General features: G+C 53.2%; 47 protein-coding genes, 1 tRNA gene and 2 pseudogenes (2 of these 50 cut by a window edge). 14 read left to right on the forward strand and 36 right to left on the reverse strand.

The features are described from left to right. The 3 genes from NBH13_RS05675 to NBH13_RS05685 all read right to left on the reverse strand — a co-directional run. A protein-coding gene (locus tag NBH13_RS05675; RefSeq protein ID WP_250779236.1) for a TrmH family RNA methyltransferase crosses the window boundary here: on the reverse strand, positions 1-288 show its 5' portion. It extends 663 nt beyond the left edge of the window; the window shows 288 of its 951 coding nt (coding positions 1-288); it begins with the start codon at positions 286-288; the stop codon falls past the left edge of the window. A gap of 140 nt (positions 289-428) precedes the next feature. Next, a complete protein-coding gene (locus NBH13_RS05680) occupies positions 429-1,079 on the reverse strand; it encodes a type I phosphoribosyltransferase (RefSeq protein WP_099571968.1) in 651 nt (216 codons plus the stop codon). Positions 1,080-1,142: 63 nt separating this feature from the next. Beyond that, positions 1,143-2,477, reverse strand: coding sequence for a DNA recombination protein RmuC (locus NBH13_RS05685; protein WP_250779237.1), 1,335 nt, complete (start codon positions 2,475-2,477; stop codon positions 1,143-1,145). Between the two features lie 172 nt (positions 2,478-2,649). On the opposite strand from NBH13_RS05685, the gene NBH13_RS05690 reads away from it, so the two are divergent. Beyond that, complete coding sequence (locus NBH13_RS05690; RefSeq protein ID WP_250779238.1) at positions 2,650-3,531, forward strand: HAD family hydrolase; 882 nt, start codon at positions 2,650-2,652, stop codon at positions 3,529-3,531. A gap of 150 nt (positions 3,532-3,681) precedes the next feature. On the opposite strand, the gene clpB is transcribed toward NBH13_RS05690, so the two are convergent. From clpB to NBH13_RS05710, 4 genes are all read right to left on the reverse strand, one after another. Continuing rightward, the gene (gene clpB, locus NBH13_RS05695) at positions 3,682-6,387 is read right to left on the reverse strand and encodes an ATP-dependent chaperone ClpB (protein WP_250779277.1); all 2,706 of its coding nucleotides are present in this window, start codon (positions 6,385-6,387) and stop codon (positions 3,682-3,684) included. A 225-nt stretch (positions 6,388-6,612) separates the two neighbouring features. Next, positions 6,613-7,434 carry a fumarylacetoacetate hydrolase family protein gene (locus NBH13_RS05700; protein ID WP_099571998.1) on the reverse strand — a complete coding sequence of 274 codons (822 nt, stop codon included), beginning with the start codon at positions 7,432-7,434 and terminating at the stop codon, positions 6,613-6,615. A 129-nt stretch (positions 7,435-7,563) separates the two neighbouring features. Further along, positions 7,564-8,406 (reverse strand): YggS family pyridoxal phosphate-dependent enzyme, encoded by an 843-nt coding sequence (locus NBH13_RS05705; RefSeq protein WP_033501455.1) that lies wholly within the window; start codon positions 8,404-8,406, stop codon positions 7,564-7,566. Positions 8,407-8,627: 221 nt separating this feature from the next. Further along, positions 8,628-9,035, reverse strand: a complete 408-nt coding sequence (locus NBH13_RS05710) for an HTH domain-containing protein (protein ID WP_250779239.1) — start codon at positions 9,033-9,035, stop codon at positions 8,628-8,630. Positions 9,036-9,243: 208 nt separating this feature from the next. On the opposite strand from NBH13_RS05710, the gene NBH13_RS05715 reads away from it, so the two are divergent. Then, a complete protein-coding gene (locus NBH13_RS05715; protein WP_250779240.1) occupies positions 9,244-10,347 on the forward strand; it encodes a glutamyl-Q tRNA(Asp) synthetase in 1,104 nt (367 codons plus the stop codon). Between the two features lie 233 nt (positions 10,348-10,580). On the opposite strand, the gene NBH13_RS05720 is transcribed toward NBH13_RS05715, so the two are convergent. The 6 genes from NBH13_RS05720 to rpsF all read right to left on the reverse strand — a co-directional run bounded on the left by NBH13_RS05720 (position 10,581) and on the right by rpsF (position 13,958). Continuing rightward, positions 10,581-11,309: an MIP/aquaporin family protein gene (locus NBH13_RS05720; RefSeq protein WP_099571972.1), complete on the reverse strand. Its 729-nt coding sequence runs from the start codon at positions 11,307-11,309 to the stop codon at positions 10,581-10,583. A 200-nt stretch (positions 11,310-11,509) separates the two neighbouring features. Continuing rightward, a tRNA-Lys gene (locus tag NBH13_RS05725) sits at positions 11,510-11,583 on the reverse strand. A 586-nt stretch (positions 11,584-12,169) separates the two neighbouring features. Next, on the reverse strand, positions 12,170-12,616 hold the full coding sequence (rplI, locus tag NBH13_RS05730; RefSeq protein WP_099571973.1) for a 50S ribosomal protein L9: 447 nt from the start codon (positions 12,614-12,616) through the stop codon (positions 12,170-12,172). Between the two features lie 19 nt (positions 12,617-12,635). Then, positions 12,636-12,884 carry a 30S ribosomal protein S18 gene (gene rpsR / locus NBH13_RS05735; RefSeq protein WP_003833963.1) on the reverse strand — a complete coding sequence of 83 codons (249 nt, stop codon included), beginning with the start codon at positions 12,882-12,884 and terminating at the stop codon, positions 12,636-12,638. 70 nt (positions 12,885-12,954) lie between these two features. After that, entirely contained in the window at positions 12,955-13,614 is a 660-nt protein-coding gene (locus NBH13_RS05740; RefSeq protein ID WP_250779241.1) for a single-stranded DNA-binding protein, read from the reverse strand. Positions 13,615-13,670: 56 nt separating this feature from the next. Next, positions 13,671-13,958: a 30S ribosomal protein S6 gene (rpsF, locus tag NBH13_RS05745; RefSeq protein ID WP_003810120.1), complete on the reverse strand. Its 288-nt coding sequence runs from the start codon at positions 13,956-13,958 to the stop codon at positions 13,671-13,673. 264 nt (positions 13,959-14,222) lie between these two features. Here rpsF and NBH13_RS05750 point away from each other — a divergent pair, with 264 nt between their 5' ends. Beyond that, the gene (locus tag NBH13_RS05750) at positions 14,223-15,236 is read left to right on the forward strand and encodes a ribose-phosphate diphosphokinase (protein ID WP_144171209.1); all 1,014 of its coding nucleotides are present in this window, start codon (positions 14,223-14,225) and stop codon (positions 15,234-15,236) included. A 175-nt stretch (positions 15,237-15,411) separates the two neighbouring features. Here the strand turns inward: NBH13_RS05750 and NBH13_RS05755 are convergent, their stop codons facing one another. The 4 genes from NBH13_RS05755 to NBH13_RS05770 all read right to left on the reverse strand — a co-directional run bounded on the left by NBH13_RS05755 (position 15,412) and on the right by NBH13_RS05770 (position 20,320). Further along, a complete protein-coding gene (locus NBH13_RS05755; protein WP_144164723.1) occupies positions 15,412-16,389 on the reverse strand; it encodes a ribokinase in 978 nt (325 codons plus the stop codon). 111 nt (positions 16,390-16,500) lie between these two features. Then, complete coding sequence (locus tag NBH13_RS05760) at positions 16,501-17,952, reverse strand: MFS transporter (protein WP_144171207.1); 1,452 nt, start codon at positions 17,950-17,952, stop codon at positions 16,501-16,503. Between the two features lie 79 nt (positions 17,953-18,031). After that, complete coding sequence (locus tag NBH13_RS05765; protein ID WP_117656552.1) at positions 18,032-18,988, reverse strand: nucleoside hydrolase; 957 nt, start codon at positions 18,986-18,988, stop codon at positions 18,032-18,034. 273 nt (positions 18,989-19,261) lie between these two features. Next, the gene (locus tag NBH13_RS05770) at positions 19,262-20,320 is read right to left on the reverse strand and encodes a LacI family DNA-binding transcriptional regulator (RefSeq protein WP_234737466.1); all 1,059 of its coding nucleotides are present in this window, start codon (positions 20,318-20,320) and stop codon (positions 19,262-19,264) included. A gap of 201 nt (positions 20,321-20,521) precedes the next feature. On the opposite strand from NBH13_RS05770, the gene NBH13_RS05775 reads away from it, so the two are divergent. The 3 genes from NBH13_RS05775 to NBH13_RS05785 all read left to right on the forward strand — a co-directional run bounded on the left by NBH13_RS05775 (position 20,522) and on the right by NBH13_RS05785 (position 22,009). Continuing rightward, positions 20,522-20,995, forward strand: a complete 474-nt coding sequence (locus tag NBH13_RS05775) for a hypothetical protein (protein ID WP_144090925.1) — start codon at positions 20,522-20,524, stop codon at positions 20,993-20,995. 400 nt (positions 20,996-21,395) lie between these two features. Then, positions 21,396-21,686: a type II toxin-antitoxin system RelB/DinJ family antitoxin gene (locus NBH13_RS05780; protein ID WP_034879801.1), complete on the forward strand. Its 291-nt coding sequence runs from the start codon at positions 21,396-21,398 to the stop codon at positions 21,684-21,686. A gap of 14 nt (positions 21,687-21,700) precedes the next feature. Continuing rightward, positions 21,701-22,009 carry a type II toxin-antitoxin system RelE/ParE family toxin gene (locus NBH13_RS05785; protein ID WP_226669216.1) on the forward strand — a complete coding sequence of 103 codons (309 nt, stop codon included), beginning with the start codon at positions 21,701-21,703 and terminating at the stop codon, positions 22,007-22,009. 569 nt (positions 22,010-22,578) lie between these two features. Here the strand turns inward: NBH13_RS05785 and rfbB are convergent. Beyond that, the gene (rfbB, locus tag NBH13_RS05790; protein WP_250779278.1) at positions 22,579-23,628 is read right to left on the reverse strand and encodes a dTDP-glucose 4,6-dehydratase; all 1,050 of its coding nucleotides are present in this window, start codon (positions 23,626-23,628) and stop codon (positions 22,579-22,581) included. A gap of 466 nt (positions 23,629-24,094) precedes the next feature. Then, complete coding sequence (locus NBH13_RS05795; protein WP_099595080.1) at positions 24,095-24,277, reverse strand: hypothetical protein; 183 nt, start codon at positions 24,275-24,277, stop codon at positions 24,095-24,097. A gap of 446 nt (positions 24,278-24,723) precedes the next feature. Here NBH13_RS05795 and NBH13_RS05800 point away from each other — a divergent pair, with 446 nt between their 5' ends. Further along, positions 24,724-27,345, forward strand: a complete 2,622-nt coding sequence (locus tag NBH13_RS05800; protein WP_250779242.1) for an LTA synthase family protein — start codon at positions 24,724-24,726, stop codon at positions 27,343-27,345. A 43-nt stretch (positions 27,346-27,388) separates the two neighbouring features. Here the strand turns inward: NBH13_RS05800 and NBH13_RS05805 are convergent, their stop codons facing one another. From NBH13_RS05805 to NBH13_RS05830, 6 genes are all read right to left on the reverse strand, one after another. Beyond that, positions 27,389-29,419, reverse strand: coding sequence for a glycosyltransferase (locus NBH13_RS05805; protein ID WP_250779243.1), 2,031 nt, complete (start codon positions 29,417-29,419; stop codon positions 27,389-27,391). A gap of 215 nt (positions 29,420-29,634) precedes the next feature. Continuing rightward, on the reverse strand, positions 29,635-30,945 hold the full coding sequence (locus NBH13_RS05810) for an ABC transporter ATP-binding protein (protein WP_250779244.1): 1,311 nt from the start codon (positions 30,943-30,945) through the stop codon (positions 29,635-29,637). A gap of 11 nt (positions 30,946-30,956) precedes the next feature. Continuing rightward, on the reverse strand, positions 30,957-31,802 hold the full coding sequence (locus tag NBH13_RS05815) for an ABC transporter permease (protein WP_250779245.1): 846 nt from the start codon (positions 31,800-31,802) through the stop codon (positions 30,957-30,959). 48 nt (positions 31,803-31,850) lie between these two features. Next, the gene (locus NBH13_RS05820) at positions 31,851-32,789 is read right to left on the reverse strand and encodes a glycosyltransferase family 2 protein (protein WP_250779246.1); all 939 of its coding nucleotides are present in this window, start codon (positions 32,787-32,789) and stop codon (positions 31,851-31,853) included. Continuing rightward, positions 32,789-34,477, reverse strand: a complete 1,689-nt coding sequence (locus NBH13_RS05825) for a glycosyltransferase family 4 protein (protein WP_250779247.1) — start codon at positions 34,475-34,477, stop codon at positions 32,789-32,791. The genes NBH13_RS05820 and NBH13_RS05825 overlap by 1 nt, the downstream gene beginning before the upstream one ends. A 166-nt stretch (positions 34,478-34,643) precedes the next feature. Continuing rightward, positions 34,644-35,846: a polysaccharide pyruvyl transferase family protein gene (locus NBH13_RS05830; protein ID WP_250779248.1), complete on the reverse strand. Its 1,203-nt coding sequence runs from the start codon at positions 35,844-35,846 to the stop codon at positions 34,644-34,646. Positions 35,847-35,977: 131 nt separating this feature from the next. Between NBH13_RS05830 and NBH13_RS05835 the strand changes: the two are divergent. Further along, positions 35,978-37,212: pseudogene (locus NBH13_RS05835) on the forward strand (ISL3 family transposase). 406 nt (positions 37,213-37,618) lie between these two features. On the opposite strand, the gene NBH13_RS05840 reads toward NBH13_RS05835, so the two are convergent. Continuing rightward, positions 37,619-38,335: a glycosyltransferase family 2 protein gene (locus NBH13_RS05840; protein ID WP_250779249.1), complete on the reverse strand. Its 717-nt coding sequence runs from the start codon at positions 38,333-38,335 to the stop codon at positions 37,619-37,621. A gap of 679 nt (positions 38,336-39,014) precedes the next feature. On the opposite strand from NBH13_RS05840, the pseudogene NBH13_RS05845 reads away from it, so the two are divergent. Together NBH13_RS05845 and NBH13_RS05850 are read left to right on the forward strand one after the other, a co-directional pair. Further along, positions 39,015-40,259: pseudogene (locus tag NBH13_RS05845) on the forward strand (transposase family protein). Further along, positions 40,175-41,395 (forward strand): acyltransferase, encoded by a 1,221-nt coding sequence (locus tag NBH13_RS05850; RefSeq protein WP_284703017.1) that lies wholly within the window; start codon positions 40,175-40,177, stop codon positions 41,393-41,395. Before NBH13_RS05845 ends, NBH13_RS05850 begins: the two are co-directional and overlap by 85 nt. An 88-nt stretch (positions 41,396-41,483) precedes the next feature. On the opposite strand, the gene NBH13_RS05855 is transcribed toward NBH13_RS05850, so the two are convergent. Then, positions 41,484-43,538 carry a DUF6541 family protein gene (locus tag NBH13_RS05855; protein WP_250779250.1) on the reverse strand — a complete coding sequence of 685 codons (2,055 nt, stop codon included), beginning with the start codon at positions 43,536-43,538 and terminating at the stop codon, positions 41,484-41,486. A 310-nt stretch (positions 43,539-43,848) separates the two neighbouring features. Between NBH13_RS05855 and NBH13_RS05860 the strand changes: the two genes are divergently transcribed. Beyond that, a complete protein-coding gene (locus NBH13_RS05860; RefSeq protein ID WP_250779280.1) occupies positions 43,849-44,802 on the forward strand; it encodes a glycosyltransferase family 2 protein in 954 nt (317 codons plus the stop codon). 49 nt (positions 44,803-44,851) lie between these two features. On the opposite strand, the gene NBH13_RS05865 is transcribed toward NBH13_RS05860, so the two are convergent. The 4 genes from NBH13_RS05865 to NBH13_RS05880 form a co-directional block, all read right to left on the reverse strand. Continuing rightward, positions 44,852-45,970, reverse strand: coding sequence for an acyltransferase family protein (locus NBH13_RS05865; protein ID WP_250779251.1), 1,119 nt, complete (start codon positions 45,968-45,970; stop codon positions 44,852-44,854). A 19-nt stretch (positions 45,971-45,989) separates the two neighbouring features. Further along, on the reverse strand, positions 45,990-47,033 hold the full coding sequence (locus NBH13_RS05870) for an RICIN domain-containing protein (RefSeq protein WP_284703018.1): 1,044 nt from the start codon (positions 47,031-47,033) through the stop codon (positions 45,990-45,992). Between the two features lie 36 nt (positions 47,034-47,069). Next, on the reverse strand, positions 47,070-48,734 hold the full coding sequence (locus NBH13_RS05875) for a GH25 family lysozyme (RefSeq protein ID WP_250779253.1): 1,665 nt from the start codon (positions 48,732-48,734) through the stop codon (positions 47,070-47,072). 232 nt (positions 48,735-48,966) lie between these two features. After that, positions 48,967-50,352, reverse strand: coding sequence for an ATP-binding protein (locus NBH13_RS05880; RefSeq protein ID WP_250779254.1), 1,386 nt, complete (start codon positions 50,350-50,352; stop codon positions 48,967-48,969). Positions 50,353-50,655: 303 nt separating this feature from the next. Here NBH13_RS05880 and NBH13_RS05885 point away from each other — a divergent pair, with 303 nt between their 5' ends. Further along, on the forward strand, positions 50,656-51,363 hold the full coding sequence (locus tag NBH13_RS05885; RefSeq protein WP_250779255.1) for a hypothetical protein: 708 nt from the start codon (positions 50,656-50,658) through the stop codon (positions 51,361-51,363). A gap of 398 nt (positions 51,364-51,761) precedes the next feature. On the opposite strand, the gene NBH13_RS05890 is transcribed toward NBH13_RS05885, so the two are convergent. Further along, a complete protein-coding gene (locus NBH13_RS05890; RefSeq protein WP_236824442.1) occupies positions 51,762-51,950 on the reverse strand; it encodes a hypothetical protein in 189 nt (62 codons plus the stop codon). An 85-nt stretch (positions 51,951-52,035) separates the two neighbouring features. Here NBH13_RS05890 and NBH13_RS05895 point away from each other — a divergent pair, with 85 nt between their 5' ends. Continuing rightward, positions 52,036-53,493 carry a sialate O-acetylesterase gene (locus NBH13_RS05895; protein ID WP_502801761.1) on the forward strand — a complete coding sequence of 486 codons (1,458 nt, stop codon included), beginning with the start codon at positions 52,036-52,038 and terminating at the stop codon, positions 53,491-53,493. A 121-nt stretch (positions 53,494-53,614) separates the two neighbouring features. Here NBH13_RS05895 and NBH13_RS05900 read toward each other — a convergent pair whose 3' ends face one another. Together NBH13_RS05900 and NBH13_RS05905 are read right to left on the reverse strand one after the other, a co-directional pair. Next, positions 53,615-53,977, reverse strand: coding sequence for a hypothetical protein (locus NBH13_RS05900; protein ID WP_099571992.1), 363 nt, complete (start codon positions 53,975-53,977; stop codon positions 53,615-53,617). 382 nt (positions 53,978-54,359) lie between these two features. Then, on the reverse strand, positions 54,360-55,007 hold the full coding sequence (locus tag NBH13_RS05905; RefSeq protein WP_250779257.1) for a PBECR4 domain-containing protein: 648 nt from the start codon (positions 55,005-55,007) through the stop codon (positions 54,360-54,362). A 25-nt stretch (positions 55,008-55,032) separates the two neighbouring features. Between NBH13_RS05905 and NBH13_RS05910 the strand changes: the two genes are divergently transcribed. Then, positions 55,033-55,425, forward strand: a complete 393-nt coding sequence (locus tag NBH13_RS05910) for a hypothetical protein (RefSeq protein ID WP_250779258.1) — start codon at positions 55,033-55,035, stop codon at positions 55,423-55,425. A 124-nt stretch (positions 55,426-55,549) separates the two neighbouring features. Here the strand turns inward: NBH13_RS05910 and NBH13_RS05915 are convergent, their stop codons facing one another. After that, a complete protein-coding gene (locus tag NBH13_RS05915) occupies positions 55,550-56,161 on the reverse strand; it encodes a hypothetical protein (protein WP_250779259.1) in 612 nt (203 codons plus the stop codon). Between the two features lie 88 nt (positions 56,162-56,249). Next, positions 56,250-57,671, reverse strand: the 3' portion of a protein-coding gene (locus NBH13_RS05920; protein ID WP_250779260.1) for a relaxase/mobilization nuclease domain-containing protein. Its footprint extends 438 nt past the window's final position; 1,422 of the gene's 1,860 nt are visible here — the last part of the coding sequence; the start codon falls outside the window, past its right edge; it ends in the stop codon at positions 56,250-56,252.

Below are 57,671 nucleotides of genomic sequence, written 5' to 3' on the forward strand. Positions count from 1 at the left end.
ATCGTGCGTCCAGTTTTCCACGGCAACCTCAAAATCATGGCGACCATGAGCGTCAAGATCATCTTTGATGGCCGAAACCGTCCAGTAACGATACCGGTCAAGCACGTTGCGGCGATCACCCTCATCAAGCAGAGACGAATCGAATCGACGATCATAATTCGGCGATTGCGGATCATCCGGACGGGGCTCGCCAAGATGCGCTTCAGCCCACGGACCTACGCCCACTTCACGAAAGACCGGCTCTCCGGATGCTTTCGCCGCAATATCGATGGGATTAGGCTGATGCACGCGATTCCTCCTCACAACTCATTAATTGATCCAACTAGACGCAAAGTCGTAAAACGTTCCGTGAAACACGCTATTTAGCGTCACCGAACCACCAATGCAACCGAAAAGCTGCGACACTTCGATACTCAGTGTTGTGACGCTTAATGAAGTTCCGATTCCTTGAATACTTCCACAAACGGCAGATCGGATTCGCTTCCGTCAACCGGATTGATGACCTTGATAGAAGGCGACGCCATATCGACGCCACCAATCAGCGATGCGACGGCAAGCACTTTAGCACCCTCGTTTTTTACCACGGAGAAGTCAAGGCTCAACTCGTTGCCATTGCGCAACGTAACCAACGAGGACGTCTGCACATACGACTTTTCAGACAGCCAGGAATCCAACAAAACCACGCGCTTGCCCGCAATCGAGGGCCCCTTTATGGACGGATACACGAAATCCATCACGAAACCGTTAAGATTCTCCCCACGCGAAGCGGCCGCCTGAATCATGGCGGACACCAGCGGAACCGCGGCCGCGGTCAACGCACCCACCGCGTCGAAATCGTCCACGGAATAACCGGCCTCTTCCAACGTGTCCAACAGGATATGCCCAACGATCGAAGCGCCACGATGGTCGAACAGCACGGAGGAAAGCTCCGAGAATGGCTTGTCGGCCATTTCAGCCTGCAACAGCGACTTCAGCTGGTCACGCGGCTCAAGCATGGCGAAATCGATGTCGCTATGAGCGGGAGCATCGGCGGTCGCAGCAACCGACTTGGTCTTACGGAAAGTCTTCTCTTCGGTCATGCTCCTAGCCTATCCTTTCGGCTCGTCAAACCTTATCCCCTACCGACACGTATCAGGCAAAGATTACTGTGCACTGGTTTCGGGAGCGTTGAGTTCGCGGACATCGGCCTTTTCGGGCGCGATCATGCTCACGGGTTCGATGATTCTGCTCTGGTCGACGCGCTGCAACTTGCGTGCGGTGACCAACACGCGTGATTCCAACGACGAGGCGAACGCATTGTAGGCACCGACCGTTTTGGTGATGGCGGACCCCAGCTTGGTGGCACGGTCCCCGAGCACGGCGAACCGTTCATACAATTCGCGAGACAGGTCGAACAGCATTTTCGCGTCATCGGTCAGGCTTTGCTGCTGCCATGCGTACGCCACGGACTTCAGCACCGCCCATAAGGTAATCGGCGAAGTCAAAGCAACCTTGCGCGCAAACGCGTCATCCATCAGCGTCGGATCGGTTTCCAAAGCCGCCTGCAACAAGGATTCGTTGGGAATGAAGGCGATCACGAAGTCCGGCGCGTCGTCGAACGCATTCCAATAGGCCTTGTCGCCCAAGGTTTTCACATGATCGCGCACCGCTTTGGCATGCGCATGCAGCAATTCCGACTTTCGTGCCAACTCCTCAGGCGTGGCGGTGTCGGGAATTTCACACGCTTTCTGATAGTCGGCATATGGGGCCTTTGCGTCGATCGGAATGGTCTTGCCGCCCGGCATGTGGATGATCATATCCGGACGCTGCGCGCGACCGTCCGCATCGGTGACGACCACCTGCGTATCGAAATCCACGTGTTCCAGCAGCCCGGCGGATTCCACGATATTCCTCAACTGCGCCTCACCCCACGCGCCGCGCACCTTGTTGTTGCGCAACGCGGACGACAGAGCGTTGGTCTCGCGGTCAAGACGGGCCTGCTGTTCGCCAAGGCCCTTGAGTTGTTCGCCAAGCGCACCCATTTCCCGCTTGCGGCCCTCTTCGATTTGTGAAACCTTCTGCTGCAGGGCATCAAGATTCTTCTGCACGGGCGCGAGCGCTGACAATACCTTGCTCTGCTCCTGCAGTTTTCGCTCGTTTTCGGCCTGCTTGCGTTCCGCTTCGGCCGCGGCACGCTCACGCTCACGCTCCACACGTTCCTGTTCGGCCCGCTGGGCCTGCGCGAGCTGCGATTTGAGATAGGTCAACTGTTGGGCCAACCCTTCCGCCTGCGTACGGTATTGGGTCACCGATGTGGACAATTCGCTGATTTCCTGCCGATCAGCTTCGATCTGCGCTTTTACCTCGTTAAGATCAGCGGTTTTCGCATCACGGGCCATTTCCTGCCCTTTAGCGCGGCCCGCGAAAAAGCCGGCCGCAGCTCCAAGCGCGGCCACAACCACCAGAAGAATCACCACAAACACAGGATTGTCGAACATATGTTCTATATAACAGCATGCCCAGGACATCTTGAAAGATCAAGCTTCGCAAGACAACCGCGCCCAGCTGCATTATGCTTGGAGCCGAAGCGTGCTCACGAACATGGCGGCAACGCGAGCACGCTGAATATTCGAGAGGTATTCAAGAGGCAATCCGGGGGTTCGGAAACACATGGGATTCGATTTGTTCATGACGGTGGCGGCAATTGTTGCGGCGGCCGTGGCCACTTGGGCCATCCTCAGGCTATTCCTAAGCGAAAACGATGGCATAGCCCCCTCCTGCCAGCGCATCACCGATGAAAAGCCCGCCGAGAATCACACCGAAAATCCAGACGAGGAAGCCGGCGAAACACACCGAAGCGACATCGCCAAGCGTCTCGCCATCGCAACCATACTGACCATTCCCACATTCACCGTAACCATGCTGACATTCGGCGGCATCGCACTCCCCCACTGGCTGACCAATCCATGGCTGCACGCCATCATCGCCACACCGGTCATGTTCTATTGCGCCGCGCCGATGCACAATCATGGCACCGCCGCCCTGAAAAGCCGCACGCCTAACGCGGATTCGCTGCTGTCACTCGCCATGACCATCGTGTACGCTTACAGCCTGCTGGCGTGCGTGGTGTCGTGGCTTTCCCCCGAAAGATCACGCAACCAATGTTTCGCTTTCGCAAGCATGGTCGCCGTGCTGGCGCTTGCAATTTCGATGATCGAGCAACGCCCCACGGCAAAGAAAGCATCGGAAGGCGATATTTCGACCGCACAATTGCAAGAGACGCAGGAAATACAATCGCAGGAAACGCAAAAAACACAAGAAACACAGCAAAGCACGGATACGCTTATCCAAGCCAGCATCGTATATGAGATTCGCACGCGGGTAACGCAGATTACCGCGACCGTGACGATGGTCATCGCGGTTTGGACGTTCGCTTTGTGGCTGATTTTCGGACTTCAGCCGAAGCTTACGATTGCCGTGTTGATCGGTGCGACGGTTTTGACGGTCGCAGGCTTGGTTTTGCAGGCATACGACCGCCAACCGTCACGGTAAAAACGGTTTTCGCAAAAAATCGCGCAGTCGCGAAAAATGGGCGGACCCGCATATGCGCAATCCGCCCATCGTCAACGGTTAGACCGTTTTCGCGACTTGGCCAAGCGACAGTCAGTCAGGCCAAACCGATCAGCCGAATGACTCCGACCGTCACTTAGCTTCCGCCGAAAAATCGTCGTCGATCTGCCCCGGAGCCCACGAGGAAAGCTCCAAATGGTCGCCGCCGGTCTGGTCCACAAGCACGGTGTCGCCGTCGTGCACTTCGCCAGCCAGCAGCATGCGCGCCAGCTGGTCGCCGACTTCGGTTTGCACCAAACGACGCAGCGGGCGAGCGCCATACGCCGGATCGTAACCGGTGTTGGCGAGCCAATCGCGCGCCGAATCGGTAACATCCAGCTTGATGCGGCGATCCGCCAAGCGGGCCGAAACCTGCGCCACCTGAATGTCCACGATGCCGCCAAGTTCTTCGCGTGTAAGCGGGTGGAACATGACCAGTTCATCCAAGCGGTTGATGAATTCCGGCTTGAACTGCATGTGCACGGCGTCCATCACGGCCTTCTTCTTGGCTTCGTCATCCAGTTCGGTGTTCACCAGGAACTGCGAGCCAAGGTTGGAGGTCATGATCAGAATCGTGTTCTTGAAGTCCACGGTTCGACCCTGCCCGTCGGTCAAGCGGCCGTCGTCGAGCACCTGCAACAGCACGTCGAACACTTCAGGATTGGCCTTTTCAACCTCATCGAACAGCACCACCGAATACGGGCGGCGACGCACGGCCTCAGTCAGCTGACCACCCTCCTCATAGCCGATGTAGCCCGGCGCAGCACCAATCAGACGAGACACGGAGGCCTTCTCCATGTACTCGCTCATGTCGATGCGCACCATGGCTTTTTCATCGTCGAACAGAAAGTCGGCGAGCGCCTTGGCAAGTTCCGTCTTACCCACGCCGGTCGGTCCAAGGAACAGGAACGATCCCGTCGGGCGGTTCGGATCGGAAATGCCCGCGCGCGATCGGCGTACTGCATCAGAAACAGCTTGAATAGCTTCTTTCTGGCCGATCACACGCTTGCCGAGGTAATCTTCCATGGTCAGCAGCTTCTCGTTTTCGCCTTGCATGAGGCGACCGACGGGAATGCCCGTCCAGTCGGACACGATTTCGGCCACGGAATCGGCGTCGACGCGGTCCGGCACCATCGGAATGTCATCCGCCGCGCCGTCGTCGCCAGTCACGCCGGCCGCACCATTCTTGGCCACCGCCTCGTTTTGTTCGGCTTGTGCGATTTCCTTCTGGATGGCCGGAATTTCGCCATAGTTGATGGCGGAGGATTTCGCCAGATCGCCTTCGCGCTCGTACCGTTCGGCTTGGGTGCGCAGTTCATCGAGCTTCTTGCGCAGGTCGCCGATGCGGTTGTGTCCGTTCTTTTCGGCGTCCCAGCGTGCTTTCAGACCGTTGAGTTTTTCGCTTTTGTCTGCGATTTCCTTATTGAGGTCGTCGAGACGTTCCTTGGCGCTTTCGTCAAGCTCGCTTTCGGCTTTGCTTGCGGCGGCATCGTCTTTCGGATTGCCAAGCAGGTATGACTTCTCCATTTTGAGTCGGTCGACCTGGCGTTGCAGTTCGTCGATTTCCTCAGGCGAGGAGTCGAGTTCCATGCGCAGGTGGGATGCGGCCTCGTCCACCAGGTCGATGGCCTTGTCTGGCAACTGACGGCCGGAAATATACCGGTTCGACAGTGTTGCCGCGGCCACGAGCGCGTCGTCGCCGATGGTCACCTTGTGGTGGGCTTCGTATTTCGGCGCGATGCCGCGCAGAATGGCGATGGTGTCTTCAACACTCGGCTCTCCTACGAACACTTGCTGGAAACGACGTTCCAACGCCGGGTCCTTTTCGATGTTCTCACGGTATTCATCGAGCGTAGTGGCGCCGATCAGGCGTAGTTCGCCGCGTGCAAGCATGGGCTTGAGCATATTGCCCGCATCCATGGATCCTTCGGCCGCGCCCGCGCCGACGATGGTGTGGATCTCATCGATGAAGGTGATGATCTGCCCGTCGGCGTTCTTGATTTCCTGCAGCACGCTCTTCAGACGTTCCTCGAATTCGCCACGGTATTTTGAACCGGCCACCATGGAGCCCAAATCAAGCGAAATGAGCTTCTTGTTTTGCAAGGTTGTCGGCACGTCGCCGGCGACGATGCGCTGTGCGAGGCCTTCCACCACGGCGGTTTTACCCACGCCCGGCTCGCCAATCAGGACCGGGTTGTTTTTGGTGCGGCGGCTCAGGATCTGGATCACACGGCGGATTTCCTGATCGCGACCGATCACCGGGTCGAGTTTGCCTTCTTTCGCGGCCGCGGTCAGGTCGGTCGAGTACTTTTCGAGGGCTTTATACGACCCTTCAGCATCGGGGCTGGTCACTTTCGCGCCTCCTCGAATCGATGGCACAGCTTTTCGTAGTGCGTCGGCGGTCACGCCGTATTGTTCCATGATTTGCGCGCTTTGGTTTGGTTTTGCCGCTGCGATGGCGATGAGCAGATGTTCGGTGGAGACGTATTCGTCGCCCATCTGCTGCATTTCCTTGCCCGCTTGTGCAAGCACGGCGGACAGTTGCCTGCTGACCTGCGGCTGCGCGGTGGTCGATCCGCTGGCGCTCGGCAGCGCGTCTTGCGCTTGGTGCACGGCTGCGCTGATGTTCTGCGCGTTGCCTCCCGCAGCTTCGATCAGTCCGCGGATTACGCCGTTTTCCTGACGCAGCAGCGCGTCAAGCAGGTGCAGGGTTTCGACTTGCGCGTTGCCTGCAGCCGACGCGTTCTGCACGGCGTCGGAAATGGCTTCCTGCGCCATTGTGGTGAACTTCTGTTCCATATCATCCTCCATGGTTCGCGTCGAACGTCCGGTTTTCGCACGGTTGCGTCGACGCATATGTCGTTGTCTGATATGCTCAACCGACTTCACCACCATTCTATTCCCAAAAGTTGAGTCCGCAACACTCAACTTTTGCCCACCGCACGGAAAGTCGTGAAAAAACGCGAAAAGGCCGCCATCCACGAAAGATGACGGCCTTCATATCCGCAATATGCCAATCGACGATCAGCCGCGCACTACCACATTGCGCAGGCTGCCGATGCCTTCGACGTGCACGATTGCCTCGTCGCCCGGATCGAGATGTCCGGAAGCGTTCGGGGTGCCCGTCAGAATCACATCGCCCGGCAGCAGCGTCGTAAAGCTGGAAATCGCGGCAATCTGCTCGGGAATGCCGTGAATCAGGTTCGCCGTGGTGCCGGAAGCCAACTCGACATCCTCGCCATTCAGCGTGAAGGAGATCTTCGCATCCTTCCAATCCAAGTCATCACGAGTCACAATCCACGGGCCAAGCGGGCAGGACGTGTCGAAGCCCTTCGCGCGCGTCCACATCGGGTCAAGCCCCTGCAGATCGCGCAATGTCACATCGTTCACGCAGGTGAAACCGAGCACATAGTCCATGGCCTGTTCGACCGACACATTCTTGGCGATGCGGCCCATCACCACAGCCACTTCCGGCTCGAAATTCATGTCGTTCGAATATGACGGAATCACAATCGGATCATCCGGACCGATCACCGACGTACTCGGCTTGGAGAAGATCACCATGTCTTCCGGAGCATGCTTGATATCGGAATGGCCGGCTTCATGCATGAACTGCGCGTGCGCCTCATAATTTTTGGCCAGACCATACACCTTCGACGGAATCACCGGAGAGAGCAGACGGATGCCATCGCCGTCCACCGGAAAACGCTCGCCGGTCGGCTTCACGCCGGCACCGGCCAGAGGATGCCCCTCAAGCGCTACGAGATAGTCCTTACCGTCGCTTTCATCGGTCTGCACGAAAGCGTATTGCGGTACATCATTATGCGAAAAACGTGCGATTCTCATGCTTGCCAGTCTACCCGCAACAATCGTCGAATCGTCCATATCATCGACATGCAACGCCCGACAATCAAAAACATCGAAAAAAAAAACGGGCCATCACATCATGCGAAGGCCCGTCACAGGAAGAAAACGTCAGATAAAAGCACGCTCACCGAAAATCGCGGTGCCGACGCGCACGATAGTGGATCCTTCCGCGATCGCAAGTTCCATATCGCCAGTCATACCCATCGACAGTTCACGGCAAGACTGCGTGCCAGGCTCCCCCGATTCGAGAATATGATCGCGAGTTCTACGCAGATGCTCGAATCCCCGGCGAATGGCGGTTTCGTCGCTCACATGCGCGCCAATGGTCATCAGACCCTGCAATTCAAGCCCGTCCAATGTGCCGATTTTCTGCGCGACGCGAATGGCATACGCCGGATTGCAACCGGATTTCGACGCCTCGCCCGATTCATTGACTTCCAGCAGCACACCCACGGTGATGCCGCGTGCCACCGCCCTACGTGAAATCTTTTCCGCCAGATCAAGGGAATCAACCGATTCGATGGCATTGACGACCGGCAACACCTTGCCGATCTTATTGCTTTGCAGCTGGCCAATCAGATGGAACGGAATGCGCTCGCAAGCAACTTCGGAATCGTCTGAAGCGGACGCGATGCCGGAATCGTCGGCAACACCCAACGCAAACCCGCGTTCCGCGCAACGCGCCATCAACCCTTCGGCCTTCGCCGTCACTTCCTGCGGACGATTCTCGCCGATCATGCGCACGCCCGCGTCGATCGCCGCCATGATCTCGCCCACATCGCGCGTCTTCGTAGCGGCAAGCAGGCGCACAGAACCCGCGTCACGACCAGCATGCTGCTCGGCCGACGCGATACGATCCAACACGCGATGCACGCCATCGGCGATCTGCACGGCGCGCACGTCGTCGATCACCTCATTGGCAAGATTCTTATGATCCATATATGCGGTCATGTTCAGCCTCTTACATTTAATCCCAACTACCTCTACCAGAGTAAGAAGAAGCCCGTACGACGGTCTGAAGCGAAGCGATAAAGCAACCAATATTCGCACGGGCCAATAAAACAGACGTCAGCAGAAGGGGGGACTTCAAAGACTCCGTCCGACAATCACTATATGGAAGATTTACTAAACACGCGCCGAAAAAACAATCTATTTTTTTCAGCTATCGCACTTCATCTCTGTATTTCTTTCAATTGCCGTTCCAAAACGTCGATGCGATCCTTCAGTTCAAGTACCTGACATGTCAACGACCGAATCTGCCCCGGCTGAACGGACACCAGTCGCTCGCGCGTCTCGGCAGACAACGGCCCCGACGAACCTCCGCTTTTCGCGGCGGCCATGATATCCGGATCCACCTTCCAGCGCGCGATATTACGCTCCACACGCTTGCGACCGACAATCGCAGGACTCAATCCAGCCGACGTGAAAATCGAACTTGGCCTCTCGCCATCCAAATATCTGCGCATGCAGCTGATTTGAAAATCACGCGAATACGTGATTCTGTTCTGCGTAACCGACTCAACCGCCGGCAACGCACGAAGATACTCGACCTCCGTGTTGCTAAACTGCCTTTTCGTCATATCGACCTCATTCACCCGACAAAACGGAATACCTTTTCCACGCTCGCAGATTACCTTCGCAAACGAACGTACCGGAACGGCACATACTACCACCTTATACACACTGGTATGGGGGTTTGCGCCACCCGAATCGCCCTACGCTGAACCTGAATGAGTCCCAGAAGGTACAGTTGCATACTGTCACCATCGATGTATCAAAGGAGTCACCATGACCGGCCGATTCGCACCCACCCCATCAGGCCGCATGCATATCGGCAATGTCTACGCCATGCTTGGAGCTTGGCTTTCCGCACGTAAAACAGGCGATTCCATACGATTGCGCATTGAAGACATCGATGAACCGAGGGTCGTTCCCGGCGCTGCCGAAACCATGATGCACGACCTCGGCTGGCTCGGTCTCGACTGGGACGGCGAACCAGTATTCCAATCGGCGCGACACACCCTATATCAGGAAGCGCTCAATCTTCTCACCAACCTCAACATTGACGAAATCAGCGATACTATCAGCACTATCGGCATCGGTTCCTACGATTCCGATTCCTACGGCACTACCGCAAACAACACCATAAACACACCTGGCGCAACGCCGCTCATCTACCCCTGCTTCTGCTCGCGCGCCGACATCCGCGCCGCGTCGGCACCGCAGGAAGGCGACCGTTTCACCGTATATCCGGGAACATGCCACCGACTCATCGCCAACGACCCGCAACGCGTGAAGCAACGTCTCGCCAGCGGAGACCGCCATTCGCTGCGCATCGCCACCACCGACACCACCATCGCCTTTCACGACGAAGTGTTCGGCAACCAGCATTACAACCTCGCCCAAGACATCGGCGACACCATCGTCCGCCGATCGGACGGCATCTACTCCTATCAGCTGGCCGTCACCGTGGACGATCTTGACATGGGCATCACCGACATTGTGCGCGGCCGCGACCTGCTACGCTCCAACGCTTTGCAAATCTATATCCGCAAAGCCCTTATTGCTGCGGGATTCCAGTCTTCCGAACCTGCCGATGCGGCCGTTTCATACGCGCATCTGCCCCTTATCGACAACGCGGCCGGTCAACGCCTCGCCAAACGCGAACGCTCGCTCGATCTCGGTATTCTCACGGCATATGGCGTCACCGCGCAACAGATCATCGGCTATTGCGCATGGCTGCTTGGATTGCAAGGCAATCCGGAACATACCAAGCCGCAGCCTATGAACGCCGCCGAAGCGCTTGACGAATTCAGTTGGAGCGCCGTTCGCGCCAACACTTCGGATCGTGTACTCGACCAAGCCGAGTTCAACGCGTATTTCGGACTATAGGCCCTATTCTGCAGTTTTATTTCCGCTTATTCCGCAGTCTTATGCTGACGTCACGCGGGTGGCAGCATATCTCTTCCAAGGCAACGCTACCAGCCAATAATGGGCATGCAAAAAGCCTGTTTCCCCCGAACCAGAAAATTTCCGAGGAAAACAGGCTTTGCATGTCAGTTCTTATATGTCAAACGCAACTTATGTGACAGTCAGACAAACAAATCACGAATGACTGCAGACGATCAGACGAACAGCTTGAACATGGCCACACCGACGATAGCGCCCAGAACCGGGGCGACGACCGGAATCCAAGCCTCGTCCCAGCGGGAGGAGCCCTTGGACGGAATCGGCAGGATGGCGTGCAGCAGTCGCGGCATGAGATCGCGGGCCGGGTTCAGGCCAGGACCGGTCGGACCACCCATGGAGGTCACGAGGCCCCACACGATGAAACCAACCGCGATGGATGCGGCAGCATGGTCTTCCTCACCCCACGGCAGGGACAGACAGCACAGTGCGCCGACCACGAGCACGAGGGTGCCGAAGAACTCGTTGACGAAGTAGTTCACGCGATCGTTGTGAGCGTCGGTGGTGCAGAAAGTGCCGAGGATGGCGTCGGCGTCTTCGGTGTCCTTATAGTGCGGATAGTAGGTGATGTATACCACGAGCTGACCGACTGCGGCGCCGAGCAGCTGAGCGATGATGTACGGCAGCACCAGATTCCAGTCGAACAGGCCGTTCACCGCCTGGGCGATGGTCATGGCCGGGTTGATGTGCGCGCCGGAAACGCCACCGAACATGAGCACCGGGAACATCACGCCGAAGCCATAGCCCATGGCGATGTTCAGCCAGCCTGCATGGTGGCCCTTGGTGTTCTTCAGTTCAACGTTCGCGACAGCGCCGTTGCCGAAGATCATCAGAATGGCGGTACCGAAGAATTCGGCCGCAAGTTTGACAAAAGTCGAGTATTCCACTGCTGTTTCCTCTATTGCTTCTTCTCTGTAAGAATCAGATTGATGTCGATTCCGCTCTCGGCGGACAACAGCGTCCAACACTACTCCCCACACTGGAAGTCGAGCACAAAAAGGTTTGACAGGCCGGCGGCTTGCCGGACAGTCATACGGAAATCGGAAAACAAAAAAGCCTTGGAACCGAAGTTCCAAGGCTTTATCTGTGCCCCCTCAGGGATTCGAACCCTGGACACGCTGATTAAGAGTCAGCTGCTCTAACCAACTGAGCTAAAGGGGCGTTGGTCTTGCGAGGTTTTGTTCTCGCTGAGCACGAAAAGTAAATATACTCAGAATCGAGAAGAATGCAACTTTCGGCGTGTCGCGGTTGTAAAACCGCTATTTTTCAACGATTTCGACATATTGCGCAAATCGCAGAAAAACGCGATTCAACCATCATATTTCCTACCTAAAGAGCACAATCAAGGCAGGAAATCACAATTTCTTCACAAATTCAGTTCCTTGCAATCCAGTTGCCCTAAACGCTCCCGCTAATTCATTTGCACAGCCATGCATGAAAACTGACGGTAAATCGCTCTTCTTGAGTGAATCAGCATGCTTCACGCAACACCCACTTAAGGATTGAGCTTAGGTTGCTTCCAAGCACCGTTTCCGCACGAGAGAAGGAAAGTAACGACCATGACGTGCCCAAGTTGCGACAAACCAACTAATGACGGTGGCTACAACTGATCAAATATGAAAATCCCCCTGCACAACTGTTTTCAGCTGGCGCAGGGGGATTTTCCATGCTTAAGCTCAGACGTATCTCAGTCTGAAGTCATTCATCATGGCTGCAACGAATGCAGTCTTGATGAATGGAGCCGAAATCACTCAGCGACAACCTTCACGGTGAAGGAAGCGGTGATTTCCGGGTGCAGAGCGACGGTCGCAGCGAACTCGCCGGTGGTCTTGATCGGATCCACGGTGATGTTCTTCGGGTTGACGGCAGCCTTGGAAGACAGAGCGATGGCGATCTTGTCGGCGGAGACACCACCGAACAGCTTGCCAGACTCGGAGACCTTGGCGGCGATTTCGACGACGGAACCCTCAATCAGGCCCTTGGCTGCAACAGCCTCTTCGCGGGTGGCGACGGCCTTGGCCAGACGAGCGCGCTTCATGGCCTCGATCTGGGCAGCAGCGTTCTTGGACCAAGCAAAGCCGAGGCCCTGCGGGATCAGGTAGTTGCGAGCGTAACCGGCCTTGACGGTCACGACGTCGCCCGGGTGACCCAGGTGATTGACGGACTTGGTAAGAATAACCTTAGCTTCAGCCATTGTTCAAACCTCTCTCAGATCAGCGACCGGAAGTGGCGTACGGCAGCAAAGCCATCTCGCGGGCGTTCTTGATAGCCTTGGCGAGCTCGCGCTGTTCCTGCACGGAAACACCGGTGATACGACGGGAACGAATCTTGCCGCGATCGGAAATGAACTTGCGCAGCAGGGCAACGTCCTTGTAATCGATCTCGGTGACCTTGGCGGCCTTCAGTGGATTCGGCTTCTTCTTAAACGGCTTGACCGGCGGCTGCGGCCTCTTGCGTGACATCTTGATGTTCTCCTTAAAAACTGGAAATCGCTTTTCTTCTAAGCTGCTTTAAGCTGCGATCCAGATCGGATCAGAATTCCGGTTCGTCGCTGTTTCCGCCGAACTCGGAGGAACCGAACGAACCGAACGAGGAGGAACCGGAATTATCCGAGCTGCCCCACGGATCCGATGCCGGAGCGGGCTGCATGGCGGGCGCGGCGTTGGCTGGAGCGGAAGCTCCGCCCTGATAGCCTGCACCACCGGAATATCCGGCACCACCCTGATAGCCACCGGCATTGCCGGCGAAGCCACCATTGTTGAATCCGCCATTGCCACCAGCGAAATTGTTGCCACCACGATTGCCGGCAAAATTACCACTGTTAGCACTGGAGGTTCGGGTGACCTGGGCGGTCGCATAGCGCAGGGACGGGCCAATCTCATCGACCTGAAGCTCGACGACCGTGCGCTGGGAACCATCGTTCGCCTGGTAGGAACGCTGCTGCAAACGACCTTGCGCGATCACGCGCATGCCCTTGCTTAAGCTCTGCGCACAATGTTCGGCCATGTCGCGCCACGCGGAGCAGCGCATGAACAGGGCCTGACCATCTTCAAACTGGCCCGTATTACGGTTCCAGGTACGCGGAGTGGAGGCAATCGTGAAGCTGGCCACGGACGAGCCGTTGCCAACTGTACGGATTTCGGGATCAGCGGTGAGGTTACCCACCACAGTGATAATCGTTTCGCCTGACATCGTTACCTACTTACTTTGCAGCTTGTTGTTTTGCAGCTTGAAAAGCTTGGAATTACTTACTTGCGAAGAATCTTCGTGCGGATGACGGATTCGTTCAGGTTCAGCAGACGATCGAGTTCGTCGCTGGTGGCCGGCTCAGCGGAGTAGTTGACCACAACGTAGTTACCTTCGGTCTTGCCAGCGATCTCGTAGGCAAGCTTGCGACGGCCCCAGATGTCGATGTTCTCGACAGCACCGCCTTCCTTGGTGACAGTTTCCAGATACTGCTCGGTCAGCTTCTTCAGACCACGCTCATCCAGCTCAGGATCGGCAATGAACATCAGTTCGTACTTATGCGCAGACATCACCCACCTCCTTCGGACTATCGGCCATGGACCTTCCATGGCAGGAGTGTGTATGCGTACTGCCTTCACACATCTATATAAGAGGTATAAAGATGCATTTCAGACAACCTGTTCAGCATAGCCCTTCTGCTGGACGAGCGGCAATCGCGCACGTTCCGCAAAACAGGCGCGTCATGGGCACCCGCATTGTTATATTGAATACAGCTACTTTTGTACGGTTGGCATACCGTATTTACGCGACTCTAGATTTGTGGAAGGCGAAGCATGTCGGCGATTCTCGAAGGCACTCCGGATAAAAAACTGGCTTTGGTAACGGGTCGTGCATACCCTGATCAAGCCCATGAAACCGCGAAATACCTGGGAATCGACGTGCTTGAAACCACGGCCTACGATTTCGCTAACGGCGAGATGTACGTGCGCTACACCGAACCGGTGCGTGGTGCCGATGCGTTCGTGATGCAGGCGCACACCGAGCCGATCAACAAGTGGATCATGGAACAGCTCATCATGGTTGACGCCATGAAGCGTGCTTCCGCCCGCTCCATCACAGTGGTCGCGCCGTTCCTTGGCTATTCGCGCCAGGATAAGAAGCATCAGGGCCGCGAACCCATCACCGCCCGCCTGATTTTCGACTTGTTCCGCGCAGCCGGCGCCGACCGTATTATGACGGTTGACCTGCATGCCGCCCAGGAGCAGGGTTTCTTTGATGGTCCGGTCGATCACCTCACCGCCACTCCGGTGCTGCTCGACTACGTGCGTAACAACATGCCGCTTGAGAACACCACCATCGTGTCTCCGGATGCTGGCCGTATCAAGGTTTCCGAGCAATGGGCCGCAAAGCTTGGCAATCTGCCGCTCGCCTTCATCCACAAGACTCGTGACATCACTCGCCCGAACCATGCCGAGGCACATGGCATTATCGGCGAAGTCGAAGGCCGCGACTGCGTGGTGGTTGACGACATGATCGACACCGCGGGCACCATTTGCGAAGCTGTGCGCACGCTGAACAATGCCGGCGCGAAGTCCGTGACGTTGGTTGCCACCCATGGTCTGCTGTCCGGCCCGGCTGTGGAACGCCTGAGGAATTGCGGTGCCAAGGAGATCATACTCACCGACACCGTGCCCGTTCCGGAGGAGAAGCGTCTGCCGAACATGACCGTGCTGTCCGTAGCTCCGCTACTGGCTGCCGGCATCCGTTCCGTGTTCGAATCCGGCTCCGTTTCCACGCTGCTCAACGGCTTGCCCGAAGACATGCGTCCGCGCAACATTTACGCCTGATTCGCGCAATCTTTTCAACGTAACAAAAACTCGCCCCCATCCGGTCGGCGAGTTTTTAATGTCAGATCTTCCCAAAAACGGGGTGCCGCATCCTACGTCGGTAGGATGCGGCACCCCGCGTATCAAGAGAGAAAAGAGAAATCTGGCTAGCGTCCGATAGGCATCCTCGCTTCCGTTATTTGGCGAATGCTTCACGGATTTGCGCAGCATTGCCATAAGAGGCCTGCGCGCCATAACCGGTGGCAGCGTATGCGGACACGTATGAGGCAAGCTCGGCCGCTTCGCTCAATGTCATGCCCGAGGCGAGTCCAGCCAGCACGGTGCCCATGAAGGAGTCACCGCAACCGGTGGTATCCACCGCGTTAACGCGCACGGGGGCAATTCGCTGGATCGGCGCTGCCGAAGTGGAATCCAACACCACGGAACCGTCGCCGCCGAGCGTCACGATCGCCTGTTCGAAACCGAATCCGCGCATCGCTTCCAGCGCATGATCCCAGTCGAAACCGTCCCAATCATCGTTTTCAGGCTCGTCGATGCCCAGCAATTGCACCATCTCATGCTCGTTGACGAGCAGAATGTCGGATGCTTCCACCAGTTCGGCCGGCAGCGACGGGGTGAACGGCGAATCGTTGAGCAACACCTTCACGCCCGCTTCGTGGCACATGCGTGCGGCGGCCGTCACCGTTTCGATCGGGCTTTCCAAGCACAGGCCAAGCACGGAAGAACGTACCAGCGCCTCGCGCACGGATTCAACATAATCCACGGTGACCTGCGCGTTGGAACCCGGCGAGTACACGATAGTGTTTTCGCCGGCTGCGTCCACGGTGATCACGGTTGTGCCGGATGGTCCGAGCACGCGGCGAACATGCGTGGTATTCACGCCCGCCTCGCCCAGGGCGCCCAGCAGGAAGTCGGCGTTGGAATCGGAGCCGACCGCGCCGAACATCTGCACGGTTGCGCCGATGCGCGCTGCGGCGGCCGCCTGATTGCCGGATTTTCCGCCCGGCAGCAACTGCAGCGGGCCGCCGGTGATGGTCTCCCCCGGCCCTGGCAGACGCTGTGCGGTGACAGTGTAATCCGCGTTCATCGAGCCGATTACGGACACCGTGCCGTGGATGCGGTCCAATGCAGAGAGAACTTCAGTCGCGCTCATCTTTGACTTCCTTACATTAATTAAATAAAAAGGAGATTTGCGGAATATTGTTTTTCAGTAATCGCAATTATCGCAAATCTCCATTGTTTATATCGAGGATGTTATGTGCGATTACTTAGCCGATTCCTCGGTTTCCAACGCATGGTTGCCTTCGTAGATCTTTTTCTTGAAGACGAAGAACACGATCAGACCAAGCAGTGCGGTACCGGCGGCGATCAGCAGCAGGTTGGAATAGTTGGCGGCGTCACCGGTAGCACCGGTGATGGAACTGCCTGCGAGGGCGTTGGAGCCGAGCAGGCTGCCGATGATGGCAATGCCGATGGACGGAGATACGTTCATAGCCAGATCGTTCATGCCGACGCCACGACCAGATTCGTCCTTCTCAATGGTGCCGAGCACGGTGGAAACGACTGGAGAGTACATAAGGCCACAGCCCGCGTAGAACACGCATGCGCACAGGGTCAGCACCACAAAACCGGAGTTCACGCAGAATGCCGCGCCGGTCCATCCCAGGAACATGAGGGTGCCTGCGGTCACGATGCCGGCCTTGATGCCGATCTTGCGGATGATCATGCCGGAGCAGGTGCCCACCACAGCGGCGACCACGAAGGCCCACACGATGTGCAGGGAAACCTGGGTGGTGGTCATGCCGTAGATGTTGGTACCAATGGCATTGAAGATCGGGCTCAGTGCGTAGTTCACGAAGTAGAACACGAGGATCAGGCAGATGGCGCGCAGCCAACGGGTGTTCTTGAAGAACGCCGGGGTGATGAACGGGTTGGAGGCCTTGTTGATGTAGAAGGCGAATGCCACGAACAGCAGCAGGGAGACCACGAGCATCCACCATGCCATGTACGAGAAGAACAGGGTGAGGAATGCGGTGGCGAAGCCGAAGATCACGAAGCCGAATGCGTCGACCTTCTGGCCGTTGCCACTCTTGGACGGCAGGGTCTTGAGCAGGATCGGCAGGAACAGGATGGTGACGGCTGGGATCAGGAACAGGAACTGCCATGCGATGGAGCTGAGCATGCCGGCTGCGAACACGCCGATGGAAGCGGACAGCTGGTATGCGGCGGTGAACAGGCCGAAGAAGATGACCTTCAAATCGTTACGCAAGTACTTAGTGGCCACCACCAAGAAGGCTGAGCCCGCCACCTGTTCGCCTGCGGTCTGCAGCACACGGGCGATGATCACGGTCCACAGGTTTGCGGCGAAGAAGTAGTTTGCCACGAAACCGAAGAGGGAGCCGATGAACAGCGTGACGAGACCGACGGTCACGAGCTTACGCAGGGAGACGAAGTCGCCCAGGGAACCGTAGATGAAGCACACGATGCCGAGCACGATGCTGGGGAATGCGGTGATCAGGGATGCCTGGTTCGGAGCGCCGACGTCGGCGCCGACTTGCTGGAACACGAGGTTGAAGCCCTGCAGGCACAGGGTGCCGAGCACGAAGGTGATCAGCAGCGGGATCAGGGAACGGATGGCCATCTTGTTGCTGGTCACCGGATCGTCGAACGGATCAGCGGATGCGGCGCTGGTCACAGCGGTTGTTTTGTTAGACATTGTAAAAATCCTTGATTCTCTCGAATTGCGCGATACGCGATACGCGATTTGTGATACGCGATTGTTTGGCTGGTTACGCTTATTCGGCTTTGGCCGCGAGGCCGGAGATGCGGGTCATGAATTCGTTCAGGAAGCGCGGCACGTCAACGCCGACGGCCACCTTCATGGTCTTGACAGGGTCGTTCAGGCGAGTTTCGTCGCCGATGGTGCGTCCACGGGTCGGACCTTCCACGTCGACCTTCATGTTGATGTCAAGGGTGGTGACGAGGGTCGGGTCCACCGCCACGCCGACGGCGAGCGGATCATGCAGGCCGCAGCCGCCCAGGTGCGGGGACGTAGTCTCGTAGGCCTTGATGTAGAAGTCGGTCATGTCGGCCAGGAACTTGCCGGCCTTGGTGCCGAGATCGCGCCACTGCTGAGTTTCCTTGTAGGTGAGCAGGGTCTGCAGGGTCACGTCGAGGCCGATCATAGTGGTCGGAGCGCCGGAACGGAACAGGTAGTCGGCGGCTTCCGGATCCTGCGAAATGTTGGCTTCCATGCAGGCGTTGCAGTTACCGGGCACGGTCAGTGCGCCACCCATGAGCACGATCTGGCCGATTTCGTCTTTGATTTCCGGAGCCTTCTTCAGTGCGGCTTCGATGTTGGTCATCGGGCCGGTCGGCACGTAGACGAGATCCTTGCCATAGGTCTTCACTGCGTCGATGATGAAGTCTACCGCGGATTCGGTTTCGACGGAACGGTTGGAATCAGGGATTTCCACGTCGCCGATGCCGTTGTCGCCGTGGATGAACGCGGAGATTGGCAGTACTTCGAAATGGTCGGTGGTGCTGGAGTGCGGCAAACCCTGATACACCTTGACTTCCGGGTGGCCGAGCAGGTCGGTCACGGCCAGTGCGTTGCGCACACCCTGCTCGACGAGCACGTTGCCGTAGGTGCCGGTGATGCCGATCAGTTCAATCTCCGGGCTTCCCAGAGCATACGAAATGGCAAGCGCGTCATCAACGCCGGTATCAAGATCAAGAATCATCTTTTTCATGTGTGTGCCTTTCCTCTTTGACGGGCCTGACGACGGTCCACCACCATACGGGTGCGTCGTCAGTTATACATCGAGCACATTCTCGATTGTGTTGTGTTGACAAGATTTATGATAAAGCGTTTTATCAAGAACGCAAATTCGGCACTACCCTACGGCGTGTTGCTTTTATTTCCAACAATTTAACCGTATAAGAAACTCCGACGACACTTTAATCAAGATTTATCAGCGCCACCCGTCTCATCATGATCCGCAGGTATCTAAAAATCCTCAATCCTACGCGCAGGCGGCCTGCACCAGTTTCGGCGTAAGCACTTCAACCTGCGGATTAGAAAGCCACGGGCGAGCAGCCCTCGAATCCACGCCGGATTTGGTACGAATCGCAACATCAATCCGCTCACGTAACATACCCCAACAGGCGGCGGCCAAATCAGCCACACTCTGCTCAACGGTGGTCATACGCCAACCAAGCCCGAATCGCTTGAGAATATTGTCGTAACCAATCACCTGCATATCCTCAGTAACGCGCAACCCACGTTCCGCCATACGCTGACGGAAACCAAGCGCCATCACATCATTGCAGCAGAACACGGCCGTCGCACCGCCATCAATAATCTGATCCGCAGCATGATAGCCACTACCGAAACGGTAATCCCCCTCAACGCACAGCGACGAATCGAAACACTCCCCCGCCTGCTCGACGGCATCCACAAACCCACGACGACGCTCCGCAGCACTCGACTCCGCAGTATCGCCAGTCACAATGCCAATACGAGTATGACCACCCTCCAACAGATAACGGGCAGCCAAACGACCGCCAAGATAATTGTCAAAACCAACGGCATCGCACCAACCGCACTGCGTCAAACGATCAATCAACACCACAGGGCACGACACAAGCGCCACATCCTCACGCAACCGCTCAACAGCATCGCCAGCGCAGGACTCGCGCGCCGGAATCAGCATCACACCGTCCACCCCACGAGCCGGAAGGCGCTGCAACAACTCATGCTCGGTAACACGCGAATCATCGGAATTGGCCACAATCAGCGAATACCCCTGCGCGGCGCACTCATCCTCCACACACTTGGCAAGCGCCGCGAAAAACAAGTTCTCAATATCAGGCACGATCAGCGCAACCAGCTGGGACTGCTTGGTCACCAAGCTTCGCGCGCTCTGATTCGGCACGTAATTCAGCTTCTTCGCCGCGTCGGCAATGGCCTTGCGCTTCTCCTCAGACACGCGAGCCGGTCGATTATTCAACACCAGCGAAACCGTCGTCACAGACACCCCCGCAGCAGCGGCCACATCCTTCAGTGTCGCACGATACGCCATCAAACCCCCTTAAAACGTTTCTCCCTCCAGCATAAATGCCATGCGATCCTGACGCGCCCAGCATCGCAATCACAAACAAATTCCTTTCACAGCAAAATAATCCGCATTATTTCCAGCGGTAAATCGTTTCTCGGAAGTGTTTTTTGTATACTCACAACGTTTTGTCTGAAATGAGAGCCACACAAGAAGAGAGGAACCACCATGCAGCCAACCATGCAGAAAAACAATGTGAAACAGCGCAAGACCATCGCCATCATCGCCATGATCGCAGTAGCTGCCATCGCGCTCGCAGCCGTCGCCATCATCGCAGTCTCCAACAAGAGAGAAATGACACAAGCCGCCAGCGACACCTGCACGTTGAATGCGAAGGCGCTCGCCACGCATCAGCAGAACTTTGAAGAAGCGCAACAAGAAGCTGAAGAAGCAGCGAAACTCACCGTGAATGACGTGGCGGACGGCACCACGCTCGAAACCCTGAAGGATGCGATCACACTGGCCAAAGCCGTGGAAAGCGCGCCAGCATGCCCCGCAAGCGGCAATGCCAGCGACTTCACCAAAGCGACGGACGACATTCGCAAATACGCCGACAACCTGCGCAACATCACCAACGAACTCGACGCGGCCGCCAAGTCGGTGGTCGCCAGCCAAGAACTCAAACTCGAGTCCGCCAAGTAAGTCAAGTAAGCCGCCCCGACGGTTAGCGCCGACGTCAGCGCCAAACCCTACGTTTAACGGGGCCAAAGTCATCCAAGTCTGCAACTTCGCCCCCATTACAAGCGCTTTCGCATCGTATCTGGCTTATATATGGCAGATTCGGAAGGTCGCCCGGAGACATTTCGCTTATATATGGCAGGTCATTCCGGAAAGACCGCAGTTAGAGGATACAAAATTACCCCCTAACTAGCTTGTTTCAAAAACAGACTGCCATACATAGGCGAAATGCCTCCGTACAAACCCCAAAATCTGCCATACATAAGCGAGATACCATCTACCGACTTTCCTTTATTTTGCATTATGCGTGCATTTGACGTAGAATACACATTAATTGCACGCAAGATTAGGGCAGGTGATTCAGATGGGCAATATTACCATTCGCATGAACGACGATCTGAAAGCTCGGGTCAACCAGACACTCGACGCCATAGGCATGAATTTCAACACTTACGTGACCATGGCAAGCATCCAGCTCGTGAACCAGCAGCGCCTGCCTTTCGACACTTCCGCGCGCGCCGCGGAACCAAACGAGCAGACCAAGCGCGCCATGCTCGAAGCCGAAGCCAAGGAACGCGGTATCCTCCCAGACGACGCGGCCACCTTCAACAGCGCGCAAGACGCCATCGCCTGGCTGCACAACAATCACGGCTGAACAGGCAAAGCGCGATGATTACCATTAAATTCGACCAACAATTTCAGACCGACTTCAAACGCATCTCACGACGGATACCTCAAATCGTAACGGAACTCGAATATGTAATCGAAGCTATTGAGGAGTACGGACACGTTCCGGAATCATATAATCCTCACATGCTTGATCACCCACGAGGAATCTACTCGGGATATGCGGAATTCCATCTTGCCGAAGGGAAAATGGATGTGTTGGTGATCTACTCGGAGCGGCCGGAAGCGTCGACAATCCGATTCATTCGCATGGGATCCCACGACGAACTGTTTGACGGTCCGTTGCTTTAGATGAGACCATCGTAGGACCCAACGAGATTCAGCCATCGATTTCCGCCCAATAAAACTTTTTCCCACCATATCGGGCTTATATATGGCAGATTCGACAGGTCGCCCGGAGACATTTCGCTTATATATGGCAGGTCATTCCGGAAAGACCGCAGTTAGAGGGTGCAAAATTACCCCCTAACTGGCTTGTTTCAAAAACAGACTGCCATACATAAGCGAGATGCCTCCGTACAAACCCCAAAATCTGCCATACATAAGCGAGATATGCCCATGAATTACGCATCTATGCCGTGCAGGCGCGACCTCGCGTCGCTTAGAGGCTTGACAACACCTTCCATTTAACAAAAGTTGTCAGTTGCCACGCACCAGGAGACGCAATAGGGGCCGCACCTTCGAGGTGCGGCCGTTTTTCATCCTTCACCAAACCTGGATCTGCAACTAAGGCTAGCGAACAAAATGTACGCCAAACCACACATCCATTCCCCGGCGAGGTTGACTCGCCTGCAACGTGTCTCCTCGATCACCGCTTACCGAACTTCAATTGTCCGGCTTGCGCCACACGAACCGAATTCTTACTGGCCTTGGGCGCGGTAGCGGGCTTCGGTGGCGGCTTTGGCGGGCTCCCACCAGGCGCGGTTGGCAGCATACCAAGCGATGGTCGCTTGCAAACCGGCTTCGAAATCGGTGTGCACGGGCCGCCAGCCGAGTTCGGTACGCAGCTTATTGGAATCGATCGCGTACCGTCGATCATGCCCAGGACGGTCACACACCCAGTCGAATGCGTCCTCCGCACACCCCATAAGCCGCAGAATCATACGCATTACGGCAATGTTGCTCATTTCGCCGTCCGCGCCAATCAGGTACGTTTCGCCGATTCGCCCGCGCGTCAGAATCTCCCACACCGCGGAAGAGTGGTCTTCCGTATGAATCCAGTCGCGCACGTTCTCACCAGTGCCATACAGTTTCGGCCGCACACCCTCCATGATGGATGTGACCTGCCGCGGAATGAACTTTTCCACATGCTGGTATGGCCCATAATTGTTGGAACAGTTGGAAATCGTGGCGCGTAGACCGTACGTGCGCACCCATGCGCGCACCAGCTGGTCGGACGCCGCTTTCGACGCACTGTACGGACTCGACGGCTTGTATGGCGTACTTTCGGTGAATCTGCGTGGATCGTCGAGTGCAAGGTCGCCGTACACTTCGTCGGTGCTGATGTGGTGGAATCGTACGTCATACTTACGGGCGGCTTCAAGCAAATGGAACGTACCCTCCACATTCGTTGTGATGAAGGGTTCAGGATTGGCAATGGAATTGTCGTTATGCGATTCGGCCGCGAAATGCACGATCGCGTCATGCCCGGGCACGATACGTTCCAGTAGTGCAGCATCGCAAATGTCACCTTGCACAAGTTCTACTTGTGACTGCGGGAGACCGGCGATATTTTGCGGATTTCCTGCATATGTCAGCTTGTCGAGCACGGTTATGTGCACGTCAGGATGGTTACATGCCACATAGCGCACGAAATTGGCTCCGATAAACCCACATCCGCCGGTCACGATGATGTTGCGCGGCTTGAAAATCTCACTACTCACGATTTCAGGGTACCGGCAGGGTTGCATCATGGAGCGCTCGTGGGCGATGTCTCGAATCACTAATTCACGTAACCCGCGCAAGCCGAAAAGTTCAATGGTTGCACGGCTTCCCCCGTGGCGGATGCGATATCTATGACAGATTCAGCAGGTTTTTCGCACTCCAACCCTTGATTTGGTGTATGAACGGCACCTCAGTTACCCTTGATTTGGTGTATGAGAGCGCCTTTCGCAACCCTTGATTTGGTGTAAAGACCGCATAATCATTGGCTTTTCAAGCAGAGCACCCATTGAACTCAAACGAGCACCATAAAATTTAGGTCCTGGCAGAAGAGAACTTCTGGATTACATGGCAAGATTCGGGCTCTAGGCCAAGTATGAGTCAGGTCCCGCTTCTGTCTCCAGTGAAGCCGACTCGCTTGCAGCGTGACATCTTCAAAAGCGACGCTTACCGAATCTCAGTTGTCAGACTGCGTCACATCGCCATGGCGAACTGTCATAAGCGTTCCCGTCCGACGCACTTCACAAATTCGTCTTCCTGAGGCTTGGAACCCTTATAGTCGGCAAACAACACTTCAAAATCCGGAACAGCAATGGTCTTCATACGAGCACAAGTTGGAACGGCATGTTCAGCAGCAATATGTCCAGAAGTCGGAATAGTGCGTTCATGGTCTGTCATGGCAACCACGTTACACCTCACGTCAACGGTCTAACTGCGCCAAGCCACGCACCGAATCCGCCGCCCGCCTTCTCGTCGCCCCATACAAGCCACGCTTTCGGCGCATTATCAGCTGGTGGCATCCAACACTTGCGCGCGCATATAGTCGTCCACCTTGAACACCAAATCCGTCTGCCGACCGTCGCTCGCAGCAAATTGAGCAAAAAGATCCGCATATCGAGCCTCTCCCCCAGTATGCAAATCAACCAATTCCTGCGCTACGACCCTTCAGATTTCGCATACATTTTGTTGCCCTTTCCCACTAACGTTGTAGGCAGATACCCCACGTAGCACAGTTAACCTTCCAGCTACCTTTAAGACATCCGCTAGGTACCCGTTCGTCCACAGCTGAACACTAGAATGTATCCGGTTTAATTGTACAGAGCTCCTAATTATAAGGGGCTATCTTGTTGAAGGATGCGACGATGCCTATTTTCTCGCCTGACCGTCATGCTCACGTTCCTTCATACGTAAAACTTACTAAGCAGCCGATTGCGGGCGGAACATATCGCCCTCTTGCGGACAACGAAGACAGCAACGCCTGTGCTCCATCCACCCTTTCAGGCCACCACAGTTCAAGGCTGCATACGCAGAAGTCAGCAATTCACGCCACCTCCGACAACACAAGCGTTTTCATTCCCAAAGTCGATGCGCCCCATCTGCCAAAAACAGCTGATGACAAGTCCATTGACGAAGCCATTAACGAAGCTGCGCACGACAGTACCCATTCAGCCCCCCCATCTGCTGAAATTCAACTCGCGCAAGCTAACGAGCATCCTCTGATGCAGGCTATCGAGGCCTGCAAACAATCCGTACACACTACGGCAAAAGCACTCTCCACAACAGGACATGCAGTTGCAAAAGCTGCCAAAACCACCGGCCACGCCATCCATACCGCCGCCACAACGGTAAAGACCGCATGGCAAACTTTCACCAATTTCAAAGCTATTCAGCTCATCATCAAGTTCTTCCGGAGAACGTATCCCCTGTGGAAGAAGCGTCATCGCTTCTCCTATTCCTTCTACGCCATCATCATCGCCGCACTTTCCGCATTCGAAGTTATTTTTATTCAATGGGGCATGTATTCCGAACCGGAATATGAAAAAGGCGTAGAAATCGATAAAACCACAAGAATACTTGACAGTGTTGCCGGACAGACGACGAAATTCGTAACACAAATGTGGCTTGAGCAGAAAAATCTCGTTCTGCTCAATTTTATTATTCTGATTGCTATTTATTTGACGCTTATTTTTGTATTGAACAGATTCTGGGTTTCCACAGCAATCTTTGGGGCAGTGATGACCACTTACGCAGTGGCGAATCACGTTAAAATGCAGACCCGCAATGAACCTGTGCTTCCTGCTGATCTGAACTTCATAACCGGCGGCAATACCAGCGAACTCACTTCATTCATTCCCAAATCCAGCCAAGGCTTTGTTAACAGCGCGGTGACAGGCGTTACTTGGCTAGTAATCATCTGCATCATTATGCAGTTTATCGATGGCCGCAATGGAATCATACATTGCGCATGGCGCCGTCCCTTCACCAGTGTCAAAAATTTCACAGGCACCCTCACTCGCATCGCAGCGGCGGTATGTAGTGTCGCTTTATGTTTCTCCTTTGTATGGGGATTCGGCAATGACGGGTATTGGTCCACTCAGTTCGCTCAAAGCATGGGTGACAGCCCACAAATCTGGAACGGTCTCGCCGATTCCACCAGCAATGGCCCTGTTGTGAATTTCCTTCGCCTGGCACATACGAAAACCATGGATAAGCCAGAAGGCTATTCACAGGAAACCGTGCAAGCAATCGCAAAGAAATATGCGAAACAGGCGCAACAAATCAATAAGACCCGTAATACCAATATGACCGACAACACGGTCATCATGATACTTTCCGAGACTTTCTCCGACCCAACCCGCGTCCCCGGCGTCAGTTTCTCCGAAGATCCGATACCGAACATCCGTCAGATCAAGACGCAAACCACTTCCGGACTCATGCTTTCACCGGGATACGGCGGAGGCACCGCGAATATTGAATATCAGGCGTTGACGGGCCTTTCCATGGCGAATTACAGCCCGACGCTGTCCATCGCCTATCAGCAGCTCGTGCCTTCGCTTAAGTGGGCGCCAACGATCAACCAAGCTTGGAATGCAGCCAATGGCGGCAAAAAAGCTTCCGTAGCATTACATGCCTTCAACCGCAATATGTATTTCCGAGATCTGAATTACAAGAAGTTCCAGTTCTCGCAGTTCTTCGCAACGGACGGTAAACCGCAGCTTACTGGTCTTCACGCAATTGATTCCGCTTGGTACGTCTCAGATGAGTCCTTTTATTCGGAGGTATTGAAAAAAGTCACGGACTCCAACGAGAACAGATTCTATCAAGTCGTCACCATACAAAACCACATGCCATACGAAGACCTCTACCAAAACAACGAATTCAAAGAAATGGATGCATCGGATCTTCCAGCAGATGAAAAAATAAATCTGGATACTTATACCAAGGGACTGAACTACACGGATCAGTCCACATTCGTTTTTTTGAGCCAGCTTAATAAGATTAACCGCCCAATTACCGTGCTGTTCTACGGCGACCATTTGCCAGGCTTTTATTCCACCGCATATTCCGATAAAAAGAACATCCTCGGATTGCATGAGACTGACTATTTCATTTGGTCCAACCAAGCATCACGCTCGGCTAACACAAAGCTTGACGCTGTTTCCAGCGACTACACATCATCAAACTATTTCTCCGCTCAGCTCGCCGAACATCTTAATGCAAAAGTCAGTCCGTATCTTGCGTTTCTTACCGAAATGCATCAGGCAATTCCGGCAATGTCCGTGCCGGATTCTTCAGGCAGCAGCAGCGCTCCGACCTATCTGGACGCGAGAGGCAATCTCATCAAGAAAAAGAATCTCTCGAAGCAGGCCAAGCAATTACTCCATGACTATCAGCTCATTCAATATGACATGAGTATCGGCAAGAATTACCTGAAAGACACCGGCTTTGTCGATCTGCCGGAGTGAGTTCCATCTCGGAAAAGGTGAGGAACTCCAACCAGCACCTTGCTTATTTATCTATGAAAATATGCGACCATGCTTTCATAGAGGTGATGTCATAGGCCCGATATTGAGCAGCAAGCTTTTTCCAATTCCATAGGATTCGAGAAGAAAGCCGGAGTCCCTCAAGCATGCTTTTGCGGAAAAGCTTATTGTCGCGCTTCAACCATGCCACACCATTACCATCAGCCGTGGTTACCAGTGCCGAATTCACGCGGTTAAAAGCCTGCCAAGTCCAAGCGGCGTCTCGCGCCGGAATAGAACCATCAGGACGAAGAGCCTGATCTGGATTCACGTTCTTGATAAAACTTTTGATGACTAATTTAACGATGGAACCATATAGTTTTCGCATGGTCGTGGGATGATTCTTCAATGGCTCAATTTCACCGATGGGTTCCGGAAAAGCCTCGAGGGTATCCTCGATCTGCGCATCGGGATATTTCGTACGCAGCTCACGTACCTCATTGAGTTTCGTCGGCAAACAATCCATCAGGTATTGCGGACCGCGAAAAATATCCCTCAATGCCATATGATGCAATGCCATCGCAGAATAAACGAAACGAAGCCCCAAACTGGCATCCCCATACAAAGTTTCCACCAGCATGCGAGGCGGCTGATTAGGGAACGTCAGCAAAGCGGCAAGCCAACGGTTACGCTCAGTGAAATACTCTTCCCATGAACGAGCCGGATCTTTATCATGCCATGCTTGATGCCACACTGCCACGCCGGGCAGACACACTGTAGGGAAACCTGCTTTCTTGGCTCGTAGTCCATATTCAATATCGTCGAATTTAATGAATCCAGGTATTGAAAGGCCGATTTTTTCAACCACTGCGATCGGAATCAGACACATCCACCAGCCATTAAAATCTTCGTCAATGCGCTGATGCCGATCTGGGGTATCACGAAGCGGTTCCGTGGAGAAATCATGGTTGTATTCCAATCCTTTGGATGGTTGCATCCACATTCTTTGCTGGTTGATCCGCTCACCTTGCGTATACAACATAGTGCGATTGTCCAAATGGAACATGCCTCCGCCCACGAGGACCGGACGCACCGTATAATCCGCAAACTGTATCGCTCGCAAAATCGATTCCGGTTCGCTGATGGCATCGTCGTCCAAGAGCAATACAAAGTCGCTATTGCCAGCTTTGACCGTCTCATACATTCCACGGGAAAAACCGCCGGAACCGCCTAGGTTCATTTGCTGAATGTAGGTCAGCTGCGAACCAAGATCCGCTGATATTTCAGCGAAACCCTCCTGGTTTTTTACCAAGTCATCGCCTTGGTCGGTGCAATACACTGTATCCAAGCGTTCGCGCAATGCGTGATCCCCGGCAATGGCACGCAACTGATTCATGCAGTATGAAGCACGATTGAACGTTGTAATGGCTATGGACATGGAAGTGTCATGCCGAGTGGTACGGGCTTCACTTGGAACAGCCCATGTGGCGTCAGCGATTGTTACCGATCCACCGAGCGATTCCGCATCGAACCAGAAATATCCTCCATCCATCAGCCCTGTCATCGGAATACGCACGGCAACGGAAGACACCGAACCCGAGGTTTTTACGATTCGTTCCGCAACTGGGTAGATCAAGCCACGGCCAGTCGAACGGAAAATACTGATTTTGGCGTTCCCTTGGACATGCGCCTCGAACAGTACGGTTTTTACGCCCGTCCAACGACGCCAATACGCTGCCGGAAACGCATTGAAGAAAGTGCAGCCAGATATATGTCCATGGTCTTTCAAAGTAATCGAGGCGCGTCCCGTAACCTCAAACTCATCGCAGGAGACTTCATTAGAGGAACCTGCATTCCGAATCATCCGCTGCAATGCGGACTGATTCATGGATCCGAATGCCACGCAATGAGTGTCAATGCGAGCATCCAAAGTTGTTTTCGCAATATGCGGACGAGTCCAATCGATCGCATACAGAGGGAGAGTCTGCTCGGCGTCGTTGATTGGATATACAACTCGCATGACGGTTTCCCATGCTTGTTCCGAATTAGTATTTTCCGAAGAGGTTCTTTGCACCATACATCGTCTCCCGTTGTCGTTTTATCCGTTTGCCGATAACAACAGTTCTATCTGCAGCGATTTACTGTATCTGAAAATAATCGAATACCACCGTTTAGACAATTACTCAATAATATTGATCTAAATATTGCCAACGTTAGATGGTTTCTGCAAAAAGGGAAAATGATAACGCTAATTTCATTACCATTTTCCCTCACCAAATACAATATAGTATTTTATTTAATTTGGGTTTCCTCAGAATTCTTCGATTCCGAAGCAAGATCCGCGCATTGCTCATCATCAACAAGATGGATCGCCATTGCCGTATCGTTCAGCAATGCATATTGCCGGTTCTTCAAATCGCGAATGGCAAATGAACATGAATTATCATCATTGGTAAAGGCGATCATATCAGACGGCAACTTAGGATTGCTGTTCGGAGTACGCAAAGAAGCCACCAATTTGAAATCACCATTATTGAATATGTTCAGAGGCATCTCAAAGTGTGCGACGCGGTGACCGGGATTCGTCAGCTTAATCGTGTTCGCACCCGTATCGTACGAAATACCGCCACGTTTAATATCATGCAGAGCAATAGCCAGATAAAACTCAGTCGGCTCATTGAACTCGTACTCAATATCAAACGTAAATTTGTCCGAGCTCGTGCAGATCAATGGGCAAGTCGGAATGATACGCAATTTCGGCACACGCTTGTTGAGCCCAACAGGAAAACGACTTTCGTTTTTCTTTTCCTTTTCCTTGTTTTCCAGATTCTCCAAAGTGTAACGATCCGCAACATCATCTTTATTGCCGGAAGCGATGATAACGCCGTCTTTAATAAGGATTGCCTTGTTGCAGTACTTCTTGACCGCAGCCATATCATGAGTCACCAAGATGACGGTCTTAGTGGGATCATGCTTAACATGCGCGAAGAAATCATCACATTTACGTTGAAACGCCTCATCGCCAACAGCGAGCACCTCATCAAGCACGAGAATATCGCCCTTGGCCTGGATGGCCACGGAGAACGCCAAACGCACCTGCATACCTGAAGAGTAATTCTTCAATTTCTGATCCATGAACTCTTCAAGTTCGGCGAATTCCACGATATCGTCGTACATGGCATCAATCTCATCACGAGTGAAGCCAAGTAGGGCCCCGTTAAGATACACATTTTCGCGCCCAGTAAGCTCAGGATTGAATCCCACGCCAAGCTCAATGAACGGCACCAGCTTCCCATTGACCTGAATATTTCCAGAATCGGGAACATAGATACCGGAAATAAGCTTCAGCAAAGTCGATTTGCCCGAACCGTTACGACCAACGATGCCAAAGAAATCACCCTGATGCACTTCGAAATTAATATCACGAAGCACATGCTGTTCTTTATAGCCTTTGATACCTCTGGCCAAATTAATCACCAATTGCTTGAGGCCTGTAGCCTGTTCTGTAGGCAATTTAAAATATTTTCCTACATGATTAACTGACAATACAACAGGCGATTCAGTCTTATTAGTAATTTCCGTAGCCGCAAAATTATCAGTCATAGAATTATCCATTACATAACCTCCGCGAATTTACGGTTATTCTTTCGGAATACATGGATACCCAGCCAGAAAATAAACAGCGTCAAGACAAGAGGAATCAGTCCTACTGCCTTATGTGAACTAAGCGTCCAAATAGTCGGCTGCGTCTCAGGCGCAATAAGATTGTGACGGATGTCCTGCACTGTTTGCGCAATCGGGTTCAACAGCTGGATTTGGGCGATACGCTGACCATAAGGCCGCAACGACTGGTTGTCCATCACCATGCTGAGCGGGTAAATAACCGGCATGGCATAGAACAGCACCTGCTTAAGTACATCCCACAGATGAGCGATGTCACGGAAATACACGTACATGGATCCCAGCAACAGAGCGATACCCAAAGAGAGCACATACAATTCAATGAAGTTCAGCGGCAATAAAATCACTCGCCAGGTGAACTGCACACGATTGATCAGCGCGAAAACAAGTACCACCACTAAGTTGATGGCATAGCTGATAAGCGCGCCGATAGTCGATGACACCACCACTATATAGTTCGGAAAGTGAATTTTGCGGAGCAGGTCGCCGCGGTCCACCACTGAGCGCAAACCGACAGAGGTGGCTTCCTCTATGAATTGCCAAGTACTGATGCCCAACAATAGCACTACAGGATATGTGGGGGTGCCGTCTGACATGCGCAGGAACTTGGCAAACACTACATACATCACGCAAAACAGCATCAACGGTTTAAGAACCGACCATGCAATTCCTAGGAATGAGCCCTGGTAACGCAGTTTGAAATCAGTACGTACTAATTCTCGAAGTACCACTAACGAGTAGTGGTAGCGTTCTTTGAGTTTTTCAATCATACTTGCCACGAAGTTATTATCCTTACAAATTGATAGCAAAACGCATACGTCAATTCATCAACGTGCAGTTGAGTCAACCGGCGTCTGGGGGAAGTCAACCTTTGGATTAAATTCACGCGCCTCCAGCAACTTTCCATACACCTGTCGCTGAAGTTTTTTGTCTACGTTTCCTCGACGCATATTATTGCGGACCATAGCGCAGAAACGCAGATACTGGTACAGGCCTTCATGGTGCAGATGATAAGAAGCCTCATTACGGGCGCCATAGAGGAATTTCCATACGTTCTTCTCATTGATCATGCCGAAGTTCACGCCTCTATTCACACCCATGTCATGCAACACCACGCTATCGAGCACCTGCACGCCGGGGCATGCTTTGGTGATACGCAATGTGTATTCGGCATCATCGAACCAAATGAAATATTCCTTGTATGGCAGGCCGAATGCCTCCATGACCCAGCGTGGGATCAGCACCGAGACGAAGGAGCAACGACTGACCAGAACGATATCCAAGCCCTTGGCCTTAAGACGACCCCAATCCCAAGTCGGGATAGGGTTATTCATCTCGGAAATGGTGCCATCAATGAACTTGACCAGCGAGCATGCGAACGGCACATCCGGGCCGAGCTCGGCAACCGCATCCTCGTATCCCTTGTAAAGCTTATCGAGAGCATCTGGTTCTGGGTAACCGTCGTCGTCGAAGATCCAAGCGTAATCGCAACCGATTTCATATGCCCGGCGCATACCGGCGGAGAATCCGCCAGCGCCACCCTCGTTCTTTTCAAGAGTCACAATATCAAGCTGCGTCGAATTCGAATACTTGAAATTGGCCGCATATTCCTCTAAGAAGGCATCCGTGCCATCGGTTGCCGCGTTGTTCACGATGACCAACTGATCCGGCATACGGGTCTGGGTTTCCAGAGAAGCCAAAACCTTCTTAAGTTTTTCAAGACGGTTATACGTCACGACAACCGCCGCGATTTTTGTGCTCTGCATCAACGACTCCATTTCGTCAACATATCGCGGAAATATTCGTTAGCCGACTTCAATTCAGAGAATTTTTCCAATCGATTCTTTTCCGCTTCCCAAAGTTTCTTTCTATTTTCTTCGCTCTCGAGAATTCTTCCCACTATGGCTGTGACATCACGCACGAACCTAGCGGATTCCCTCCGACACAAGCCCTGCGGCGGAATAAGCGTATCTTGTGATCCCACATTCGCCGAAATCACCGGAATGCCAGCACTAAGCGCCTCGATAGTAGTCAGGGTGATGCCTTCATTCATAGAAGAAACCAACAGCACATCCGTCTGGTCATAGGTCTGGCTCACCGGAGTCGTCATGGAACGACGCTGAATTACCGTTTCAAGGTCATATCGCTTGATAAGCTGATCAACGAATTCATCCATATCGCCATTACCCTGCATGATAAAGCGAAGTTTGCCAGGGAATTTCTTGTTCAGCTCACGCACCGCAAGGATAAAAGTCTCCGGGCGCTTCTGTCGAACATTACGTCCCACAAAGCTAATGGTCAAAGGTTTTTCGGTATCCCTAGGCTTAAATGCCAACGTTCCGCTATCCGCAGTAAGCCCGACAAGCGGAGCATCCACCACTTTCTTTGGATCAATATGATGGACATCCTCCAACCAATGCTCAAGCTGAGGAGAGATGACATGATGCAAATCAATCCATTCATCACGAGCTACTGATTCGCTGGGATAACCACCATGGAAAATATATTCCACGATATGCAGCGAATCCACCACATGGGTTTCAGGGAAATAATGTTTTATCCACCATGCATTGTCATACATCCACTGGCAATGATGGATAAGCACACCCACGATATTGAACTGTTCGAACAGAGCCCTCAATAACGGAGCATCCCCCACACGATCCTGCAGAGGCATGGTAAGAGGCAGCAGCACGGTATCGTCAAATTCATGACGAGTAATCCACGGCTGGTGACCATCAGAATCCGTAATTACGATCGGCAACAATCCAGCCTGCCGAGCCAAAGCGACCGTTTCCATCGCCCAACGCTCAGCTCCGCCTGATTGCAGCCAATGCATGGCAATGATCACGGCCTTAGGCGCATCCGAAGCAGCCTTCCCGGGAGCAATCTCCTTCCAAGGATGATGGCTAGATTCAGAACTGTTAATCCTTGCAACCGTAGGCGGTTCAAATGGCTTAATCTCCATCTTGCCAATTTGCTCACGCCGACGTCGCTTCACCTCACGCAACGCATCAAAAAACACCGGAGCCGCAGATTCAATCTCACGATACAAATGAGTGTATCGACCAGCAGGACGATTCTGTTCTACGTCATCATCAGTAGCATCATCGGGAGTCAGCAGCAAATAGCGAATATTACGGTCTACGATCTGCTCATCACCGGCAAAATAATGCGGAGAGAAAAGCGACTTCGCCTTAACCGTGGAAGTTGCCTGGAACGTTGCAAAAGAATCCAAACCGGCCTGTTCCGTCAATGCACCATTTAACGTCGAGGTATCAGTCAAGCGAGGATACTGCCACTTCTCCCCCATGTACAACTTATAAGTAAGCACCCGGCCTGGCTGGATCAGAGCGTTATAGTCCACCGCGCTAAGTACCAACCGGCGCAGGCGCTCACTAAGCTTCCCAATCAGGCGCTCGCCTTCTTCATCAAGCTGAAAAAAATGTTGCATAGTCTGTATGTTAGTAAAAGGTGTAGGCATGGACGTATTGCCATATTTAAGGACCGAACCCGTCGTCCTGGTCTTGGAACTCCACCTTCGCAATCGAATTTCAAGCTATTTCACATTCGCAGCACAGCAAAACTCAATGCATGATCTTTGCGAGCAACCCATAGGTTCAGTATAATCGGACCGCCTCGTTCTTCTTCTTTCGAGCAATGCGCAAAGCTTCAGCTTGGAAGTCAGCATTAACCATAGCAGAAACAGGAACAGGCGATTCTGCCGACATGTCCAAGCTAGACCAACCCGTGCCGAGCTTCATCAACGACCCATGCTTGATGTCGTAGTATTCGTTTCCGAAGCCCATAGCAATTCCTCTGGCTCCAGCGCATGCGCCCAGTAGGTGCATGTGGAAACGACTAGAAATCCAAACCGCATTATCGATGCCCGGGAAACCACGATTCCACAAATGGCTAAAAGGCAATAGCCATACATCGCCATCCCATTGTTCTTTGAACAAATCTAATGACCACGAGTCTTCCGGAGGAATTGCCTCTACAAGGAAAACAGGCTCTTTCTTTTTCACTCCCGATAGCAGAAGCGAAGAAACAGCGGCATCAACCGCTTGCGTATTTCTGCCTACAACATCCTGCTGGAGGCAAACAAAGGCACGAGCCGACAAGTCCCGTTCCAGCCAATCGAATTTCGTATTCGCAACCTCCAAGAACGCATCATCAAAGCCGCAATCCACACCGGCTATGTCTGCGCTCTTGTCATCTCTGACACTCAAGTGGTCGAAAGCGGGGAAGCTCATTCTGGCGAGAACAAGATCCACTCCCTCCAAAGGTGCAAGTCCCAGACCCGTTCCATAAATCAGAATTTGAGGATCCAGCTCCTTGAGCTGAGCCAATGCCACCAGCAACAGCGCATTGGCTTTCCAAAGCTGATTGATGTAACCACCACCCAGCAGGTGAACAGTGTCCATCTCCCGCAAAAGATCAATGCCGAAATCTTCCCGAGGCGTTCCCCCATTACGAATCCAGCCGCGTATTTTTTTCGCGGCCGCCTCAGAGTCATTCAATAAATCGGAGGTATTCCAAATCAGCTGCCACAATGTATTCACAACATGCAGATGTGGGTGCTCATTTCTGAATAAAAGGCTAGCGTGGCTTGGGTTAGGACAATCCAACCAAATTTCGCTATCAGGCTCAGATTTCGCCAGCCATCGAATCCAAGCGCGGGTGATGAATTCGTCCCCCCAATTCGGCTGCCCCGCCGTGGAAACTAGATAACGACGTTTCGTCGGCGCCTTTTTCAAGCCTGCGTTAAACCACTTCATATCTTTAAATTTAAACATATCTTCTAGAAATAATAACGTCACTTTTGGCTTGATTCGACGTTACGCCCTTATAGATAGAGTACAGGTCGCACGACAAGAAAATACTGGCCTTTCGCTGTTTGGTGTGGGTGAAGCGGGTTAGGCGGTGACGACGGTCGGGTAGTTTTGGTGGCATGGATACCACGATGCCGTCCGCCGCCGCCCTGCAACTCGTCGACCCCTGGCGCGTCACCGATGTGGAGTTCCGCGATGCCGACGCGGGTGGGCGGGAGCCGCGCATCACGATTGGGTACAGGCCCGGCTTGCGTTTCCACTGTCCCGAGGCGGGATGCGGGGAGGCGCGTGCCCGGTGTATGACGTGCGGGAGCGTGTATGGCGTCATTTGAATTTCTTCCAGTGCAAGGCGTTCATCCACGCCTCCTTGCCACGGGTGGCGTGCCCGGAGCACGGCGTGAGGACCGTGACGGCGCCATGGGCGCGTCCGGGCAGCGGCGTCCGCGCTCCTGTTCGAGGCGATGGCCGTGGAACCGGCGAAAAGCCAGCCGGTCGCGGACATCGCCGAACAGGTCGGCGAGCACGACACGAGACCGTGGCGGTTCATCCGCCATTACATGGACGAGGCGCGCCTGTACGAGGACTACACGGGCGTGGAGACGATCGGCATCGACGAAACCAGCCACAGGGGGCACCGGTACATCACCGTCGTCGCCGACCTGACGGAGCGCAACGTGATCTGTGTGGCGCCGGGCAAGGACTCGACCACGGTGAAACGGTTCGCGGACGATTTCATGGCGCACAACGGCGACCCGGACCGCGTGCGCCTGGTGACGTGCGACATGAGACCGGGATTCGCCAGGGGCATCCGCGGCCGCTTGCCCGACGCGGCCAAAACCATCGGCAGGTTCCATGTCGTCAAACACGCCAACGAGGCCGTCGGCAGGGTCCGCAAGGCCGAGGCCAGGGAGAGCCCGCCGCTCAAACGCACGAAGTGCCTGTGGTCCGGGAACGAGTCCGACCCCACGGACCCGCGGCTGGAGGTCAAGCGCGATCTGGCGAAGCGGCGGTCGAAGACCGCCAGGGCGTGCGGGATGCGCGAATGCCTGCAGGACATCTGCGCCGACAGCGCCAGCCGCACGGAGGGCGGAGGCCGGGCTCAAGGCATTGCGCTCGTGGATGATGCGTTCGCGGCCGGAACCGATGAGGGCCCTCGCCGGACGGTTCCGCCGGCACTGGCAGGACATCCTCGCCTACTTCGGCCATCAGTGCGCCAACGCGATCCTCGGGGGACTCAACGGCATCATCCAGCACGTCAAGACCCACTTCCCGCGGCTTCTGGAACATGGACCACTCCGGCACCATGATCTACCTGACCCGCGGCAGACTCGGCCTCAACACCGTCACCGCCTGACCCGCTTCACCCACACCAAACAGCGAAACGCCAAAAACACTATATATTCTGCGTGTTGTTTTTATGCACATTGATAGAAAATCGCTAAACCAGATTATATTAAAAGCCACCACCTCTCATGAAAGCGCACTAGGGTGGCTTTCTTATGCGCCGCATCGAAAGGCAACTATGCCCAAAGCCCTCACACGAGCCCAGCTAACTGAATATCCGCACTATCCGTCACGGATTAGCATATTCATCATCCAAAAGTAGCAGGGCGCAGACGCCACGCCAATTTCACCAACAAAATGTCAAAACCGAAATACGAATAATTTCCAATCACATCCATCCCTTAACAAGTCCAAAGATAGAACTCATAAAGGTTCTACCACCCCACCCCAAAAAAGCCACAAAAATCAATAAGACCCTAATCCGCTTGCTGAACGCTTTTTGGTTCAACAAATCGATTTTTAGCAATCCAAATAAGATGCTTTATGCCAGTTTTAAAATACGATTGTTTCGTCTCACCAAGACGGAGCCTCTGCTTAACCTTAATCTCAGCAAATTTCTTACCCAGATATTTATGCGCATTAAGTTTAATCTGAGGAGACAGGTTCCAATCTCCCTCTGTAAGACGCAATTCTGGAACAACGTCCTTACGGAAAACCCACATTCCCGAAAGGGAATCATGAATCTTGAACCAATATAACAACATTATTTCAAGATTAAGCGCCCGCACTCCCAGCTGCAGTTGAGGAGGGATTTCCTTATCCGGATATCTAGAACAAGACACAAAAGACAAATCACGTTCAATCATTTGTTTTAATATTTGCGGAAAATCTTCGATTGGATACGTTCCATCAGAATCAGCACAAACAATGTATTCGCTTCTTGCCATTTGGATACCTGTCATATGTGCAAAACCATATCCAATTCCACCAGATACTCTATCATCAATCAGAAGGCGAAATCTCTTGTCGCCCTTTTCGACCTGGCGACCGACCTGAACAGTCTCATCTGTAGATTTGTTGCTAACGCAAAGTATTTCATCATAAAAGGAAGGAACATCCTTAACAAGGGCAGCGAGATATTTAGATTCGTTGCGACATGGCATCACCAACGAAACCGAACATCCATTAATCATTTTCGACACCCTCCCTGAACCAGCATCCCATTCTCTGCACTTAGCAAATCATGCTCCCGACCTATGTTACATAGCTACAGCTTAATCCACCGCCACGAAAAGAGACGACACATTTAAATTCACAGAAAAAATGGCCTTTCGCTATTTGATGCGGATGAAGCCGGTCAGGGGGTGAGGACATCCGGGTAGTTTGGTGGTATGGATACCACTTCGCCGTTCACCTCCGCCTTGCAGTTGCCCGACCTGTGGAGGGTGTCGGGCGTGGAGTTCCGCGACGTGGCGGATGGTAGGCGCGAACCGCACATCACAATCGGCTTCCGACCGGGCTCGCGGTTCCACACTGCCCCGAGGCGGGATGCGGCGAGGCGTCGTGCCCGGTTCACGACGCGCGGGAGCGTGTGTGACGCCATCTGAACTTCTTCCAGTTGTTTATGGTCAAATAAACGTGTACGGCGGAGGTTGGCGACGTTTTGTTGGACTCGTCATTGATTCCATCACCACCAATCATGCCACAAGACCGAGCTCGCATTGTCGAGACTGAACTGGTCCAATATGACCAGACATCCGGCAAAGGCTACTTGCAGAAAACAAAATTCACCAAGGTTCCTTAGCAAGTAGTATGATGTGAACTGATTTTTTGTTCCGCATTTCCCCTAACTCGATGGGAGATGATGGAACCATGGCAAAAGGCACGAGATACACGCCGGAGTTCAAGGCGAAGGCCGTCAGGCTGCTGACGGAGTCGCGCGGCTCGCATCCGTCGGAGACCAAGGCGATCGAACAGGTCGCCAAGGATCCGGGGGTCGCGCCGGAGACCAGGCAGTCGGCCGAGGACGCGATGGTGGAGTTGAAGAGTTTGCGGGCCGAGGTCGCGCAATTGAGGCGGGCGAACGAGATATTGACGACGGCGTCGGCTTTTTTCGCGGCCAGGCTCGACCTGACACGGCGTTGATGGCCGCGTACGTCGACGAGTTCGAGGACCGTTTCGGGGTCAGGCCGGTCTGCAGGGTGCTGGCCGCTTCGCTGGACTGCAGGCTCATCACGCCGCGCGGCTGCCGCATGTTCAGATCCGTGCCCGTCAGTCGCATGGCCGCCAGGCACGATGCGCCGGCCCGCGACATCCTCGAGGTCCATGCCGATTTCTTCATGGCCGTGTACGGGTACCGCAAGACGCACGCCCGGTCGTCGGCGCAGGGCCGGGATCGGCCGCGACCAGGTGACGAACGTCATACGGGAATCGGCGATCCGCGGCGTGCGCCGCGGCGGGACGCCCGTCGCCGCCAAACCGGCGAAGGGCACGGGCGGCGGGCCCGATCTCGTGGAACGTGGGTCGAGGCGGAGGCGCCGAACCGGCCGCACGTAGCCGACATCACCTACGTGCGCATGGCGGACGGACTCGTTCGGCTACACGGCGTTCGCCGCCGACGTGTTCGCCCGCAGGATCGTGAGCCGGGCGCGCGCCACCACCATGGACACCGGGGAGCTGCCGCTGCGGGCGCTGGAACGGGCGGTATCATGGGCCGCCTCGCATGGCGGCACGGACGGTCTCGTGCACCGTTCCGACCATGGCGCGCGGTACATCGGCCTCGTGTACGCCACCGGGGTCGGGGAATTCTGCATGCTTCCCTCGACCGGCACGGTCGGTGACTCGTACGGCAACTCCATGGCCGGGAGCGCCGACGGCGCGTGCAGGACCGAGCTCGTCCGGCGGCGCAAGCCCTTCCGGGATTTGAGGAACCTGGAATCAGCAACGTTCCGGCGGGTCTCGTGGCGGGGACTCGAAGCGTCTGCACCGGTCCTTGGACTACAGGACACCGGAACAGACCGAAACCGGGTATTATGCAAACCAAGCGGCGCAAGCCGCCCCACTATAAGGGCGGAACAGAAATCAAGCCACTTCAACATTCCTGTGCCAGCTCCCTAGGCTATACTTCCTTGGAAGAAGAGGACTCAATATTGGCAGGAGAGAATGTGAACAAGCACAGGGACTGGCGCTTCGAGCTCTTACGCATCATTGCAATGTTTCTCATTGTTGCAACCCATTTTTATGCAGCTGACAACTGGTCGATACATACCGATCCAAACCTATCCAGAACATGGGCATCCGCCGCTCATGATTCCCTTGCAATGTTCGGCCAAATTGGAGTATCTTTTTTTATTTTAATTTCCGCCTATTTTCTTGCATTCAATAAAAAGAATCCAATTCCGCGTCTTATAAGACTTTGGATTCAAATTTTTATTTACTCTGCAGGCATATTTGTTGTATATGCCCTATTAAGAAGAACCCCACTTATACCCACAAACCTCAGGGAAGAAATATCCCTCAATATGGTTCTTACTTCCTTTTTTCCAATTACATTTAATGCATACTGGTTTATGAGCGCATTTTGCGTTCTTATATTACTAGCTCCTTTTATCACTATTTTATTCGATCAGTTATCGAAAAGACAAACACTTGTCCTAATTTCCATAATGTTTTGGATGACTTTTGTATGGAAACTTCTCAATCCAACAAACCAGTATTTCACCGACGTGATTTATCTTACAACCATTTTCATGATTGGTTCTTTTATTCGTAGATACATATCTGAATTCCCTAAGATCAAAATATGGCATCTTCTTATCACAATTATCTTAGGCTTTTTTGTCTGTATTTCTTGTACTTATTTTATTAAATCCGAAGCTTTTCTATCAGAATATTATAATGCCAATATTCTTACAGCGGGACCTGGAGCTTCCCCGATCATCCCCGTTATTATTGCTACAGTCATCTTCATTTGGATAGTCCAGAGGGAGCAGAAACAAGCTCCGAAGTTGTTAGCGAACTTCATCCTCTGTGTTTCTCCTGCAACTTTTGGCGTATATCTCATCCATGAGAATTTCCTATTCAAGCAAATTCTCTGGCACTATATTTTTCTTATTCCGGAATCCTCTGGCTCCCTAAAAATTATCATTTCCATATTCATTATTATTCTGTTGTATGCAGCATTAATGACGCTGAGCTGGATTATTCTTAATGTTCTCATTAATCCTCTTACAAGGAAGCTCATACATCGATAAAGGCTGCAAACATTTTCTTGAAGGTTGTTTAGCCCTAAAATACATCATATAGTATATACGGCAGAATTAAATAATTCTGCCGTATATTTTATATTGCTATTTTATATAGTCTCATATCTCCCTGAGACAACACAACGGTGAATCCCTTAGTTTTATCGGTAATGTTGTCAATGCCTTCCCAGTTATGCTTAGAATAACTAGCATAGATGGACTGCACCAAATCATCATTATCTTTAACGTTGCTAAAATCACTTCTATCCAAAATAAGCAGATACTCTGCTCCGATTCGCTGAACAGCTCTCCTTACTTTATTGCTTTCCGCAATCTTATCCAACGATTTGCTTATCTGACAATTATCTTCAGTCGGGGAACCCATCCAATTCCCCTCCCATGCTTTGTAGTACACATTAAGGCTGTCTTGCCCCCACGCATAAGCACTGCCGTCATAAGGCTGATTAAGAACGACCTCCTCTTCGGGAACAATCTTCTTAACCTTTGCAACAAAAGCAGACTCTGCAGCAGAGTAGCTCTTCGGCTGATCAGACGAATTCCAGTAGCTTATATCTCTTGTAATAGCACCGAACGGAGTGACATAATCCCCCTTGCCGCTAAGGTGGAATGAGGGGAAGAAGTTGACAAGGACAATGAGCAAAATACAAATCATTGATAGAAGACGCTGATTTTTAGCGTTCTTTACGCCAATCAGAGTTTCAGGGACCACTTCAGCAACAACTGCTAGAACATTCCACAGCCCAATTCCCGCTAACACAGCCCCATAAAATACCGCGGAGGCACCCAAACGATACTGGTCGTGGTACCAGAATCCAGTCAAAACATTTTTGAGGAATCCCTCAGTGGAGGAACTGATGGCATAAAAAACGCACATAATTAAATAAGCGCTCGTCATCCACAGCATACGCTTGTGGAAGACAGTATATACAACTCCAACAAATATAAGAATTCCAAGTAGAATCTGCGGCTCCGCATCATGGAAGCCTACAAAAGCAACATCGATAAGAGCCTGCGTTTTCCCCTCAAAAGACGGCCACTGCCAAGTCACCGTTCTCTGCATAAATTTCGCATTGTAAAGCAAAGCCCAAAACCCAGCTATTGCAACCGCTAAGGCTACACCGACTATCGAGCCTATAACCTTACGATTCTTCATCACTTTGAAATACGTCAAATACGCTGGAATCTGAAGGAAAAGATATGGAACAACCAGCACGCCAATTGTAAAGACTGCATTCGGCTGCGTCGCCGCTACGCCAACGATCGACCATACAAACATAAGAATCGTAAAGAGACGTTCCTTGAGCACTCTCTTCGCCTCGACCATATTAAGCGCCAGGATAATCACCAAAGGTACAATACTGGAGGAAAGCAAATTCGAATAGAGCGGACCGAATGTGAGGAATCTCCATGGAAAAGCTGCAAACATTGGCACAGTAAAGGCACCGGCAATAATAAAATTGCGATTATTTTCGCTTATTCTGCTCATCAAGGCAAACATAGAAATTGGATATACCAAGCCCAGAATAACCACTATGCTTGCATTAATAGAGATCGGAACAGCTTCTCCAGTAAGTGAAGCTGCCAGAGCGACCAACGAATGCCATCCTGTCGGATAGAACGTGGAACCAGAAGTTGCTACAATATCCCCTGCTTTCACCGTTGAAAAATCACCATTAATAAGGAATTTCTGAATAATTCCCATATGCCACGCATTATCGTACAGCTGCGTATACGAATCGGGCCGATGCATATGCAAACAGAAAATCACTGAGGTAACAACCACGCCAACAGCGACATACAGAGCCAACATTCCCCAATACGCACGCGTATTGGACAAATACGATAACGAATAGCTAGTTCTTTCTTCTTTTTTTCTTTTTAGCAGTAGCGGAAGGAGAAAAACAACAACCGCTATAACAAGAACCGGCAGAAAAATCGTACACCAGCTCCCACGTATGCCTAAACCAGATAAAACTATTTCAATAATTGCATACAACGCTAAAACTAGCGGCGGAGCAAAAACGAAGGCATTTATTGATGACTGTCCAAAGGTCCTCAACAAGAAAAAACCTGGCATATACAGAATTAATGCTACCGCCAAAATAGCGGCAGCAAACCCGAGCCAAATCATCTTTTGCCCTCCAGCTGCTGTCTCTTACCTTAAAAACGGATCATAACGTTTCTAAAAGAGCTAGGCCGAGAACAACAAGCACACATGAACAGACAGATTCCACATTTTAAATGCGCGCCTTAACCCGACGATGAATGCTCGGGTCCCAATCACAACCTGTCGTTCACCTTTTAGAAAAACGTCTTAGCCAAGAATACCAAAATTCAAGGATAAACACTAAGCAAAAGTAATCACTGCGACATTAGAGGCACCATACACCATCGTGCCTATGCGCAAATCATAAACAATCAATGTCAAAGACTATACTGAGATTCCATGCACGAGAAAAACTCAACCAACTGTCGCGGTACTTCTTCCCCGTTACAACGAGGAAGTCACCATCGGCAAGGTCGTTCGTGATTTTAAGGCTGCTTTGCCGAATGCAGCCATTTACGTCTACGACAACAACTCCACCGACCGCACTGCGAAAATCGCTGCGGCGGAAGGCGCTATAGTGCGCGGAGAACCACGACAGGGCAAAGGCAATGTCATTCGAGCCATGTTCGAAGATATTGACGCCGACGTGTACATCATGTCTGACGGCGACGATACGTACCCGGCTGACGCAGCATCTGCTATGGTCGATAAGATTCTTGAAGGCTACGACATGGTGATTGGAGATCGTCTGAGCTCCACGTACTTCCAAGAAAACAAACGCCCATTCCACAACTTCGGCAACCGTTTGGTGCGCGGTTCGATCAACGGCCTGTTCAACGCGCATGTCACCGACATTATGACCGGCTATCGGGCCTTCTCGTTCACCTTCGTCAAGACATATCCTGTGTTGTCGCGCGGCTTTGAGGTCGAAACTGAAATGACCATCCACTCGCTGAACAACAATCTCCGTCTTTATGAGATGCCGATTCAGTACCGCGACCGTCCTGAAGGTTCCGTCAGCAAACTTGATACCGTCGGAGACGGCATCAAGGTAATGAGCACCATCTTCCGTATGATCCGTGAGTACAAGCCGCTACCATTCTTTGGCGGTATCGGCCTAATCATCGGCATCGTCGGTCTAATTCTTTGCAGTAGCGTGGGCATAGACTTCATGCAAACCGGCATGGTTGCACGCTTCCCCACGCTCATCGGTGCGGTAATGCTCGTTATTGCTGGTCTGCTCCTAATCATCACAGGAATTATTCTCGACGTTATGGCCAAAAATGATCGTAAGGCATTCATCGTCGATGCCAACAAATTCGCCATGCTGAAACGTCAATCCCATTAAATTGCAAGGAGCGTATGGGAACCTAACTGCCCCATACGCTCCCGCTCGTCTACTCCTTCAGTACGGATCGTAGCTTGCCTGCTCTTTTCTCGACATAGTCCCAAAGTCGGTCAAAAACCCTCCCCTTATGCCGATCAAGCGTCAAACAGAAGATTCCTTGTCTAACAAAATCCATAACAGTGGCTACAAGGACTATACCGGCTACAGCAATCAATGAGATCAATATCGTATATCTTGAATGATAGAAATCACCCAATGAAACAAGCTGAGTCCAAATAACATCGCGGAAATAGTGTTGTTCCGTAATTAAATATACGGCAAATGCAGAGCAAGCAAATCTATTGACAATCCTGCTGCGGAATTTCATCCCCTTAAATAAAATAAAAATACCAAAACTAACCATAAGTATCGGCAAAGACCATTCTTTTTGAACAGGATTAATATAAGTAAGCAATTTATCCGACTCACCAAACCAGAGAAGCGATAGTACGATATTCCAAATAATAATAATCGAACTACCGATAATTGCCAATACAGCAGCACCTTTATTACTCAGCGACGGCAGATACCATTTATAGTAGGATAACAACACAGTGACATAAATAAAACCAGTCACATTGATATATATGTCGAGATACGATCCGGGAATAAGGTTCACAATACCCCATAGTCCCAAGAGAGCGATACAACATTTTGTATGTGTTGCCTTCCCCATTCCCTTAAGTCCCGCTAAAACAAAAGGCAGAAGCAACAGCAAAACAGCGTAGCTGGTCGCATACCACCAAACATCTCTCGAAATAGGGAAGATAGTATTAAGCCATGTTTCCTCATTCACCGATTGAGGATCAACAATGTATTGGGCCGTTAAACCCACGAAACTCCAAAACAGCAATTCTCTTTCAAGAATCCAAATTCTTCGGCAAGAAAGCCTCAGAGACTGTTTTCCATCAATTAAAAACCACAATGAGATAAGAAGGAAAAGTGTGATCCCTATCTTGCCAAGGGGCATTATACAGAGCTGATAGAAGAGCCTCCTTAAAGAAAAAGGTTCATTCATAATGGAAAAACTGGAATGCACAACCAAGTGATGTGCGACAATCAACGTTACTGCGACAATACGCAGAAGCTCAATTCCGGACTGCCTTGGCGCCTTCTTTTCTACAGTCACTTTCCCTCAATCACAACCGTTACTTCACCCACTTTTGGGCATTTGTTCCGTTGGAAGTATACAACTGCACATTAGTGCCGTTTGCACTGGAACCACCATTCACATCCAGAACCGCATTTTCTGCGAGCGCTGACTGGAACGTATACGAGCCATCAGAATTCTTGACAGCTATCCACTTCTGAGCGTATGTTCCATTGGAATCGTACTGTTGCACGTTGGTTCCGCTGGCAGATACACCGCCATTCACATCCAACACTTTGCCGGAGTTCACACTGGTCAAGGTCACATACCCGTTGGAATCATGCGTCACTTTCCACTTCTGAGCATTGGTACCATTACCTGCCCAAATCTGCACGTTTCCATAATTTGAACGGGAAGCGCCGCTTACATCCATCTTCATAGACGTATTAAGCTTCGATCCGAACGTGTACGTACCATCCGGCAGATCCTGCCTATGCTTGGCTGCGGTTTCGTTCAAACGTTCGCGCAACGTTAACGGCGCCTTTGCAACCAACCACTGTTGAGCAACGGTGCCATTCGGCGAATAAAGCTGCAGCTGAGCCTGCTGCACAGCATTGCCACCTGGAATATCGACAGCTTTGTTGGCGTTCACCGACACCAACGCAATCTTGCCACTGCCGTAATTCCGCACCGTCCACTGCTGAGCAACAGTGTTATTACTCGCATATTGCTGCAATGCCGCTCCATTAGCAGTGGATCCGCCAGCCACATCCAGCATCTTGCCCGAATTAATATTGACAATCTTATAAGTTCCATTGCCAATTGATTCAAATCGATATTTCTGGGCGTTCGTATTATTACTTGAATAAAGCTGAACTCGTGCCCCGTTCGCCGTTGACGCACCCGTCACATCCGTGACAAGTTTTTTATTCGCAACCGAAGTGATAATCATCGACACTCCAGTAGTTATGCTGACGTCGCTTGACGAAACAACGAACAACTGCGAAGCGGTACCATTCGGCGCATACAGCCGAATCGCAGCACCATCCGCAGTATTTCCGCCGCTCAAATCCAAAACCCAATTACCGAGAGCGGACTGCAAATAATATCCCGCTCCAGAATCACGAATAAACCATCGTTAAGCCTGAGAATTATTCCGCGAATACTGTTGCACTATAGCGTTATTCTCAGCAACGGCATTGCGCACATCCAAAGCCTTGCCGGAATTCACATTGACGATCTCGTAGCTCCCATCAGACTGCCTAGTAAAAGTGAACTGTTGAGCCTTGGAACTGTTACCGGAATACAACTGAATGGCGGTGGAATCTGCAGCACTTCCCCCAGGAATATCAACACTGGACGCGACTTTGGAACGAACATTGATGTAATAATTGCCATTCGGAATGGTAACTGCAGTCATTTTGCGTACATCAATGGCCGCTTGTAAATCATTGCTACTCCCGCCATTCACAAACTCCTTGTTCCCAAACGCATTCATATCCACATTGCCACTGATGCCGTCCACTTTGCCGGAGCTGGTGTATTGCCATCCGCGACTGTTGGTCGGGAATGAGTCGAATCCCATGCGAGCGCCATACTGCGCCACCCACGTGGTTTTGGCGTAAATGTCGGCATGTTTCAGCGGCCCTTGCAGGTAGCTGGTGTACGAGTAGACGCCCAGGTTCTTGTATCCGGCGGACTGCAGCGCGCTATACCAATTGTTGACGATATTGTTGTACACGTTCGGATCGGTGGGCGGCTTGTGGCCTTCCCAGGTCCACTTTTCCAGGTCGTAGTACACGGGGTACGCCAGATCGCTCGGATTCACGCCAAACTGTTTGAGTTTGGCGACCACGTCGGCACCTTCTTCTTTGGCGAGCGCCGGCGTGTCCGCGTAGGAATACCAGTAGATGCCGAATGGGATGCCAAGTCTCTTGCATTCGGAAATGTTACGTTGCGCTTTCTTGTCGGCATTGTTGCCTTCGCCGTAGCCGAGGCGGATGATCGCGCCTTCCACGCCGTCGGCTTTCGCTTTGGCCCAGTCGATGTCGCCTTGCCATCCGGAAACGTCAATCACGCCTTTGGCTTGCTGCACGAACAGGTTGTTCTGGTAGTCGAAGAAGGCTTTCGTGTTATTGTAGGTGCCCCAGTGCGCGCCGTAATCATTGCTTTCGAATTTGGCTGTTTGTACTTTCGTGTTGGATTGCGTGGATTGCGATTGCGCGGATTGTAATTGCGCAGATTGCGCACTCACCTTCGCCGAAGGTTGTTCCACGGATTGTTTCACGATTGCGTCGGATTGCTCGGATTGCGATTCCGCACTATTTGCGTCATTCGCATCGGCTACAGCGTCTTTCACATCTTCCGCACTTACCGGAATGAAGGATTCGCCGTTAGTTTTGGCGAGCGGGTCAGGCTGCTGATCCTGCGTACCGACCAGCGTCGCATCGGTTACGGTTTCGCCGGTTTCAATATTCTTGACCTCACCTTCGGGGGTGACGGCCAGGTCTTCCGAAACCACGGTGGCATCGTCGGAGATCTCGTCACTGACGGTATCCGGAAGTTTCGCATTCGGATTGTCAGGCATGCTGTCTTGCGATTGCTGGTCGCCCGTCTGATCATCCGACTGATCGTCAGACTGCATAACCACGCCATTATCTGCAGTAACGGAACCGCTTTGCGCAACAGAATCCTCAATCGCAATATCCTGCAATGCGCAAGCCGGCGCAACCGCAACGGAAGCCGTCAACGCAACCGCAGACAGCGCAGTCACAATCTTCACAACATGATGTGGCGAAACCATTCGTCAGCCTCTCTTGAATAAAGTCATCAACCCCAAATAATTCGGCGCAAACGCCCGCATTGTCAACTGTAACCGCACCCCGCAACCCCGCACATCCCCAATCCCCAAAATCATTCCAATCCCCACATCTCACGTATTACGCACTGAAAGAATCGGTCAGCTCATTAGATACATCCGACATGACATCATCCATTTCCATATCTCCTTTCCAGCATTCTCGCTGACCTTCCCATCACGCTTCGTAGAGGGACCATTTCCAGGAGGGGAGTACGTGGATTGTGCCAGTGGAATCGGGAAGTTCAATGGTTTCTTCCTCGTTAAGCGTGAGAATCAGGCCAGAATCAACGTTGGTACGTTGCATAACCGCTTGCAGAGAGCCGATTTCTCGCGCCCTGGTTTTCTCATTTCCCATATTGGCACACACTTGAATAAGCCCATACGGTTCCGCAGCAAGAGCATCGCCGATAAGAAAGTCAACTTTCTCCTGTTTGGACGTCGGCATAGTGTACGAAGTGATTGTTTCCGTACGCCTGCCGGAAGTTCGTCTCTGCAGTTCGCAGAAAATTGCAGTTTCCAGTCGTTTTCCAATATCTTGCTGGTTGGCGCGTGACACCGCGTAAACCATACCCTGATCGACGGCATACATTTTCGGCACCGCAGTACTACCCGGCTTGAGCATGGTGGAATACTCCTCAAGCTGATACACCAGAAATGCCTGCTTGAACAGCTCGAGTAACGTATTCGCCTTATCCCAATAGATTTTCCAGCCGACCGCTCGCAACGTTTCCACAAGACCATTGGTAGACAGCTCGCAGGCCGTATTGCGCAGCAAAAACAGCGCTATCTGCGTGGCGAGAGTAATGTTTTCACGACCAAGACGCTCGGCAACGTCACGCGCAACCACGTCCCGCACGTAACCTTGGAGCGTTTCAATACGATCAGCTTCAACCATACGTTGCACTGCAGGGAAGCCACCAATAGTCAAATAATCGTTGTATGCGGCTTCAAATCTAGTAATCTCTCGCGGAGAAAACACGGCATCGGCAAGAGTACTGCCTTTTGAAGGCGTTTCGATTCCTCGAAAGTCGCAGAATTCTCGGAAAGACAGTGGCATCATGGCATGCGGACGCGATCTTCCTCGGAAATTCGTTGCGATTTCCTCGCTGGACAGTTTCGAAGACGATCCAGTAATGACTAGCGTCACAGCTTCATGTTCGGCTATGCGCTGGCAGAATCCCTGCCAATTGGCGCATTCTTGCACTTCGTCAAGGAACAGATAGCAGCCATGGTCACGAGAGTCGGGATATTGCCGCCAGTATTCCGTAACAATATCGTTGAGCACAGTGTCTTGCATTGGTTGCAGACGATCGTCAGCGAAGTTGAAATAGAAAATATCATTACGCGAGACGCCGTTTTTTAACAAATCATGAATTTTCTGGAAAAGATAGAACGTTTTGCCGCAACGTCGGATGCCAGTGATGATGTGCACAGCATTGAACACTGCTGGCTGCGGCAGCTCGCGTATGATTTCGCTGCGGCGTGACGGCGTAGGAATGTCAAACTGCATGGACTCACGAACCAGCATGGCATACGATTCACGTGGATTATCCGGCACCATAAGTTCTTCCTCTCGCCGTCCGTTGCGAAACACCCAACAATCCCAGCATAACACTTCTCAAAAATTTTAATAAGTTTCCACCAACACTTATCAAAATTTTTAGGAAGTTACCACAGACGAATAAAACTCCGGAGAGGACCTGAATGCATTAACGACTACAACACGAGTGTGGGAAATCGGGGAAGGACGGGTATCGTACGCTGTATATTGGCATTTCAGGTGGGCGCTCGGCGCGGTCAGCATTGATCGGACGGGGAGCTGTCACCGGGGAGTACAGAATAGTAGGCAGATTCTGGAGGGGTTATGGCACGGCATGGCAAGAAGCCAAGCGAGGAAAGCACCTCGCCACGCGCACCGAGAACACTTGCCGGAAGCGCAACGACCAACACTTCTGCCGACAGCACTGACGCCGCTGCCAGCGGTATCGCAGTCAACAGCTCGACCGCCAACAGAACATTTGGCAGCGAATCCCGACAGCCGCAAGACCTGTTCGACGCAGCCATAGCGCAAGGCATCAGCGACGGCGACGCTTGGATGAACCAGCACGTAAAGCGCATCTACCGCCAGATCATCATCACCGTAGTCGTCGTGGTCGTCGTTCTGGGCGCGATCTTCGGATTCACAGGCGTGCGTGCCTCGCAGCAAATGCGCGGTCTGGCCGCGCTGAACGACTGCAAGGAAGCCGTTACAGCCATGAACACCTCCTATTCGAAGGCGTTCCAGCTGAAGGCGAAGATCTCCGAAGCGTTCACCAGTTTTGACAAATCCTACGATCTCGACAAGCTTGCCGAACTGCACCAGACGGAAGTTACCGCGCCGAAAACGCTGAGCTGCGCAGCAGACACTTCCGCTACCATCAGCAAAGCCAACGCCGCAAAAGCCGAGTACGACAAACAGGCCAAGCAGTTCAAGCAGGCTTTGCAGAAGAGTGACGAATCCGCGGCCACCGATGGCGGTGACGGCGCTGATGGAACGGACGGAGTCGCAGCCACGGACGGCGCTGCCGACTAATCCAACGCAACCGACGCAAACGATTTACTGGACGATTAATTCCTCCAGTAAATCAGTTGATCGCAACGCGACCAATCAAACCGGCCATCAGCCTTACCGTTTTACGTTTCTCCCGACTCTCTTTCGCGTTATTTCACACACTCAACCTTTCTTTTGATCATAAGATCAAAAGAAAGGTAAATGGCAGGCAAAAGAAGAAACGCTGAAATTCCGCCATTCTCAAGACTTCGCAAACGCAACAAGCGTTAACGATTCAAAAGAAACCGCCCCTCAGTCAAATGACAGGCAAAAGAAACGACTCCGACAATACAACAGGCAAACAACGATCGGATGACCATATTCGTGCGTATCGTAGCAAAAATGGCTAGGCTACGACATGCAGACATGCTTTAACCACGTCATGCGGAAGGGGCTGCTTTGAACAGGAAACGACTGGCACGCGTGATTATTGCCGCCGTAGTAACCATGGCGATACTTGTGGCGATCATCGTTGGCTGCGGACCGAAATGGGGCGACGGTTCAGCGAATCCCAACGCCGGTAACGCCAGCAGCTCGAACAGTTCCGGCAACTCCAGCCCCTCCAGCACAAGCAGCTCCAGAACAAGCGACGATTCGTCCGCAAACTATGCGACCCGCGCATCGGTACAACTCCCCTCCTACTACATGGAGAACATGGTTTTCCAACGTGGAAAAACGCTGGTAGTCAAAGGAACTGCGCAGACTTCACAACGTGGAAAAACCGTTAACCCAACACAGCTGGTCACAACGATTTCCCAAGGAAAGAAATCATCATCAGCACAAGCAAAAATTTCCAAAAACGGTGATTTCACTTGCACTTTACCTAAGCAGAAAACAAGTCTTAAGCCATATTCATTAACGATTTCGTACAACGAATCCACTTTGTTGACTCTGAAAAACGTGTATGTTGGCGATGTATTTGTTGCTGCTGGACAGTCGAATATGGAATTGAATTATTCGCAATACTACGAGGGTGCAGGCAATGCCTATAATTTCGGCGGTGGTTTGGTAACGACCGACGATTTGCCGAAGCAGCTTTCCGACAAAAACGTGCATTTCGTGGCGAGCGCCAATTCCTCGAAAGGTACTGATTTTCCGTTACGCGATGTGAACGAGCAGGCCGATTCCTGGCTTAAGGCAACCACCGACAATTCGCAGCATTTCAGCTATTTGGCGCAGCAGTTCGCCATGCAGCTTCGCGCCGCGCATCCAAATGTGCCCGTCGGCATCATTCAAACCGCATGGGGTGGTACGCCGATTCGACGCCATGTGAAGGGCGGCGATATTTACGCGAACCATATTGCGCCTTTGGAAGGCTTCCATGTGGCGGGCGTGCTGTGGTATCAGGGGTGCGATGATTCCATGAACGAGGCGACCGCATTGGCATACGAATCTCAGATGACGTCGCTGATCAACCAGGATCGTGCAGTGTTCGACCAGGATGATCTGCCGTTCCTGTATGTGCAGTTGGCGCGTTGGCCTGGCTATCAGTACACTCAAAACGTGCGATTCGCACAGTTGAGCACGTTAAACAACGCCGGATTGCACAATGCTTCCAACGTTGCAATGACAGTGTCGCTAGATACGGACAAGGGCACTTCAACGTTGATACATCCGCTTGGCAAGGATATTCTTGGCGCGCGCATGGCCGCGCAGTATCTGGCAATGTCGGAAGGCAAGACCATTCCCAACGGACCTCTTATCGCACATGCGAAGCACGCTTCCGACGGTACGGTCGTATTGTCGTTCCAAAAGGGCACCGCAACTGGTTTGCAGGCGGAAAAACCCAATTATTCGAAGGCTGCGAGCGCGACCGTACCTGACTACACAGCCAATTCGAACGCGACGCCTTTGGATGGTATTGCTAATGTTGCAATACCGACTTCCGAATCATTGCAAGGTTTTGAAATTGCTGACACTTCCGGAAAATGGGGTTCGGCAGCGGCTGCAATCAAGGGTGATCAGATTGTGCTGAGTGCCGCTGGTGGAAGTTCGAATCTTAATGCAGTAACTCAAGTGCGTTATTGGTGGAGCGGAAATCCGGCTATTTCCAGTCTGCTGTACAACGATCTTGGATTGCCGGCAAGCCCATTCATTACGATTGTTGAGTAGGTCGGCCAACTGATAGTCGGGGCATTATTCGGATGCGGCGAAGGACACGACGAAGCAAAATAGGAATTATCCCGAAAATCAGGCCTGTTTTATCAAATTTAAGTCGAAGCAATGTCGACGGTCAGTCGACGTAGTGCGGGGCGCTGGATGCTATGCGGGGCGTAACGCCATTATTGCCGTTGTCTTCGTTATTACCGTCCGCAGTGGAATCTTGCGATTTACGAAGCGATCCCGCAGCCAATGAACGTATGGATCGAACGGAGCGGCCAAGCTGCGACTGCCTTTCCTGCACGTCCGACTGGATTGCAGGAAACGCACCGGTCACAGGACGAATACGCCCGGTCGCCGTGGGAATGAAGCTTGGCGGCAGCACTTGCGTAGTGATGGCGCTCGGAGATGATGCATGATAACGAGCCATCGAAGCCAGAGAATCGCGGGTATCGAGTTCACGCTGAATATCTAGCTCATCGTCGGATTCAACCATCGCCGCCCTCCTTCTTTTCCGGCAATCTCCACCGGTAATCTCTCTCCACTGGTAACGGTCACCGTTCTGAGCGTAATGCAAGGCGGCATGCCACTGCGAACGAAATCAGCGATATGCGCAACTCCCCCACTGTTTCGCAACTTCTTCGTCGCACATCTACACAACAGACCATTGGGGGAATCACCGTTTTTCGGTATGAAAAAAAGGGCTTCCGGAATCATCCGAAAACCCTACTGGCGGAGAATACGAGACACAAACTTTTCGGCCTGTAAGCCTTACTCCCGCTTGGGTTTTGCAAAATTCACCATGCCAAAACCCTATTCAAAACCCGGTTACCGGCGTGTCGCGGATTGCCTTCAGCATGTCAGACGTCACCGACTCGTCACAGCAACCCCAGCGCGGCCCTGTCCAGCACGCACTCGCCACGGTACTGCTTCAAGGACCCCCGGACGCGGGCAAGCTTCTGGTTCCGCTTGACCGGATCCTTCTCCCTGATCGCCTTGGACACGATGCTGTAGTCCAACGAATCCCGTTCGGTCTTGAACACCGTGAGCACCGGACGGCTGCCGTTCAGCCTTCCATCGCCCAGATCCAACACCGTGTTGGGGAACAGTTCCGCACTGCGGCGCACATAGCCGACCGCATAGGGAAGATTGGCGCAGATCGCGTCGGTCTTGGTACGTCCCGGAAGCACGGGACTCTCGACCATCATGGTGGCCCTGGCGTCGATGCGCACCAACGTGGACAGCACGAGCCTCTTGGCGGTGACGCCCCTGTTGTTCGGCAGTAATCCATCCGGTGTGAGACGCGACCTCAACGCCATCTCCCAGAAATCCTTCGGAGAGACGTTCTCGTAGTGCACGCCGCACAAGTGCATGAAGTTGTCGGCCCCGTACAGCGTCTCCATGGGAACGGAACCGTCGCCTGGAACGAAAAGCACATGCCTGCCCAGCAGACGTTCCAAGTAGACGGGCGCGCACGCATGTATGGCTCTGATCGAGTCCTCGGGGTCGAAACGGTTCTCTTTCAACGGCTGGCTCCCGGACTCGGCACGGATGCAGGAAATAGTAATCGACGCCGGTGCCCTTGGGCTTGCCGGCGTCAATAGGTCTTTTCTGTCGCTCGCGGACGACGATCACGATTACGGGCGTGCTCCCAGCCGGATGCTTATCGTCCACCGGCTTGATGGACTAGACGCGTTCCGCCTTGCAGCGACGCCGTTCACGTCTGGCGTCGAATTCCGTTTAACGTGGGACCGGCACGGACTGGTGGGCTGGACGGCTTTCCAAATCACCACCAATATACACGAACGGCACCAACCGCCGCAAATCAGCTTCAAGGAAACCTGTCTGTCTTCATCTCAGATGCTTGCGGCGTTTCTCACCCCGAAAAAGGCGTCGATGCTTCATCAAACCGACAATACTATCGATACAGTATCGACACTGTAGACCTCCTTCAAAACTATCGATACAGTATCGATAGCCACTGGTTGAAGACGTCGAGCGCCATGCGGATCTTCACGAGGCACGCCGCGGAGGGCTCTGCACCGCAAACGAACGGCTTTTCGCCCCGTCACCTGTTGCCCCTGATGAAGTCGTCCACTCTCCTGCTGAGAATGCGGTGGTAGGCGATGAGTGCGGAGACCACAAGAACGATCCACAAAGTCAGCCAATGGACCCGTCCCCCGACCATCCGGCCAACCTCCACGGACACCACGAGGGTCCCGCTTGCGAGGAACGTCCAGAACACCATATGCACGGGCAGGGTGTTCCATGCTCGATGCTCCCGCCAGGCATCCATCGCGGTACGCCCGGCCGAATACACGAGAACGCCCATCGCGGCAGCCAAGGCCAACACGAGTATGCCCGCCATCAGCAGCAGCGGCCTGTACCACCAGCTTTGAGACGCTCGGCCGAACTTCATGAGCATCGCCGAAACCCATCGGACGACGCTCCCGACCTGTTCCGACCGTCCGCGAACCCATTCGAGAAGACTCGCGAGAAGCGCCCGCCACTGCCCCGCCATGACGGCGAACAGCATGATCGAGGCGAACACGCACGTCCCCGTGGCGAGGACGAACAACAGGCGCCGTCCGAACCCGAGACGGTCGGCAGCCTCCCGTTCGAGCCTTGCCCGCTCCAGGCCGCATCGTTCCGCCACCCGTCTTCCGATCTCGTCTTCCATGCCGTCGCGTTCGGCGTCCAGCCTGGAACGGTCCCGGCGAAGCCTGGCCTCGCCGTCCGCGAGTTCGGCCTCCCGCCGCTCGATGCGTCTACAACGCTCTTCCCTTGCGGCGCATTCCCTCTCCCTTCGATTGGCTTCGTTCAGCTTCCTGCTGGTCTCGTTGAGCTCGGAAAGCTGCCTCCTGAGCCTCTGATTGCTTGATGAGAGCCTCGTCCTTTCCTCCCCAACCGCTTCCAGCCGCTGTTGGAGTTCCCTGTTCCGCGCGATCAGCGAATCGAGGTCGGGCATCGTCCCGTCGTCCTCGTTCGTGGATTCCGGCATCGACCGCTCCAACAGTCTGCGCGCCAGACTGCCGGCCATCCCGTCCGTTCGGATCCCGTTCTCCCGTTCCATCACCTATCTCCTTTTCCATGGCCGCCCGATTGACGTCAATGACGTCAAAACCGCTGACATCGATGCCCGCCAGGCGCGCTCCCCGGATTATGGTCCAATATCGCGCCTCGCATCGCTCGAGCGTCCGTTCCCGCTGTTCCATTTCTTTCCGCGTCTCGATGGCGAGATCGTCGTCCCCGTTGGCGATGGCTTCGCTCAACGCGATGACCGTTGAGCGAAGCTCGTCCCTCGCCGCACCTATCTGGCCCACGAGATCGCACATGCCACTGCGCATGTCCCCGTCCGCCTCGCGACGTACCCGGATCGCCTCATTGAGCCCGTCAGCCGCGGCCCGGAGCTCGTCGAGGCTTCTGGCCTGCGCCTGGTAGTAACGCTGTTGGGCGGGCGTGACGCCATGCCTGGCGAACAGATGCCTGTCCGTCGTCAATGGTTCAAGACGCTGCGTTGGACGTCCGAGCCTGTCGGCGAGAGCGTCCGCGTTAGCACGTCCTGCGTATCTGTTGGAGCGGTCGAGAAGCGTGACATGATGGTCGGCCGGCAGGAACAGATGCCACGTATTGCCGTCCCTGACGAGCATTTCCGTGGGGATGACGGCCTTGCGGGCGCGATGTGTGCCGGGCATCCACACGCGCACCGCCCGCTCTCCGACGCTGGAGACGAGACGCTGGTTGAACGTGAGGTGGATGGTCTTTCCGCCTCCGATGCGGGCCGTCACCGAATCAAGGTCGTAAGCCGGGCCAAGCCTGGTGTCACGGACTTTCAGGCCCGTGTCTAGGTCCGTGTAGGTAAGATGCCGGCCACGCAAGGCCACCCCGACATGCGCGGCGGCGATATTGGACTCGAATTCCCCGTAACTGCCGGACATGGCCGCCGCGAGCTCAATGGCGGCACGAAGCCGCTCCTTCGCGCCCTTGCCCTTGGCGATGGCGTAGAGTTCCTCCATCGATGCGCCACGACCGTTCATGGGGACCACTTTTGATGATGCGGACGGCACTGCCGCGCTCTCCTGCCCCGGCGTCCGTTCCATGATCCGCCGCATGTCGATTCTCCCGGCTTCCGCATCGACCGAAGGATTGTCGAGCGTGGCCAGTCCCTCGCGGCGGCACAATTCGTCGCT

Origin of the sequence: Bifidobacterium intestinale (genome assembly GCF_023656765.1) — a bacterium.
Taxonomy (GTDB): Bacteria; Actinomycetota; Actinomycetes; order Actinomycetales; family Bifidobacteriaceae; genus Bifidobacterium; species Bifidobacterium hominis.

What these genes read in the sequence shown, in the direction of transcription:
- NBH13_RS05825 (WP_250779247.1), bottom strand. Translation starts at nt 34,477, where the DNA reads ATGCAACATTTTTTTCAGCTTGATGAAGAAGGCGAGCGCCTGATTGGG.
- NBH13_RS05895 (WP_502801761.1), top strand. Translation starts at nt 52,036, where the DNA reads ATGGTTTTCCAACGTGGAAAAACGCTGGTAGTCAAAGGAACTGCGCAG.
- rpsR (WP_003833963.1), bottom strand. Translation starts at nt 12,884, where the DNA reads ATGTCACGCAAGAGGCCGCAGCCGCCGGTCAAGCCGTTTAAGAAGAAG.
- NBH13_RS05770 (WP_234737466.1), bottom strand. Translation starts at nt 20,320, where the DNA reads ATGGCGTATCGTGCGACACTGAAGGATGTGGCCGCTGCTGCGGGGGTG.
- NBH13_RS05810 (WP_250779244.1), bottom strand. Translation starts at nt 30,945, where the DNA reads ATGACTGATAATTTTGCGGCTACGGAAATTACTAATAAGACTGAATCG.
- clpB (WP_250779277.1), bottom strand. Translation starts at nt 6,387, where the DNA reads ATGGAACAGAAGTTCACCACAATGGCGCAGGAAGCCATTTCCGACGCC.
- NBH13_RS05875 (WP_250779253.1), bottom strand. Translation starts at nt 48,734, where the DNA reads ATGGTTTCGCCACATCATGTTGTGAAGATTGTGACTGCGCTGTCTGCG.
- NBH13_RS05750 (WP_144171209.1), top strand. Translation starts at nt 14,223, where the DNA reads ATGTCGGCGATTCTCGAAGGCACTCCGGATAAAAAACTGGCTTTGGTA.
- NBH13_RS05900 (WP_099571992.1), bottom strand. Translation starts at nt 53,977, where the DNA reads ATGGTTGAATCCGACGATGAGCTAGATATTCAGCGTGAACTCGATACC.
- NBH13_RS05690 (WP_250779238.1), top strand. Translation starts at nt 2,650, where the DNA reads ATGGGATTCGATTTGTTCATGACGGTGGCGGCAATTGTTGCGGCGGCC.
- NBH13_RS05780 (WP_034879801.1), top strand. Translation starts at nt 21,396, where the DNA reads ATGGGCAATATTACCATTCGCATGAACGACGATCTGAAAGCTCGGGTC.
- NBH13_RS05880 (WP_250779254.1), bottom strand. Translation starts at nt 50,352, where the DNA reads ATGGTGCCGGATAATCCACGTGAATCGTATGCCATGCTGGTTCGTGAG.
- NBH13_RS05795 (WP_099595080.1), bottom strand. Translation starts at nt 24,277, where the DNA reads ATGACAGACCATGAACGCACTATTCCGACTTCTGGACATATTGCTGCT.
- NBH13_RS05885 (WP_250779255.1), top strand. Translation starts at nt 50,656, where the DNA reads ATGGCACGGCATGGCAAGAAGCCAAGCGAGGAAAGCACCTCGCCACGC.
- NBH13_RS05910 (WP_250779258.1), top strand. Translation starts at nt 55,033, where the DNA reads ATGCAGGAAATAGTAATCGACGCCGGTGCCCTTGGGCTTGCCGGCGTC.
- NBH13_RS05855 (WP_250779250.1), bottom strand. Translation starts at nt 43,538, where the DNA reads ATGATTTGGCTCGGGTTTGCTGCCGCTATTTTGGCGGTAGCATTAATT.
- NBH13_RS05680 (WP_099571968.1), bottom strand. Translation starts at nt 1,079, where the DNA reads ATGACCGAAGAGAAGACTTTCCGTAAGACCAAGTCGGTTGCTGCGACC.
- NBH13_RS05820 (WP_250779246.1), bottom strand. Translation starts at nt 32,789, where the DNA reads ATGCAGAGCACAAAAATCGCGGCGGTTGTCGTGACGTATAACCGTCTT.
- NBH13_RS05710 (WP_250779239.1), bottom strand. Translation starts at nt 9,035, where the DNA reads ATGACGAAAAGGCAGTTTAGCAACACGGAGGTCGAGTATCTTCGTGCG.
- NBH13_RS05850 (WP_284703017.1), top strand. Translation starts at nt 40,175, where the DNA reads ATGCAAACCAAGCGGCGCAAGCCGCCCCACTATAAGGGCGGAACAGAA.
- rfbB (WP_250779278.1), bottom strand. Translation starts at nt 23,628, where the DNA reads ATGCAACCCTGCCGGTACCCTGAAATCGTGAGTAGTGAGATTTTCAAG.
- NBH13_RS05705 (WP_033501455.1), bottom strand. Translation starts at nt 8,406, where the DNA reads ATGACCGCATATATGGATCATAAGAATCTTGCCAATGAGGTGATCGAC.
- NBH13_RS05915 (WP_250779259.1), bottom strand. Translation starts at nt 56,161, where the DNA reads ATGGAAGACGAGATCGGAAGACGGGTGGCGGAACGATGCGGCCTGGAG.
- NBH13_RS05760 (WP_144171207.1), bottom strand. Translation starts at nt 17,952, where the DNA reads ATGTCTAACAAAACAACCGCTGTGACCAGCGCCGCATCCGCTGATCCG.
- NBH13_RS05700 (WP_099571998.1), bottom strand. Translation starts at nt 7,434, where the DNA reads ATGAGAATCGCACGTTTTTCGCATAATGATGTACCGCAATACGCTTTC.
- rplI (WP_099571973.1), bottom strand. Translation starts at nt 12,616, where the DNA reads ATGGCTGAAGCTAAGGTTATTCTTACCAAGTCCGTCAATCACCTGGGT.
- NBH13_RS05775 (WP_144090925.1), top strand. Translation starts at nt 20,522, where the DNA reads ATGCAGCCAACCATGCAGAAAAACAATGTGAAACAGCGCAAGACCATC.
- NBH13_RS05740 (WP_250779241.1), bottom strand. Translation starts at nt 13,614, where the DNA reads ATGTCAGGCGAAACGATTATCACTGTGGTGGGTAACCTCACCGCTGAT.
- NBH13_RS05715 (WP_250779240.1), top strand. Translation starts at nt 9,244, where the DNA reads ATGACCGGCCGATTCGCACCCACCCCATCAGGCCGCATGCATATCGGC.
- NBH13_RS05765 (WP_117656552.1), bottom strand. Translation starts at nt 18,988, where the DNA reads ATGAAAAAGATGATTCTTGATCTTGATACCGGCGTTGATGACGCGCTT.
- NBH13_RS05805 (WP_250779243.1), bottom strand. Translation starts at nt 29,419, where the DNA reads ATGGTGCAAAGAACCTCTTCGGAAAATACTAATTCGGAACAAGCATGG.
- NBH13_RS05685 (WP_250779237.1), bottom strand. Translation starts at nt 2,477, where the DNA reads ATGTTCGACAATCCTGTGTTTGTGGTGATTCTTCTGGTGGTTGTGGCC.
- NBH13_RS05785 (WP_226669216.1), top strand. Translation starts at nt 21,701, where the DNA reads ATGATTACCATTAAATTCGACCAACAATTTCAGACCGACTTCAAACGC.
- NBH13_RS05840 (WP_250779249.1), bottom strand. Translation starts at nt 38,335, where the DNA reads ATGATTAATGGATGTTCGGTTTCGTTGGTGATGCCATGTCGCAACGAA.
- rpsF (WP_003810120.1), bottom strand. Translation starts at nt 13,958, where the DNA reads ATGTCTGCGCATAAGTACGAACTGATGTTCATTGCCGATCCTGAGCTG.
- NBH13_RS05755 (WP_144164723.1), bottom strand. Translation starts at nt 16,389, where the DNA reads ATGAGCGCGACTGAAGTTCTCTCTGCATTGGACCGCATCCACGGCACG.